The following is a 57,671-nucleotide window of genomic DNA, read 5'->3' as shown; positions in this document are numbered from 1 at the left end:
CGCGAACCGGAATCGCTGCGTGGACCGCCTGGACCTGCTGATCGCCAGGCTGGAGCACCCGGATCGCTACTTCAGCACGTGGCAGCAGGCCTGCCGCGAATTCGAAGAAATCTGGGACGAATACAGCGACTGACAGTGAAGTCCGGGAAAGCTACACTTCGCGGCGGTTCCGGCATCCGTCAGGAACCGCCAGAAGTGGTGAGCGGCCTGAGACGCACCTTCCGGTTCGCGGTGCGATGAACGATGGACCGCACTGGCTCTCGCCACAGCCGGTCCACGTGTTCCGCTTCCCTGACTCCGGTCGGTTCGCATGACGCTGATCAATGCGCCGCTGATTTTCGGCCTGGTGCTGGCCGGTATTCCGGTCGTACTGCATCTGATCATGCGCGCTCGGCCGAAGAAGCTGGAATTCCCGGCGCTGCGGCTGTTGAAAGCCCGGCAGACGTCGAATTCGCGGCGCATGAGGCTTCGTCATCTGTTGCTGTTGCTGCTGCGAATCGTGGTGATTGCTGTCGCCGTGCTGGCACTGACTCGCCCTTCGCTTCCGCCGGCCAGGTATGGGCTGCGTCCGTGGGAATGGGCGGCGCTGGCAGTCGTTATCGGCGGCAGCGTCGGCTTTTATTACTGGAGATCCGGCCAGCTGGCCAGCACCTCGGCGGCATCGCACGTTGTCCGCGACCAGCGCGGGCGGCTGCGAACCTACTCCGTGCTCGGCGGACTGCTGGCGGCGCTGCTGCTGGTGGGTGTCCCGTGGGGATTTCGAGTTCAGGCGGAAATGACGTCGCCACGCGAAGACACGGCGGAAGACATCCCGGTTGCCGCCGTGTTTCTATTCGACGTCAGCGAAAGCATGTCGTATCGACACGAGAATCTGACCCGACTGGAACATGCTCAGCAGACGGCAGCCGCGCAGCTCAGCGTTCTGCCGACGGGAAGTCTGGCGGCGATCGTGTCGAATGCCGGCGACGACGAAGTGGTGTTTCAGGCCGACCTGGCGGGAACGCAGTCACGAATCGAATCGCTGGAAACCCGGTCCGTCACCGGCAGCCTGAACAGCATGATCAAGCGGGCCATCGAAGCACACGTCGATGATCGCCGGCGAGTTCAGCAGGATCTGGGCAGTACCGCAGGCGGCAGCGACTTGTTTTCGCGGGAAATCTATGTTCTGACCGACCTGTCCGTGACCGCCTGGCAGCAGCCCGACGAAAGCGGACTTCGGGATCTGCTGGTTCAGCACGACTGGCTGCAGATCTATCTGGTCGATGTCAGCGTGGAACAGCCCGTGAACGTGTCTCTGTCGAGTCTGCGCTTGTCCGAAGAATCGACGGTGGTCGGGCGGGATGTGTTCGCGTCCGTCACGGTTTCGGCCACGCCGTTCGCAGCACGCGAGGCGATCGTCGAAGCATTCACGATCAACAGTGAAGGCCGGGAAATTCCCATCGGCGCGCCGTCGATCGTGAACTTCACGGGCACGCCGCCTCAGGTGACGTTTCGCGTTCCGGCCAGCGCTGACGGCAGTTTTCAACAGGGAGTCATTCGCACTTCGACGTCCGATCCGCTTGCCGCCGATGACATTCGATACTTCACCTTCGGCACTCGACCCCGGCCCGATCTTCTGTTCGTGTCAGACAACACCGACGAAAGCAAATACCTGAAGAACGCCCTGCAGCCGGAAGAACTCAAGCGAGTCGGCGTGCTGTATTACAACATCACGGAAGTTTCCACAGCGCAGTTCGCGCGACACACGCTGCCCAACTTCGATGCCGTCGTTCTGATCAACTGCCGGCGCCCGGACCCGTCGCTGTGGTCGTCGCTGACGTCGTACGTCCGATCCGGCGGTGCGCTGTTTGTCGTGGCGGGGGGCGGAACGTCCGCTCTGGATCCTGCTCGCTGGCGGACACCCGCAACGGACGAACTTCTGCCGGGACTGCCGGTCACTCCCATCACGATTCGAGGCGACACGGGACAACTGCGAATTGTTGAAAATCAACACCCGATCGGTCGCGGCATCCTGCAGTACCCGGAAGACCAGACTGCCCTGTATCTGACTCCGTTCTACAAATGCTGGACTCTGGACCTGACGCCCGATGCGCAGACGCTGATGATTCTGAAAGCGCAGATTGACTATCCGGTACTGATTGAACGCCGCGTCGGCGAAGGTCGCGTGCTGATGTTTGCGTCGGCCGTCGATTACCTGACAAACGGCGGCCAGGAATGGACGGATCTGCCGGCCGAATGGGTGTTCGTCCCGTTCGCCGAGCAAATCGTCCAGTATCTGACCGGTGGCTCCGACCAGAGGCACAACTTCACGGTGGGTACTCCGGTTGACATCAGCGTCCCGGCGGCTCAGCGGTTTTCAAAATACCTGGTGGCCAGACCCCGGCTGCGACAGTCCGGCGGCACACTCAGTCCGGAAGACACGTCGCTGCTGATCACCGATGCCGATGAACCGGGGCAATATCAGGTCCGCGATACGGACGACGGCGTTTCCTTCGAATCCGCGTTTTCCATGAACATGATCGACGCCGAAAGCGACCTGACGATTATGGAAGACGAAGCTTTGACGGAGATTCTGGGGAAGGATCGATACGCTCGCGTCAGGGATCCGGAAGAACTGCAGCGGGCTGTTCGAGTCGGCCGGCTGGGCGTGGAAGTGTTTCCCGTGCTGATCGGTCTGTTGTTGCTGCTGTTCTGTGCCGAGCACCTGATGGCCAACTTCTTCTACGACGGTGAACCAGCGCCGGAGGAATCGCCGGCAGCCGCGGCGGCCGGATGATCGCACGGCCGGCACGGGCTTCGTTCTGCCGCCATCCGCTGTTGGATCGCTGTTGGATCGACACTGACGGCAGGCCACGCGGGAAGCGAATTGTCCCGCGTTTTTGGCCGGGTTAGAGTACACTCAGCCGATCAATCTCGACATCAGTGCGTCAGCGTTCCGCGACGGGAGCGAACCATGTCCATTCAATCGATCGAACGGAGGGATACTGCATTCCACGGCCTGCCACCTCTGGAGCAGGGCGACAGGCTCACGCGCGATGAGTTCGAACGTCGGTATGCGAACATGGCCAGTGACGGCAAGGCCGAACTGATTGAAGGAGTTGTCAATATGCAGGCGGCCGTACGGTTTGGTCAGCACGGAAGTCCGCATGCATCTCTGGTTGGATGGCTGTTCCTGTATCAGTCGCAGACGCCCGGCACACTGGTCGGTGACAACGCCACCATTCGGCTGGACCTGGACAACGAACCGCAGCCGGACGCCGCCCTGATCATCGATCCGTCGTACGGCGGCAGAGTGCGAATCAGCGACGATGACTACGTCGAAGGCGCGCCGGAGCTGGTTGCGGAGATCGCCGCCAGCAGCGTCAGTATCGACATGAACCAGAAAAAGAACGTCTATCGCCGCAATCAGGTCATTGAGTACGTCGTCTGGCGGGTTCAGGACCGGGAACTTGACTGGTTCGTCCTGCGAGGCGGCGACTACGTTCCGCTGGAAGTCAGTGGCGACGGCGTGCTCCGCAGCGAGACGTTTCCCGGCCTGTGGCTCGACGCGAACTCGCTGCTGTCGGGCGACATGAACAAAGTCGTCGAAGCAAGCCAGCGAGGCACAGCGTCCCAGGAACATGCTCGATTCGTCCGGCTTCTGAAGGAAAGGCCCGGTGGCTCCTGAAAAAAACTTCGCACGAGGTGACCGCCATGGAAGAACCGTGCCGCCAGGTGTCCCGTGGCCGGTATCCGCCCCGTCGCCTGTTCCGTTTCCGGGGGCGTCGCAGAGTTGGAAGTTCGGACATCAGACCTGACAGCGATCTATGAATTTTTCCGTCGACCCGATCTGGCCGTGGCCTGTCTTACTGCTGGCTGTCGCCGCGATGTTTGCCACAGTCGCTGTCGGGTATCCGCGCCGAGTGCGGCAGCTTTCGAAGCCCTGGCAAAGGACGCTGCTGTTTCTGCGGCTGGCGATCGCTTTGCTGCTCATGCTGTGGATGCTGCGGCCCACGTTCGCCGTTGACCGTCAGGACAAGTCCAGCGCGGTGCTGTACGTGCTGGCGGATATCAGCCGCAGCATGGAAACGCCCGATGGCCCCGGCGGAGTCACGCGTCTGGAAGCCATGCGGGAACTATTGCAGAAAGCCGAACCGCTGCTGGAACGGCTGTCGGACCAGGTCGAAATCCGAACACGAGTCTTTGCGGACGAAATGTCGGCCGCCGCGAATTTGCCGGACAAAGTCGAAGGACGATCCACGGCCATCGGCTGGACATTGCAGGCTCTGGCCGACGAGTCCCGATCGGACCGCGTAGCGGGAATTCTGATGCTGGCGGACGGCAAACAGACGTCGACCGGTCGGCAGGATATTAATCCGGTTCAGCCGGCGAAGATTCTCGGCCGGCAGCATAGTCCGATTTACGGCGTGGTATTCGGCAGCGGCGAGATCACCGGCAACTCGCTGGATGTCGCTGTCAGCGAACTGGATGTCAGTCGCGACGTCTTCGTCCGCAACGTTGTGCCGCTGCGGGTGAGGCTGAAGTCACTGGGAATCGCCGGCCGCGAAGTCACTGTCCGGGTGCTGATCGAAGACAGTCTGGTGCAGCAGGACGGAACTTCCGGCACGATGCAGCCGATTCCCCGCGATCAGCAGAATCGCACGCTGCTGGTTCATACAGCGAAGACGCAGGCCGACGATACCGTCCTGGATCTGCAGTTCGTACCGCAGCACGACGGAGAACTGAAGCTGCGGGTGGAAGCCGTTCCGCTCAGCGATGAAGTTCGCAAGACGAACAACGCCGTTGAAACGATCATCCGCGTTCGCCAGGGCGGGATTCGCGTCGCATATTTCGACACGATCCGGCCGGAACAGCACTGGCTGAACCGAATTGCCGTCAGCAGCCGCATTCAGTTGGATTTCCAGCCCATTCGCAAGGGACGATTCGCCGATCGCAATCAGTTCGATGACGAGTGGTTCAAACCCGGAAACTACGACGCGTTCATCATCGGCGATGTTCCGGCAGCGATCTTCGGTCCCGAACGACTCGCAGCAATCCGTCGGTGTTGCGACGCGGGCGCCGGACTGATGATGACCGGCGGATACGACAACTTCGGAGCCGGAGGATATCACCGGACTCCGCTGGCCAACCTGCTTCCCGTCGCCATGACAGATGCGGACGAACAACTGAACGACCCGATCCAGATGCTCCCCACGGCGCTGGGCCGCACAAGTTCGATGCTGCAGATCGCGTCACCGGAAATGAATCGGCAGCGCTGGGAACAACTGCCGCCGCTAAGCGGAGCCACTCTGCTGCTCCCGAAGCAGGCGTCATTAGCGCAGGTTCTGGCAGAATCTCCTCAGGGAATTCCGCTGCTGATCGGACAAAACGTCGGAGGTTCGCGGGTTCTGGCGTTCGCCGGCGACACCACCTGGCAATGGTACGTTCACGAAGACTGGGGAGCGGAAGCGTATCAGCGATTCTGGCGGCAGGTCATTTTCTGGATCACAAAGAAGGACGACGACAGCAACTCACCCGTGTGGGTCAACGTCGAACCGCGCGACCTGATGCCCGGACGGAGTGCTCAACTGATGTTCGGAGCCCGCAATGCCGACGGATTGCCGCTGACGGACGCAGTGTACGACGTCAGCGTCGTGCTGCCGGACGGCAGCAGAGAACAGTTGCCCGCGCGCAGTGTGAATGGTCAGGGCGAAGCCGACTTTGAAAGCACCACACTGCCCGGAGACTACTGGGCCTACGTTACCGCGTCCGTCGGCGGCCAGCCGGTGGGTTCGCGCGCCGCGACACGGTTTCTGGTCAACGAACGCGATCCGGAACTCGACAATCCGGCCGCAAATCCCGGTCTGATGAGAGAACTCGCGCACAGCAGCGGCGGCGATTTCCTGACCCCCGACGCACTGCTGGAACGCCTGCAGCAGTGGGCGGACAACGGACTTCCCAGTCTGGCGTTAACACGCTCCCAGCGCATCAGCCTGTGGGACAACTGGTACACGCTGCTGCTGTTCGTGCTGCTTCTGACCGCCGAATGGGCTATTCGAAAGAAGCGGGGACTTGTGTGACGCACGGCACGATCGACTCCGTCGGAAGCCCGGACGCTCCCGAAGAATCCAGCCCATGGTGAGCGAATCGTACCAGGGAGAACATCCGGCGCGGATCTGCATTCGTCGAATCACGGCTGACCGACCACTCGTCCGCCGAAGCCCGTTGTCGTATGATCGCACCTTCGCAGGATTGCCGGACGGAAGCCGCCCATGATCGACGCTGTCGACTCAGAATTCAGAGCGTCAATGACCGATCAGGTAAAGCGCGCCGACGGCGGCACCACGCGCCCGGCGATGATCCGCCTGGGAATCGCCAGTCGGGCTCTGGAAGGCTTCGCGGCCATCCTTCCTCTGGCGCTATGGGTCGGTGTCATTTCGACGGTGCTTCCGGGGAACCAGACACGAACATTCACGGGCCCGATTGCGATGCCGCTGCTGCTGGAAATGGCAGTCGGCATCTTTCTGCAGCAGCATCTGGTGAACTATCCCTTCGGCCCTCGAAAACGTCATCGGACGGATGCCGACGCGCCGGACGATTCTTCGATTGACGAAGCCGTCCGGCGGCATCAAAAAGTCTGGCTCTTCGCAACCCTCTGCATAGCGGTCGGAGCACTGACTGTCCCATTGGCGCATTACGTCGCGGTCTTCGGAATCGGCCTGCTGGTTTTTGGTGTGGGTATCGTCGGTCGCTGGTCGGCAGCCGGGGAGTTAATGAAAGCCTCACTGTCGAACACCGATCGCTGGCACGGAATGCACCGGCTGAATCTCAGCTTCTTCATCGCCGCCGCAATTGCCGGTATCGTGTCGTGCGTTCTGCCTGGCTGGGACGCGGATCTGAAATGGCCCGGGGACTCCCTGTCACCCGCTATGGACATCGAGGATCCCGCTGCGGAAGCAGCGGCACAGACTAAGGAAGAGAAGTACGAATTTGGTGCCCTGCTGGCGATGGGAGTGATCGGAATCGCCGCGTTGCTGCTGGCAGGGCGAATCTCCCGACTGCGCGGCGAACTTCCGCGGACAATTGTGTCGGGGTTGCTGAAGCAGGGACTTGCGCCGGTCGCGTCTTCGTCGGATTCCTGCGCCGCGAGTGCGGGCAACGGGACGCACGAGACGACCGACTGCGAGGAACAATCCTGCTGCGGCACAAAGGTGGTTCGACCAATGCCGTTCTGGCTGGGATGCTGCATCGCCGCGACCGGGAACCTGGTGCTGTGGGGTGTGCTGTTTGAATCGCTGTTTCGCTGCACACTGACGACCAGTCCGCTGGTGTGCCGGTAGCCCTGTTTGTCGGTCTGCCGGTCGGCTGCGGCTTTGTTTCATCGCATCAGTCCGGACACCGGATACACGCTGTTGCTGATTCCGTTTCTGGCAGCCGGATTTGTCGCGGTCTCCGCATCATGGTTTCTGGTGGACTTCGGGATTGTGTTCGCTCTGCCCGCGCTGGCGATTGGAATCTGCGTCAGCGGCGTCGCCTGCGGGACGGACGCGCTGGTTGGTGAGTCTTTCAATGAGGAAACAGAACTGCGCAGCCGCGCGCGGGTTCTGAGCGGCGGATTCCTGCTGGCTGCCGTGACGCTGCCGCTGATCTGTGTGCTGCCTTCGCGCCGTTTGTTGCGGGGCTGATTTGCGTGCGGGCGATTCCCAGTCCGCTGTTGTCGTCTGCGGTGCCGCGTGAAGGTCAGTGAAACGATTGTGAAAACTCGTCGCCGCAGAAATCTGGTTGATGCGATTCTGGCAAACTCCGCGTCAGCGGTGTGCGTGCTGGATGCGGACCGTCGCGTGCGGTTCTTCAGCCCCGGAATGCAGCAGCAGACGCAATGGCCGCCGGAGAAAGTCGAAGGGTTGGTCTGTGAACTCGCCGTTGCCCCGGACGCGAAGCCGATCGATCTGCTGACATCGGCGATCGCTCCGCCCGCCGCTGTTCTGCAGGGACACATTCACTTCGCCGACGCCATACTTCCGCTGGCGGGCCGCGGCACGATTCAGACTCGCATCTGCCACCTTCCCGTAGAAGACGAAGAGGGCGTTGTCAGCCGAGTCATCGTCTTTAGTAGTGTGCAGCCGGCCGATTCCGCAGACACGATCACGTCCCGGCAGCTCAGCCAGTCGCTGCACGCGGAGATCACCGCACTGCGTCTCGACTTCCGAAACCGATTCGGGATAACTTCTGTTCTCGGCCGCGATCCGGCAATGCAGCGAGCCATCGAACAGGCTCACCTGCTGAAGGACGCCGACTGCGGATTCACGATTATCGGTCCACCGGGCAGTGGTCGCCGACACCTGGCAAAGACGATTCATGTGGCGGGCCGGCATATGGAAGATGCCATCGTACCCCTGCATTGCCGGCTGCTTTCGTCCGAGCAGTTGTTTACCGCGCTGCGACAACTTGGCAAACGCCGCACCGCGGATGCCGGTGCGGCTCACCATCCGGTCGGCACGGTGCTGTTCGTTGATGCCGATCGGATGCCGCGAGAAGTCCAGCACTGGCTGCTGGAGAATCTTCACACGGAAGCCGCGTCGATTCGGCTGGCCGCGACCTCCGAAGTTCCGCTGTTGCAGCCGGAGCAGGAAGGCTGGATTCTTCCCGAGTTCCGGCAACTGCTGTCCACGGTGGAGATCGTCCTGCCTTCGCTGCACGCGCGCGGGTCGGACGTGCTGCTGCTGGCTCAGCATTTCGTCGAGAATTGCCACAGACTGCACAACACGTCGGCCGAATCGATCAGCGAAACGGCCGCTGCCGAACTGACCGCCTACCGCTGGCCCGGCAACGTCAGGGAACTCAAACAGGTCATCTATGAGGCGTGCCAGACCTGTTTCGGAGAACGACTGGAAGTCTCGGATCTGCCGTTCACATTTCGCGTCGGCATGGAAGCTCAGCGACACCCGCCCGCTGCGCCCGTGGCTGCCCGATCGCTGGAAGAAATCCTGATTCGCTTCGAATCGGAAGTCCTGCAGCGCACGCTGGAGATCTGCAACGGCAACAAAGCCGAAGCCGCTCGCCGGCTGGGACTGACTCGCCCGAAACTTTATCGGCGGTTAAGAACGCTGGGCCTTGAGTCGGATGAGCCCTGACGGAAGCGGCCACTGACGCTTCAGACGCCAGCTTTCCGCACGACAGGTCCCGCAGACCGACTGTCACAGTTTCTGCAGCGTGCTATTCGTAGCCGGATGAATGCAGAAACGGAAAAGCGTCCGCATTGTCGGGACAGCCGTCAGCCGTCACGTCCAGGTACCACGACGGGTCACGCTGAAATCGCGTTTTGTTTTCCAGACTCGCAAAAAAGAATAACTGGCCATCGTAGACGGCCCCATATTCAATGGCTCCGATGGTCGCACGGTTTTCGCTGAAGAGTTCCACCAGGTCACAGCCGTGCAGCCGCGGAATGAACCGATAGGCGTCCTTCTGAAACAACGCGACTTCTTCTTCTGACTGCAGGAAGTAGTCGACGCCTTCGTGGTTGACAACGAATTCTTCGCTGCCCTTGCGCCATTCGCGTGACTGACACAGAGCAACGGGGGAGTATCCGCCGAGTCCCACCATCTTTCCGTCGTGTTCGACGATCAGGCAACTCCGCGTCGTTTCGCGACCCGATTCTGAACCGTCACCGGCGTTTGCCCCGGATTGGTTCAAAGCAACCTGCGACCGACCGTCGCCGGTTCTTTCGGCAAGGCGTTCCAGGCGAGCGATGTAGCTGCTGAGCGAGAGTGCTCCGGTCTGCAGCGGGCTCTGACTGCCATCCGGCCGGATGACGAGTTCCGTCGGCAAAGTCCGGATGGCGAAGCGGGAAATCAGTTCGGGATTGCGGTCCGCGTCAATTCGAACTCCAACGACTTTCGTGCCGAGCAGATAGGCGACCTGCGGCTGATTCAGCACGTCGCTTTCCATCTTGCGACACGGCCCGCACCAGGTCGCTTCGAAATGCAGAAGCAGCGGCAACTGGTACTGTTCGGCAAGTGCCCGGGCTTCTTCCAGCGAATGCTGCCATTCGCCGCCGGGAGATCCGGCCGTCATTCCGACGGGAGCCGCCAGCCCTTTGTTGTCGCCGGTGGTTTCAGAACCGGGCACCGGGCCGAGAAAACAAACACAAACGATCGCTGTCACGGACACCGCAGACATCGAATGCTTCCTTTCCTGTTTTCAAACAGCGACTCCCCGACAGCGACTCCATCCGGGCAGGGAGCCCGCAGACCTCAGGCTGATACAGATTCGAAACGATCCGTGCTTCGAAGCATCCATTGCAGTCAGGAAAACGTCAGGCAATGTCACAGGCACTGCAGAAGCAGCGGCCTGGCATTGGAAACTGGCCCGCGGGTTGGGACACAGGACGTGTCCGCGTGAGTGAATGTGGTCAACGCGCCGATTGCGGAGGGCTGACCGGTTGCGATTCTTTCGTCGACCGGGAAAGCAGCATCATCGCTGCCGGGAAAACGGGCCGCAGCCCGGGGAAGGGTTTCGGTTGAACGGTGATTTCGGGTGCTTCGTCATCCGTTTTGTGACTGATGACCGTCGCGGTGACAAACTCCGCCTGCGTCAGAACCGGGTCGATCAATCCTTAATTCACGGTCAACATCACATCCGTTGGCACCAGTCAGGATACAACAACTCAGAACTCTCAGCTTCTATGCCGACAGATATCCGTTCTTGTTCAGGTGTGCAATGACTTCGTTCGCCAGCTCTTCAATCCCCTTGCTGTCAGAATCCAGCGTGATCTCCGCAGCGGTGGGCTCTTCGTACGGCGCATCGATTCCGGTGAACCCCTTGATCTCACCGGCGCGGGCCTTCTTGTACAGGCCTTTCGGGTCGCGACTTTCGCACGTTTCCAGACTGGCTTTCACGTAGACTTCCAGAAACTCTCCCTGGGGAAGCAGGGCTCGCACTTTGTCGCGATCTTCGCGGTAGGGCGAAATGAACGCCGTCGACACAATCACGCCGCTGTCGGCGAACAGCTTCGCGACTTCACCGATCCGGCGGATATTTTCGACGCGGTCTTCGGGCGAGAACCCGAGATTCTTGTTCAGGCCCATGCGAATGTTGTCACCGTCGAGCACAAAGGTGTGCCGGCCGGCGTCGTGCAGCATCCGGTCGACGGCATTTGCCACCGTACTTTTTCCACAGCCGCTCAGACCCGTGAACCACAACACAACGCCTTTGTGGCGATTCAGCTTCTGCCGCTCTTCGCGCGTCACGCTATGATCGTGCCATGTGACGTTGGTTGCTTTTTGTTCCGCCATTAACCTGGACTTTCCGGGATTCCACTTCGAGATTTCGTACGGCTGCCTTTGGAAACTGCCGCTCCGATGTCAGCGGCGATTCAAGGGAAGCTGCGGATGATAGGGTCGGGACAAGTGTCCGCAAGTATATTGGTCCGACAAAATAGCGGTTCTCAACACCGGCAACCTGTCGGTTTCGCATAGAAAACGGCATGCGGAAATCGACGAATCACAGGCTCAGCGTGAGCTGCAAAGCGTGACTGCGAAAGCTCTTAGGAATCGGTAAGGGATCGCCTCGCCGCGCTGGAGAGAACCCCGCCGGGCTGCTACGCTGTGCGGCTTTCCTGAGTCGGCCCGTACCCGCGAAGGTCGTCCTTCCGTCACCCGAAAGCGCTGCCTGGCTGCCGCTGAAATCTCATCAACCGAGTTCTTCGATGACCTCCCATTCCGGCCCTGATTTTTCGAAATCCGAACTGATCCCCGCGATCGCTCAGGACGCAGAGACCGGCGACGTGTTGATGATGGCGTGGATGAACGAAGCCGCGTATCGTGAAACGCTCAGCACTCAACGCGTCTGCTACTACAGTCGCAGCCGGCGGAAACTCTGGCGCAAAGGTGAAGAAAGCGGCAACGTTCAGGAACTGAAATCCATCTACTTCGACTGCGATGCTGATACGCTGCTTGTCAAAGTTCATCAGGTGGGCGGAGCCGCCTGCCACGAAGGATATCGAAGCTGTTTCTTTCGCCGTGTCGATCCTGCCACGGGTAATGTCGCTGTTGAAGGTGATCGCGTGTTTGACCCGGCTGACGTCTATGGCAGCTAGTTGTATGGCAGCTGCTTGTGTTGCGCGATTCATCTGACCGGTCGGCGAAGGGACGAAAGCTGAGCCCCGTCTGACTTCCATCCGAAAAATAACACGACGCCTCTTCGGAAGACGAATGTCGCCGGAGCTGGCCGATGCCGGGGCATTCAGCGGCCGCGGCGGTGTTCATGTGCATCCAGTAACTGCAACCAGCGATTCTTATGACGAAACAGATCCTAAAACTGGGCATTCCGGCCGGCAGCCTGCAGGAATCGACCGCCGACCTCTTTCGCCGAGCCGGCTACAACATCAAATTCGCGTCGCGGTCCTATGTTCCGACGGTCGACGATGACGACATTGAATGTCTGCTGATCCGTGCCCAGGAAATGGCTCGCTACGTGGCCAACGGAATTCTGGACGCCGGGATCACCGGTCACGACTGGGTGCTGGAAACTCAGGCCGACGTGCATGAAGTCTGCGAACTCCGGTTTTCCAAGGTCAGTCGGCGTCCCGTACGGTGGGTATTGTGCGTTCCGGAAGATTCTCCGATTCAGTCGGTCACGGACCTTCAGGGAAAACGCATCGCAACGGAAGCCGTGGGCCTGACGAAAGCCTATCTGGAAAAGCACGGCGTTTCGGCGTCGGTGGAGTTTTCGTGGGGAGCCACCGAAGTCAAGCCACCCAAACTGGCGGACGCGATCGTGGAAGTCACAGAAACCGGCAGTTCGCTGCGAGCCAACAATCTGCGGATTGTGGACGAGGTAATTCAGAGCACGACACGCTTTATCGCCAACCACAACAGCTATGCCGACGACTGGATTCGCAACAAGATCGAAAACATCGCGCTGATGCTGCAGTCGTGCCTGCACGCGGAAGGCAAAGTCGGGCTGATGATGAACGTACACCGGGATCAGTTGGCGGCAGTCGTCAGCAGCCTGCCCGCACTGCAGACTCCCACGGTTTCGCACCTGTCGGATCCGGACTGGGTGGCGGTCAGCACCATTGTTGACGAAACGCTGGTGCGCACCGCAATCCCGCAATTGAAGGCCAGCGGAGCTCGGGGCATTGTCGAGTTTCCGATCAGCAAGATCATTGACTGACGGCGCTGGTTTTCACGGAATCGCCTGTGTCTGAACTGGCGGCATGCGGAACCGGAACTCGCGGGATCCGCGCAGAATGAAGCCCGGCAGCGCGATCGCCGCCGGGCTTCTCAGTGGTTCGACGCGTCGCTCGCCGGCGACAGCGTCATTCTTCCAGTTCCAGATTCCAGTACGCGTCGCTGATAAACTTCGACCAGCTTTCCAGTCGAATTCCGTGACGAGCGTATGTGGGGTTCCAGATTGGCCGAGTCGGCCGCTTCTTCAGCGGCATGCCGGCTCGTTCCGGAGTGCGTGCAGCCTTGCGATGATTGCAGTCAACGCACGCCAGCACGCAGTTCGTCCAGCTTGATGTTCCTCCCTGCGAACGCGGAGTGACGTGGTCAATCGTCAGTTCCTCGCTGCCGGGACGGCAACCGCAATACTGGCACGTGAAGTTGTCTCGCTTAAAGACGTTGCGACGGCTGAACGCCACGACGTTGGCCGGCATCCGGTCATAGTGAGTCAGCGTGACAACTTCCGGAACTCGCAGCTTCAGCCATGGCGTCTGGATAAAGAGTTCTTCATCCTTCGGCTGCAGCCGTGCCCAGTCTTCCCACGAATACTGCGTGAAGTCAGCGGGATCGACGATGCGAGCCGATTCGTTCCAGACCTTCATCAGGGAGCGACCGACCGTGGCCACGCCAACCGGCTGCCAGTTGCGGTTCAGAACAAGTGTCGGTCTCTGAAGAACTGAGGTTACCACCGTACCGATTCCCATCACGCTTTGTGAAACCGGCGCTGCCGGCTCACCGTTCCGATTGGTCTTTCAGTGTGCAATACCCTACCGGCTGAATTCATGGCGTGCCAGTGAGGAAGTTAATGTCCGGTTAAAGGACGCGAAGTCGAGTGTCCTGCTGTCCGGGACGCACCAGGGTCGACGCAAGTTCGCGCGACGCGTGCCGGTGTGCGGCATTTCGTGCGTTTTTGACGCCTCCGCCGGCGGTCTCATGGCGAATACCGCGGTCTTATGGCGAATCACGGCAGCAGTTCTGCTGCAATTTCCCGCCACAGTTCGTCGATTTCCGCGACGGTCCGCGACCGTTTGCCGGCACTTCGGAACCAGTAGCCGGCATTGCCGATGTCGCCTTCAATCAGGTGCAGTAACGCATGAATCCAGGAGCCGGTGGGTGTCGCAATGTCCTGGGCGATCCCGTGAGCCGTGTCCCAGTTGTCGGCCTTCGCATGCCACAACGCGGTCAATTCCGGGGAAAGACCTTCGGGCGGATTCGGATCGTTTGTTGCAGACGTCAGTAAATCGTCGACGGTCATGGCGCAGTGTCTCAAGAATCCCGGTTCAAAATCCCGGTTCAAAATCCTGGTTCAAAATCCTGGTTCAAAATCCTGGTTCAAAATCCTGGTTCAAAAATCCGATACGGCGGAAGAATGCAGTACGGCATTCGGCGGTCGTTTCCGTCGTGAATCGCCACGGCGTGTCCTGGTGTTCTGCGAGAATCACTCGGCCTTGCGAATCGTCCGACAGCGCTTACAGTCTCGCTTCCTCTGTCACACGATAGCCGTTTTGAACCGTACTATGAAATCAGTCCTGATCATCCCCGATGGTGTCGCCGATGAGCCGCAGCCGTCTCTTGGCGGGCGAACTCCGCTGCAGGCGGCTGAGATTCCCAACATGGATGCCGTCGCGGCGGCCGGCATTGTGGGGCGCACTGACAATGTTCCGGCCAGTATGCCGTCCGGAAGCGACGTCGGCACGATGACGCTGTTCGGCTATGACACGCTGAAGTTCCATACCGGCCGAGCTCCCATTGAAGCGGCTGCTCAGGGAATCGAACTGGGGGCAGATGACTGGGCCGTTCGCTGCAATCTGGTGACGGTTATCGACGACGTGATGAAGAGTTTCACGGCCGGTCAGATTCCCAGCGCTGACGCTCACGCGCTGATCGGAATTCTGCAGCGCGATCAGTCAGCCGACAGTCCCTGGAATTTTCACGCGGGAGTCAGCTATCGCAATCTGCTGATCTATCGCGCGCTCGGCGAAGCGGCTCCGTTTACGGCGGAAACATCCGGCACGCCGCCGCATGACATCACCGATCAGCCGATCGCCGCCTTTCTGCCCGCTGGCCCCGGTTCAAAACTGCTGAGGGAACTCATGCAGCGCAGCCGAATCCTGTTTGCCGACGCCGCGCCGAACGCGGCACGCAAAGCAGCCGGCGAACTTCCGGCGACTCAGATCTGGCTGTGGGGACTCGGCCGGCGTCCGGCGCTGGAACCGTTCTTCGACCGGTTCCATGTTCGCGGGGCAGTGATTACCGCCGTTGACCTGTTGCGAGGCATGGGGCGACTGATTGGCTGGGAAGTTATCGAAGTGGAAGGAGCCACCGGGTACCTTGATACCGACTACGCTGCGAAGGGACGGTCCGCAATCGAAACGCTCAAACGCAGCGACATCGATTTCATTGTTGTCCACGTCGAAGCCACTGACGAGGCGTCTCACGAAGGCAACGTCGCCGAAAAAATCAAAGCTGTTGAGCACATTGACCGCGACATCGTCGGCCCGGTTCACGACTGGCTGAAATCACAGGGTGAATACCGGATGCTGATCAGTCCTGATCACCCCACGTTTCTGCGCACAAAGACTCACAGTCACGGATACTGCCCGTTTGCCATGTGCGGAACGGGAGTCTCGCCGAACGCTCCGCAGACGTACAACGAGCCCGCCGCCAGGGAATCGGATGTCGTTTTTGACGAAGGTTTCCGGCTGATGGAGACGTTTCTGAAACGGTAAACGCCGGGACCACGCGGCAACGTCGTCTGCGCCGGACCCGCGGTGCGAATGGACAATTGAAATGGGTGAGATCTCCGATGTGCTGCGACTGGGACGACAGATCACCGTACTTCCGGTGATTCACGGCAGCGGCGACTTTGCTGTTGAGGTGCGGCGGCTGATGCTGTCACAGTCATTCGACTGTATTGCCGTGCCGCTGCCGCCGTCGTTTCAGACGGAAGTGGAGGCAGCCGTCGAAATGCTGCCCAGTGTGTCGGTGGTGCTTCAGCGGGAACCTGCCGGGCGATTTTCAGGCAGCGAACCGTACTCGCCGGACGACGACGATCAGGATGACGACGACGACAGTGACGGGCGAGCCAGCTACGTTCCCATCGATCCGTGTCAGCCGGTGATCGCGGCACTGCGAATTGCGATGCAGGAACATATTCCGCGAGCCTTCATCGATATCGAAAACGAACACTACCTTCCGCGAGCCGCGGCGCTGCCCGATCCTTATGCTCTGAAGCGAGTCGCATCGGACCAATTCGCGGCCGCCGTGCTGCCGGCCGTGTCCGCGCCGGCCGAACCGTCGCAGGTTGCTCGCATTCACTGGATGGCCAGTGAGCTGCATCGGCTGGTCAGAAACTTTCAATCGATCCTGTTTGTCTGCGGTATTCTGGACTGGCCGTGGATTCGCGACGCGTTCCAGTCAGCCGTCGATCCGCCGCCGGCGCCTCCGGAACCGATCAATCCCGCTCGCATTTTTTCCGTCGAACCCCGCACGCTGACGTTTATGCTCGGCGAACTTCCGTTCATCACGGGGCTGTACGAACTGGCGCGAGCGGAACTGGACGATGACGAAAACCTGTCGATCGACGGCATCAAATCGCTGCTGCTGGCTTCCCGCGATCGTTACCGGGAGGAATTCGAATCGCGCGCCCGGCCGATCACTCCGCAACTGCTGACGTCCTGCCTGAAGTACATTCGCAATCTGTCGCTGATCGAACGCCGGTTTACTCCCGACCTGTATACTCTCGTCACGGCGGCACAACAGATTGCCGGAGATCAGTACGCCATTCATCTCGCGGAAACCGCCCGCGCCTATCCGTTTGACGCGTCAGGCGACTTTCCGGAAGTCCGCTTCGGAGTAGATCGGGTCGTCCTGCCGGATTCCGACCATCTGAAAGTCGTCAGCCGACTGCCGGGTCACCCCGTCGCGTGGCGAAGCTGCCGTCTGAACGCTCGCCCCGATCGTCGGCAGCAGATTCAGTGGCAGAAAACCTGGAACCCGTTCGGTCAGTGCAGTTGGCCGCCGGAAGACACTTCGATCGAACGTTTTCGAACGCACGTCAAAGATGTTGCGCTGGACATGATCGGCAACGACCTTGCCAGGACCGAAAAGTTCAGTGCCAGCCTGAAGGACGGACTGGATATTCGTGAGACACTGCGGAACTGGCACACGGGAGACCTGTTCGTCCGCGTGTTTCCTCCGGCCCGCGGCAAGCTGGACTGTGTTGTGATGCTGTTTGATTCGCCCGCGGATCCCCGCGACTATCCCTGGCGAATTACCTGGCACGCCGAACACCACGACGAAAGCACGCTGTCACTGTTCGCCACGGACTTTACAAAGGAACTTGTCGGCCCCGGCATTGCTTTGGCGCGCTACGGAGGCTGCATGTTTCTGTTTCCGCCGCGACCGATTCCCGACGTGTTTCGCGACGCTCGGTTTGATTTCACCGACACTCTGGAAGAACGCATTATTGCCGCCGGCCTGCACTATAGCCGCGAAAAACACATTGCTTTGATGAGCCACCTGCCGCCCGGCGCAGGCTGGCGACGATTGGCCCGCAAATACAAGAAGAAGATCGTTCATGTGCCGCTCAACCGTTTCGGGACGGCCACGATCGAAAAGCTGAGAATGTTCCACGTGCTGAACGGTCGCCAGGTTCGCAGCTACGCGTCGCATTTCATCCGCAAGCCGTAAGCCACCGCGGCGGCACAATTCTCGCAACTGCTGCCACGCGGGAGAGTGAGGTTGTTCTGCGTTCAGCGGAAGATGGGGCACAGGGCCAGCCGCGCAGGTCCGACGCTGCAATCAGGCTGTTCGGCCTTTTCACCAGGCGTCATCGGCTTCCTGCAGCCCGACGCGATGCAACATTCCGATTCACCGAGCGGCACAAACGCAGCGCGTGAGCTTCAAACTCCGCGACGGTCTCCGTAGCGTTCCACATGCAGGCGCGGTGAGAAGCGGAATCCTGATTCTTCGGCTGCTTGTTGAATCCACTGAGTCTTCTCGGCAAGTTCCCCGGCAGTGCGGGCCTGCGGCATCAGCCAGACTCGATCCGGGCTGACCATCGGAAAGTCGCGCAGGTAGGCCAGCACGCCGCTGATATCTTCGGATGAGTCGATCACGAATTTTAGAATTCCGTCGTAGCGAGTCAGCAGAGACCGGATGACGGCCGGCTGGTGACGGGTTTCTTCATGGCGGACCGACCAGTGGGCGTCTTCGGGGGTGGAGTTTTCCAGCTTGGGACTGATCGCCATCAGGTCGCATTCGACGGACCGATCGACGGTCCCCGCTGTTTCGATCGTGATCGTCCGGCCCGCGGCGCGGCAGAGTTCCGTGAGTTCCGTGAGCTGCGGGGCCAGCATCGGTTCGCCGCCGGTGATCACCACGTGTCCCGCGGAGCACGCTTCGACCACCCGCTGCAGTTCGTCCAGCGACTTCTGTTCGCCTTCGGGATTCCACGATGTGTAGGGCGTGTCGCAAAACCAGCAGCGCAGATTGCAGCCGGACGTCCTGATGAACAGCGACGGCGTTCCGGCCCACGGGCCTTCGCCCTGAAAGGACTCAAAGATCTCGGAAATAAACATGAGTCCGCTGCGGCTTGTCACGAGTGAGCATACGGTATGGGATCGTTGACTCCTGCTTCGGCGAAACCCTTCAGCCGCAACCGGCACGAATCGCACGCGCCGCAACTGAGCCCGACCGGCGACGGATCATAGCAACTGTGCGTCAGTCCGTAGTCGACATTCAGCCGCAGTCCCTGCTGAATGATCTGCGCCTTTGTCATCGAAATCAGCGGCGTCCGAATTGTCAGTCGGCGACCTTCCACACCGGCCTTCGTCGCCAGATTGGCCATCGCTTCGAATGCCGAAATGAACTCCGCCCGGCAGTCCGGATAGCCGCTGTAGTCCACCGCGTTGACCCCGATGAAGAGCGTATCGGCGCCGATCGATTCCGCCAGCCCGAGCGCCACCGACAGAAAGATCGTGTTCCGCGCCGGAACGTAGGTGACCGGAATTCCGCCGCTGATCTCGTCGTCGGACCGGTCATGCGGCACCGGGATATCATTCGTCAGCGCAGAACCGCGAAAGATGCCAGTGTCGAGGCGAAACACGACGTGGCTGGCCACCTGATTCGCGGTGCAGACCTTCGCCGCGGCTTCCAGTTCGAAGCGGTGTCGCTGGCCGTAGTCGAACGAAATCGCGTGCAGCTCGAATCCTTCGCTGCTCGCGATTGCCAGGACGGTCGCGGAATCGAGTCCTCCGCTGACAAGAACAACGGCTTTGGGTTCAGGCATGGCTGGTTGTCGGATCGGCCGGTGGCAGTCGATCCGGGAAACGGATTCAGAATGTTCAGACAGGATCGTCAAATGAGCGATGGTCGCACACGCGATGACGCACGGTAGCTGACCGGCGTGCGACAGCGAACGATCAGCGTGAACGGTCACCGTGTTCCCGCGCGAACATTTCAATTGGCCGCGTGTCAGTGTGACGGTAGGATTATCCGAATGTCCTGCGGGAAGACGGTGCTTCCCGAAGATTCCCCGCTTTTTTCGTCAGGAAGCAAACCACTTGGGCGATCCAAAACGCGATCAGTTGAAAGTTGCCGACCAGAAGGCCGTGCTGGCCGGAGTGTTCGATCCGGACGACGTTCTGTCAAAGGAACAGGCACTCGACGAATTGAAGGGACTTGTCAGGACGGCAGGAGTCAACGTCGTCGGTGAGATTGTGCAGTTCCGCGATACTCCGCATCCCGCGCATTGCCTGGGGACCGGCAAGGTCGAAGAACTGCGGCAAATGGTGGAATCGACCGGCGCGGAAATGGTTGTCTTTGACAACAACCTGACACCGTCGCAGGGCCGGTCGCTGGAACAGGCCATCGAAAAGCCGATCGTCGACCGCAGCGAAGTCATTCTGGATATCTTCGCCACGCATGCTCGCACCTATGAAGCCATGCTGCAGGTCGAACTGGCGCAGTTGCAGTACTTTCGTACTCGCCTGAAACGCATGTGGACTCACCTGGAGCGCATCACGGGCGGTATCGGTGCCGGGCGCGGACCGGGGGAAAAGCAGCTTGAAACGGACCGCCGGCTGATCGACAGGCGCATTTCCGAACTCAAACGCAAGCTGAAGGAAGTCGAACAGCGACGGGAACGAACCGTTTCCTGCCGGCGCGAGCAACCCACAGTGTCGCTGGTCGGCTACACCAACGCCGGCAAGAGCACACTGATGCGAACTCTGACGGGAGCCGATGTGCTGATTCAGGACGCGCTGTTCGCCACGCTGGATACTCGCACGCGGCGCTGGGCAATTCCGGGCTACGGCGACGTGCTGCTCAGCGATACCGTCGGATTTGTGCGAAATCTGCCTCACGACCTGGTCGCTTCGTTCCGGTCGACTCTGGAAGAAGCCCGCCACGCCGACCTGTTGCTGCACGTTGTGGACGCCGCCAATCCGGAAGCCGAACGACAGATTCAGACCGTGTACCAGGTGCTGGACGAAATCGGCATCCGCGCGAAGAACGTTCTGCTGGTGCTGAACAAGGTGGACCAGATTCAGGACCGTTCCGTGATCGACATCCTGCGACGGCATTACGACGACACGATCACTGTCAGCGCCGCGACGGGTGACGGAGTCGACAGGCTGGCGAAGGTCGTCGCCGAACGTCTGTCGGGAGGATTCGTGACGGCCGAAATCGAAACGCCGTCCGGTAATGGCCGGCTGTTTGCCTGGCTGTCACAGCATGCGGAGGAACTCGACCGCAGCTACACGGACGAATCCGCCGGACGCGTCCGCATCACGTGTCGCATGCCGAAACTGTTCGCCAACACGATCGACGAACCGGACACCAGTATTCGGTATCTGCAGGAAGCCGTCGGGGCAAGAATGTAGGCACAAGGCTGAAGGCGCGAGTTGAATTCGCGTCGACATGCTTGCACACGAGGGTCGGATGGGTGCGTGTTTGCGTCCCGGCCCTCTACCCGAATCCCAGCAGTTTGCTGAAGTCGACCCACAGGACGAAGACGAACAGCGTCACGATAAACACCAGGCCCATGCCGTGAGCCCAGTTGATCACGCGGGCACTCGGTTTGCGGCGAGTGACGCCTTCCCAGATCAGGAACACCATGTGGCCGCCATCCAGAATCGGAATCGGCAGGAAGTTCAGCACCGCAAGATTGATGCTGAGAAAGCCCAGAAACATCAGCAGTTTTGAAAGTCCCTGGTCCGCCACCTGGTAGCCGATGCTGACGATTCCCACCGGGCCGCTGAGTTCTTTCGGTGACAGCCGACCGCCAAACAAAGTTCGCAGCGTCAGATAGATGTTGATTGCAGAACTCTTCGTATAGCCGACTCCCAGCCCGAACGCTTCGCCCCAGGATTCGGCCTTCCGAGTCAAGCTGAGTGGTTCGAATCCGACAATTCCCCGTGACGGCAGGTACCAGTCCGTCGCCGGTTCGTTTTTCGTCAGCAGCACCGATCCGCCGCCGTCGCCGTCAGCCGAATCGGCGGGGAAGTACAGCCGCACGTCTCGCAGCGGAACATCCTGAATCGCGGCAAAGGCATAGGCCCAGTTCATGTGATCCTGGACTTCGCCATCCTGATCGGCAGTTTCAAAGTCGATGACAAAGGGCGACGGCTTGTTTCCCAACGCGTCGTAATCGACTGACTTCGGATCGGGGCGTTCCAGAGCGACCTTTGTGATCTGCTGATCGACCTTGAACTTTCCGCTGAGCGCGGCTTCGCTGCCTTCGACGACTTTGGCGATTCGCCGCTGAATCTGAATCGCCGCGCCGATGGCGGGAATGGCCAGAGGCGTGGATTTGTTGATCATCATGTCAACCCAGCCGGGAGCATCCGTGGCGGGGATCTGCAGCACCTTCTCTGTTTCTCCGACAGGGCCGCCGGGCTGACGCGTCACGGTGACAGCAACCGTCTGTCCCGCTTTGCCGGCGAAGTAATTCGGCAGCCGCAGCGGGTCGATGTCACGACCGACGGCCAGATCGTCGACCCGGGTAATCTGGTCACCGACCTGCAGTCCGGCCTGTTCGGCATTGGAACCTTTGATGATGGCCCGCACCGGGCCGATGGCCATCCACAGGCCGATCGACCGCATGGGTCGCGGCGGGACGGTGACTTCCAGTGTTTCGACGGCCGGTTCCGCTTCCGTCGTGCCATCTGCGGGCTTTATCGGGCGTTCGACCGTATAGACCAGTTCCTGATCCGCCAGTGACGCTTCGATCCGTTCCAAATCGTGGCGATACGTGACCGGCCGACCATTGATCGCGGTAATGCGATCGCCGCGGCGGAAGTCGGCCGAAGCGACCGCGGCCGGCATGCCCGGGTTCGTTGTCGGAACGTCTGCGGGCATTTCATCCCAGATGCGAGTCGTGGCGGCCGGGGCAATTCCCACCTTCTGTGCCCTGTCTCCCTGGCGAGGCGTCACGGTGACACTGAAATCCGTTCCGTCGGCGCGTTGTCCCTGAATTTCGATTTCGCCTCGGGATAGTACGATGGACTGAGTGATGTCGGTGAAGTTCCTGACGGTCTCGCCATTGATGGAATCGATGCGGTCTCCGGGAAGAATGCCGGCGGTCCAGGCCGGATCGCCGGGATGCAGATAGCCCACGACGGGAGACATTTCCAGGACTCCCATACGGTACGCAATCGCGAAGAACAAAAAGCCGGTGATGACATTCATGGTGACTCCGGCCGAAATGATCAGCATCCGCTGCCAGACCTTCTTCGCGGAATACGACCGCGGGTTTTCCGCGATTTCGTCGCTGGTCATCTGATTCGGATCCATGTCGTCCTGACCCAGCATCTTGACGTAGCCGCCGAAGGGCAGAGCGCTGAAGGCGTACTCCGTTTCGCCTTTCTGGCGGCTCCACAGAATCGGGCCGATGCCGATGCTGAACCGTTCGACGTGAACACCGCACCACTTGGCAACGGCAAAGTGGCCCAGTTCGTGGAAGAAAATGACCATTCCGAGTCCCAGAATGACCAGCAGCGCGTTGCCGATCATTCCCGGCAGATTCGACGCGGCCAGGACTGGGGACGTATCAAGAAGGAGAACTAAGAATTCCACCGAGCTGATTCCTTTCGAGCCCACGCGTCCATCTGCCGGAGCCCCGGCAGTGTCGGGTGAGCGTCGTATGTGTGGTGGTTAAGGATGTCGCTGCACAATTTCGTAATCTGTGTGAACCGCAGATCGCCGTCCAGAAAACGGCGCACGGCAACTTCATTTGCGGCGTTCAGTACGGCTCCTCCGGTTCCGCCGCAGGCCGCAACTTCGAACCCCAGCCCCAGAGCCGGAAACGCGTCGAAATCGGGCGGAACGAAGTCCAGCGTCATCGGACTCGTCCAGTCCGTCTGAAGGCTCGGACAGTCCAGCCGATCCGGAAACGTCAAAGCATACTGAATCGGCAGCCGCATGTCGGGAGGAGACATCTGGGAAATGACCGAGCCGTCTCGATATTCCACCAGCGAGTGTACGATCGACTGAGGATGCACGACGACCGAAATCTGCTCAGATTGCAGCCCGAACAGCCATCGCGCTTCGATGATTTCCAGGGCCTTGTTCATCATCGTCGCCGAATCGATCGTGATCTTCGGTCCCATGTCCCAGGTGGGATGCTTCAGCGCCATTTCGGGAGTCACCGATTCCATCCGGCGACGACTCCAGCCGCGAAACGGTCCGCCGCTGGCCGTCAGGATGATTCGCCGGACGTCCTGCTTTCTTCCCGACTGCAGCGCCTGAAATACGGCACTGTGTTCGCTGTCGACCGGAAGAATCACAGCTCCGGTCTGCTGGGCACGTTCCGTGATGATTGGTCCGGCAACAACCAGAGCCTCCTTGTTGGCCACGGCCACGCGTTTTCCGGCATCGACCGCCGCCCAGGTCGCCGGCAGTCCCGCTGCACCCACGATCGCGGAAACCACCACGTCGACGTCGTCCGATCGAACAAGGTGATCAGCCAATTCCATTCCGAAGTGCAACTCCGTCGCATCCGGAATGCGGTAGCGGTCTACTTCGGATCGCGTCGCTTCGTTTCCCAGCAGAATCCAGTCCGGATGAAACTCACACGACTGTTCCAGCAACCGCTCGACACTGCCAAACGCGGTGGCTCCCGCCAGACGCATGCGGTCCGGGTGACTTCGAATGACGTCAAGGCAGCTTGTTCCGATCGATCCCGTCGACCCCAGCACGACAATCGACTGCCGCTGCGAAGAATGTCGAGGCAACGATTGTTGCGGAATGGGCTGAAGCGGTGTCACAAAGTTCGAACGTAAAGCAAGCAGTATGAACGATTTACAGGCGCAAGCGGAGGATTCTAGGAAGGCCGGAGATTTGCGGCAAGACGGCCTGGCAGGCGTCGCACGCCGGTGCCAGCATCTGAAACGTTGGTGGATTCCCGCTTTTTCCGGAAGGAAACGATCCCGACCGCGGAAATGGTCAGCGACACCTCGTTCCAGGGCTCCTGCCGTGGAACACCGTGCCTTGCAGGCTCTGCCTGCATGTCACCGGAACTTAACGGAGCAACGTTCTTGAAGGCGGAGCCTTCCTGGCAGGGCGTTCCGAGGCTGGAGCCTCGTAACGAGACGAACGCTGCAGCATCGGCGCGAGACAAACGACGCGAAGGCAGCCGACACCGCGCGGTTTGACAGACCGGAAGCGGTCCGGTGTAATCTGACGCAACCCTTCCGGCTGTGTTCAGGATTCAGTTTGTGCCACGGACCTGGTCATTTCACACTCACGACGCGACCGCGATTCGCCGGCTTTCGGAGCAGTTGCGAGTGTCTCCGCTGGTGGCGCAGGTTCTGATCGCGCGGGGTTTTTCGACGGCCGAACTGGCGAAGGGATTTCTGGACGCGCGCCTGGTCGACCTGCGGGAACCGTCCCTGCTACCGGGAGTCAGTGAGGCCGCCGACCGGATTGTTGCCGCTGTAAAGTCCGGCCGAAGAGTCACCATCTACGGCGATTACGATGTCGACGGCGTCACCGCCACCAGCATCCTGTGGCATTGCCTGAAACTGACCGGAGCCAACGTCGACTATTATATCCCGTGCCGCATGGAAGAAGGCTACGGGCTGAACTCCGCCGCAATTCGACAGCTTCATGAAGAGGACGCCTCGCGTCTGCTGGTATCCGTCGACTGCGGTATTGCCAGCGTGGAAGAAGCGCAGTTGGCGAAGCAGCTTGGTCTGGAACTGATCATCACCGATCACCACCACATCGGTGACCAGTTGCCGGACGCCGCTGCACTGGTTCATCCGCGACTGCCGGGGACCGATTATCCGTTCGGCGAGCTGTGCGGGGCGGGAGTCGCCTTCAAACTTGCCTGGGCCGTCTGCCAGCTTCTGGGCGACGGAAAAAAGGCCAGCCCGAAAATGCGGGAGTTCCTGAAGTCGGCCGTCGGTCTGGCTGCCGTGGGAACTGTCGCCGACGTGGTTCCTTTGATCGACGAGAACCGCATCATCGTTCGCTATGGATTGCACAGCCTGCGCGAGAACCCGTCCATCGGCCTGGCCGCTTTGATGAAGATTGCAAAGCTGGATTCCGGACAGCTTCTGAAAGCCGAAGACATCGCCTTCGGGCTCGCTCCCCGAATCAACGCCGCCGGCAGGCTCGGGCAGGCTCGGCTGGCAGTCGAACTGCTGACGACCAGCGATCCCGATCGAGCGGTCGCTCTGGCGGTGTACGTCGATGAACTGAACAAGAACCGCAAAACCGTCGAGCGCCGAATTCTGAAGGAAGCAAAGGAACTTGTCGCCGCTCATCCGGAGTGGGCCGACCATCCGACGCTGGTCCTGGCTCACCGTGACTGGCATCCGGGAGTCATCGGAATCGTCGCCAGCCGCGTTGCGGAAGCGTTCGAAAAACCGACCGTGCTGATTTCGCTGAAGGACGACGGAACCGGTTCCGGCAGCGGCAGAAGCTGGGGCGGATTCGACCTGTATTCGGGACTAGAAGCGTGTTCCGATTGCCTGACCGGATTCGGCGGTCACAAAGCCGCGGCCGGAGTTCGACTCCACGCGTCCGCCGTCGACGAACTGCGCACGTCGCTGGCCAACTGGGCGGAGGGCCACTTTTCTCCCACTGACGACGATCTGTCCCTGCGCATCGACGCGGAAGTGCATCTATCAGAAGTCACTCGGCAGGCCGTTCTGGAACTCGACCGACTGGGACCGTTTGGTGAAGCGAATCCTCAGCCAAGATTCGTTGCCACGGGAGTCCGACTGGCCGAGCCGCCGAAAACCATGGGTGAAGGGGCTCGGCACTTGTCGCTGCGAGTCAACCATCACAGCACAGTCCTGCGAGCGGTCGCGTTTGGCCGCGGCGAATGGGCCGAAGAAATCGCCGCCGTGAATGGTCCGCTGTCGATCAGCTTCGCTCCGGTGATCAATTCCTTCAAGGGCTACGATCGCGTCGAACTGCACCTGATCGACTGGAAGGATCCGTCGGTCATCGAACCGAATTCGTAGCGCTCGGCGCGCGAGGCTCCTGCCGAGCCGCTGTCGTATCGGACACGTTTTGGCACGCGTGGCTCGGCGGGAGCCTCGCCCTCCCGGATGCCGCATTGTTCCGGTTGCTGCGTGTGTGATCGATCGATACTCGGCTGACGAAACATGACACGCTGTACCGTGAGGATTCGCGGCGGACGCGCTTTGTTCGCGTGTTTTTCATTCCTGCGGTGAGCGGCGGAACACCAGCCCGATCGCGTCCAGCACCGCGGCGCCGCGACCGTGCAGTCCGATGACCGGAGTTCCGTTGTCGGAAATCGTTCGAACGTTGTCATCATCGGGCACGCCGATCCAATCCGACGTGTATGAATCTTCGGCGTCGAGTGAACCATCTTTCCCGATGCGCATGAAGACCAGTTGCACGGCGTTGACCAGATCATCCGCATCGACATTGATCGCACCAACAGCGTACCCCGGACGGCCGACAATCACGTCGCCGACGGCGGATTCCGCGGACGCTCCGAACAGCGGCACCAGTCCGCCGACTCGCTCCCGTCCGGCCCACTGGCCCATTCGAAAACTGACTCCCACCAGGAACTCGCCGGTCGGGCTTTCCGTTCGAAAAGGACTTCCGCCGCTGCCGCCAAGAAGTTCAGACGCCGTTCCGGATCCGGGATTGTTTGCCAACGGATTTCCGAATCCCGGATTGCCCGGAAGTTGTGCCGGATCCATTCCCGGCAGTCCCGCGCCGGGCGGTATCAGGCCAGGTCCGAAACCGGGGCCGAACTCCGGTCCGAAAGCGGAGCCATCCGGAATCGGCACGCCGAGCGGAGCTCCGGAACCGGGTGCGGCGCTGGACGGCGGCGAGTCGGACGGCGGCGTGTCGTCTTTCGGGACGCCGAGCCCTTCAAACGACGGCGCGAGGTCCGGCAGCATGTCGACGACAGGCATTTCAGGACGAACGAAGTCGCGGCGGGGATTGTTGTCCCGCAGTCGGGGATCGGCGATGAATCCCAACGTCAGTACCAGTAGTCCAACGATCGGTGTTGCGATTCCGAATGGCAGCGGAATAGGCGCGCGATACGCTTCGGGAATTCGCTGGGCGGTCTGAACTTCCACTCCGTGTTTTGACAGGATTCCCGCCAGTTGTTTCAGGCTGACCCGGCTCGGAACGCCCACCATGCAGTGGCCGCCATCAGACAGTAGCAGCATCACAGAAAATGAATGGCCGATGTGCTTTCCGGGAATGATCACGCACCGGTCAATATCAGCGAATTCGAAGTCAGCAACATTGAACTGAAAAGTCAGCAGTCCGGCCGACATGCTTCCCCAGTGCAGCCGGTCGCTGTAAATCCGGCAGTTTCCGGAAACGTGTTTTCTGCGCGCGAACAGGACCAGGTATCCGACGCCGAGCCCGATCAGGCCCAGGCCGAATGCTGTCCCCGGTCCGGGCGGGTTGACGTTGATTGCAAACAGCAGCAGGAACACACCTGTCGACGCCAGCCAGAGGCCCGCGATGATGGCCAGGCGAATCACCAGATCGTTTCGCAGCCGTATTCGAAACAGCGGCGGTTCATTCCAGTGCAGGACCGCGGACGAGAAACTGATGTCTTTTGTCAGCAGGTTTCGAAGTCCCATCGTGTGCATTTCCGCGGCGGAGCGTCAGTGCTCCTCGTACTTGGGGATGTTCGGTTCCGGGACGGTTTCAATCAGCTTTGTGATGATGTTCTCCGGAGCCATGCCTTCGGCCTGCGCCTGAAAATTGGTGGACACGCGGTGCCGCAGCACGGGCACAGCCACTTTGCGGACATCGGCAATTGAGATGTTCGGACGACCATCCATCGCCGCGGCCGCCTTGGCCCCGGCAATCAGGTACTGGCCCGCTCGCGGCCCGGCGCCCCAGTCGACGAGCTTTTTCACGAAGTCCGGTGCCGCCGCATCAGCGGGCCGCGTTGCTCGCACCAGCCGCGCCACGTAGCTGATGATCAGCGGGGACGCCACGATCTGTGAAATCTGTTTTTGCAGATACAGGATCGAGCGAGCCGACAGCACCTTGCGCACATCGACTTTCTCGCCGGACGTCGTCGCTTCCAGAATGCGTTCCTCTTCGTCCAGTGTCGGATAATCGACCACGACGTTGAACATGAATCGGTCGAGCTGAGCTTCCGGCAGCGGATACGTTCCTTCCTGTTCAATCGGGTTCTGTGTCGCGATGACAAAAAACGGTTCCGGCAGGTTGTAGGTTTTCTGACCGACGGTGACTTCGTGTTCCTGCATCGACTGCAGCAGCGCCGCCTGAGTTTTCGGCGGCGTGCGGTTGATTTCGTCGGCCAGCAGCACGTTTGTGAACACCGGCCCTTCGACGAACCGGAATTCCCGGCGGCCCTGTTCGTTTTCTTCCATCACATTCGTGCCGGTGATGTCTGACGGCATCAGGTCAGGAGTAAACTGAATGCGGCGGAATTCGACATCCAGCAGCTTGGCGATCGTGCTGACGATGAGTGTTTTCGCCAGCCCCGGAACTCCGATCAGCAGGCAGTGGCCGCCGGTAAAAATCGCCGCCAGGATCTGATCGATGACGTCGTCCTGCCCGATGATGACCTTGTGCAGTTCCTCAACCATCACATCATGGTGGCGGCGGAACTTTTCCAGGAACTCATCGAAGTCGCGTTTCTCAGCCAAAACTTGCATTCCTTGTTCGCGGTCAGTGACGCGGAAGGATAGCGACTGGCTGCCGCGAAGAAAATTCCCGCGGGGTCCCGACAGCGACTCGCATTGCGGCAGTCCCTTCGCAGCGAGTGCGCGTATTTACGTGGCCCATGAGGCAACGCCATGAAGCATTCCTGTGCGGGAAGACACAGCTCGTTTAACCTCGATGCCGGTCAGTTTGGCTGCGGGCGCCAGCATTGTTCCCTCGCCTGCGCAACGGGAGAGGGAGATTTTTCTGCGTCCAGCAGAAAAATCGGGGAGAGGGCCGGCCGCGCAAACCGCACGCAGCAAGCGAGTCGCGCGGGGTGATCGAACTGCGCCCGTCGGCGCGGCGACTCATTGGTACAGCAGGTACGGGGCAATGAGTTCGCGCCACCGCGTGGCGTCGAGCGACAGCAGTTCGTCCAGTTCTTCCGTCGTCAGCGGTTCGTCAATCGCCAGCCGACTCCGCAGGCGGTCATTGCCGAACAGAATATCGATCGGCGGCTTTTCGAATTCGTATTCGTAGCCGGGAGCCAGCCAGCGGAATTCTTCGGGAGCCTGCAGCCTGGCGGCGGCGATCATCGATACCGTCAGTCGGACTGATCGAACAGCCGGCGGATCGACCACGTGAATCAGCACGCCCGCGCACGTTGTGTGCGACCATTTGTCGAATGTCGGCTGAAACCGGATCGGCTGCAGTCGAATTCCCGGATGCTGCCATTCGCCGATCAGCCGCTGAAACGTTTCCGGTTCCAGCCAGGGTGCTCCGACGACTTCAAACGGCAGAGTCGTGCCGCGGCCTTCCGACAGATTCGTGCCTTCCAGCAGCACCTGACCAGGGTACAGCACGGTGGTTTTCCAGTGCGGCATGTTCGGTGACGGCGGAACCCAGGGAAGCCCGGTGTCCGGGAACAGCATCGCTCGTCGCCAGCCGGTCATCGGAACCACGGTCAGATCGGCGTTGATCTGATGTTCGGCGTTGAACAGTCGAGCAAGCTCACCGATGGTCAGACCGTGCCGCAGCGGAATCTCACTGTTTCCGACAAAGCTGCGGAATTCGTTCTGCAGCATCGGACCTTCCGCGATTTCGCCGCCGAGCGGATTCGGACGATCCAGCACGACGACCGCCACATCGTTGTCCGCGCAGGCGTGCAGACATTCCAGCATCGTCCAGACAAACGTGTAGACTCGCGCGCCCACGTCCTGCAGATCGATCAGCAGGCAGTCGATGCCGTCCAGAATTTCGGCGGCGGGACGGCGAGTTTCCGAATACAGGCTATGCACCGGCAGCCCCAGCGGTTTGTATTCGGTATCCGGCGATTCAATCATGTTCGCCTGTTGTTCCCCCCACAATCCGTGCTGCGGCGAAAACAGAGCCCGAAGCTGCCGGGGAATCGCTCGCTGCACATCACAGGCGTAGCGAAAGTCGCGGTCGACCGACGCCTGATTCATCAGCAGTCCCAGCCTCGCTCCGGTCATGGCGGCGGGTGGTGATGCGACACACGCTTCAAGCCCGGTTCGAACAATGTGCGTCACGGCTGGTCGGTTCCGTTGCTGCCCGGCGTCGACCGAAGCCATACTGCACGGACGTGTGCGGACAAGTCACTACGATGATTGCCGGACTGCCGGCGGATTCTGAAAGGCGGCTCAGTGTATCAACCGGACGGATTGAAATGCGATTCGCCGCTGGAGTGGTCGACGGGCACCGGTACCGACGTCTGGGCGCTGTTCTGTGCGTGCGTCGCCGGAGATCTGCCGACGGTACAGCGACTGTTCCGGAAGGATCCGTCTCTTGCCCGCTGCCAGTTTCAGTATCGCAAGCCGATCTACTTCGCGGTGCGTGAGAACCGGCTTGACATTGCCGAGTTTCTGCTGGAACACGATCCGAACCCTGTGAACCCGGTGTTCAGCGACAGCCTGACCGACATTGCGCGGGATCGCGGCTACGATGCGATGCAGCGACTGCTGCAGAAGAAGCTCAGTGAACTCCACGGCGTCTCAGCGGGCGGCGAATCCATCGCCGACGTAATTCGGAACGGCGATCCCGCGACAGTGAAGTCGCTGCTGACTTCAAGGCCCGAACTTCTGCACGCCGCAGATGCCAACGGAAACCAGCCTTTGCACTGGGCGGTGATGACTCGCCGGATTGATGTCATTGACGACCTGTTGTCGCGGGGAGCCGACATCAACGCCCGGCGGATCGACGGAGCCAGGCCGATTCAACTCACGAACGGCGACTATCAGTTTCGCGGCTGGCGCGAAGTTCCGCAGGATCATCCGACAACGGCCCGCGAAGTGCTGGACCATCTGTTGTCAAAAGGTGCCGACTGCGATCTCTGCACCGCCGCGCACATCGGCGATCACGCTCGCGTGACGGCGATTCTCAACCGCGACCCGTCGCTGGCCAATCGTGCCGGGGACTACGTTTCGTACTATCCGTGTTCCGGCACGCCGATTCGCAACGCGGCGGCGGCTGGGCATTTCGACATCGTCAGGCTGCTGCTGGATCGCGGGGCTGATCCGAATCTGCCGGAAGAAGGTATCGCACCGAACGGACATGCGCTGTATTCGGCCGCTGCCAATGGTCACTTTGAAATCGTCAAACTTCTGCTGGAGCGCGGAGCAAACCCGAACGCCGCCGTCGAAAGTTCCGCCGATGCACTCAGCCGAGTGATCTCCAGCGGCGACGAGCGGATGCTGGAATTGCTGTGTTCTCACGGAGCAGCGCGGTCCGTGGATTTGCTGGCCTATGACAACGACCTGCGAACGGCGGCGGCTGTGTTCGACGCCAACCCGCAACTGGCCGACGATCCGGATGCTCTGGCCAACGCGGCCGGCCAGGGGCACGAGCTGTTCGTTCGACTGATGCTGCGCTATCACCCGGATCTGCCGCGGCGAGTCACGTTCCCGAGCTGGCTTGTGTGCGCGAAGACTCGCGAACTGAACGAACTGCTGTTCCGCCACGGCATGAATCCCAACAGCCGCGACTGGCTGGAAATCACGCCGCTGCACGAACTTGCCGGAAAGGGCGACGTCGACAGAGCCGCCCAGTTTCTGGACCACGGAGCCGATCTGCAGGCGCGCGACGATCACCTGTGTTCAACGCCGCTCGGCTGGGCGGCGAAATTCGGCCAGTTGGAAATGACGCGTTTCCTGCTGCAGCGTGGCGCGCCGGTGAACCTGGCCGACGACCCGCCCTGGGCCACAGCCCTGGCATGGGCCACCCGACGCGGCCACACTCTGGTCGCCGCTCTGCTGCGTCAACACGGTGCGCGCTAACGCCGCGTCCCGCGACTTTCGCGGGCTGAGTCCTCGCGCGACGGTGGGTTCCGGAACGGCAACGGCCGGTGAATCAGGCAGCCACGATCATTCGCGCGCTCTTCTGGCGACTTCTGGATGATGCCTGGCGAAATGGATAGAGTTGGAGCGTTCCGATTCCGAGTTCGAATGCCGCTGGAAGTCTTCCGACATGCGTGTACCTGTTTTCTTTTTCGTCGTAATCCTGTCCGTCAACGGTTTTGCACAGACGCTGGAACAGAGTCTGCTGGACGAACAGCCGAGCGCGATCGCGGCTGCAGCTCGCGAGTCCGGCGATGCGAAGCGCGGAGCGATTCTGTTCCATCAGGTTCATATCGGCTGCGTGAAGTGTCATGCGGTCGACGGCAGCAGCAACTCGCTCGGGCCGGATCTCACGAAACTCAGCGAACAAAAAACGGCGACCGACGAATACGTTGTGACGTCGATCCTGAAGCCGTCCGCCGACGTTCGCAAAGGCTTCGAAACGGTTGCGGTGGTGACGTCCGACGGCAGGACTCACACGGGACTGCTGGTCAGCCGCGATGGTGACAGCGTCATTCTGCGTGATCCCGATCGGAACGGTGAGCCGGTCACGTTTTCCGCCGACACGATTGACGAAGTCATTCCGGGAAGGCTTTCGATCATGCCGGCCGGGATCGCCAATCAGCTTGGGTCGAAGCAGCAGTTTCTGGATCTGGTCTGCTATCTGCTGGAAGTTCGTGACGGCGGGCTGTCCGCGGCTGTGCGTCTGCAGCCGCCTCCGGGACTGATTGCTCTGACACTGCCCGAATATGAATCGCACGTCGATCACGCCGGGCTGATCCGGGAACTCGACGCCGAAGCATTCGAACGCGGTGCCGCGATCTACAACCGGCTGTGCATCAACTGCCACGGCGATCACCAGCGTCCCGGTTCACTTCCCACGGCGCTGCGGTTCGCGGACGGGAAATTCAAAAACGGCGGTGATCCGTTTTCGATGTATCGCACGCTGACTCACGGGTTCGGATTCATGGTGCCGCAGATGTGGATGGTGCCGACGCAGAAGTACGACGTGATCCATTACATCCGCGAAAGCTATCTGCGGAGCACGAATCCGTCGCAGTATTTCGAAATCACGGCACACTATCTGAACGAACTGCCGCCGGGAGACACATTCGGTCCGGAAGCTCGCGAGTACGCTCCGTGGGCCGACATGAACTACGGCCCGTCGATGATCAACACGTTCGAAATCGGCAGCGACGGGCACAACTTCGCCTACAAGGGAATCGCCACTCGACTGGATCCCGGACCCGGCGGCATCGCAAAGGGAAACCGCTGGGCGATCTTTGATCACGACACACTGCGATTCGCTGCCGCGTGGGTTCGCGACCCGAATTCCACGGCGGCCGGTTTCGTCAACTGGGAGGGCATTCACTTCGACGGACGCCACTCAGCTCACCCGCGAATCGTTGGCGACCTGCAGTTCGAGAATCCCACCGGGCCAGGCTGGACGAGACCGGGGACGACAGATTTCGAAGACAACGCTCGCGTCGTCGGGCGGGACAATCGGCGTTACGGCCCGTTGCCGCGAGAGTGGGCGAAGTATCGCGGGCTGCATGCCGTCGGCGACGACAACGTCGTGGAGTATTCCGTCGGTGATACGGACGTTCTGGAACTTGCCGGAACGCTGGACGTGTTGTTCGATGAGGAATCGCTGCCGGTCTTCACGCGCACGATGACGCTCGGTGCCGCGGATGCAACGCTGACGACTTCAATCGCAACGTCCGGCGGTGATGACGCGGAATTCACGCGGCTCAGCAACGACGTGGCTGTGATCAGGCCGGCCGCAAGAACGGAACGGCAGGTTTCTGTGTCGCAGTTCGAAGGCCAGCAGCATCTGGTCATTCCGACGGGCGGCAGGTTCGATTTTTCCAGCCGTGACTTTACCGTGGCGGCTCGCATCAGAACTCGCGAAGGCGGCACGATCTTCTGCCAGGCAAAGCCGGATGGTCCGTGGACGCCCGACGGGAAATCGTTTTTCGTGCGAGACGGTTTTCTGTGCTACGACATCGGCTGGGTGGGAGTCGTCGGGTCGGACGACCAGGTCGACGACGGCAACTGGCACGACGTCGTGCTGACGTGGCGGCACTCCAGCGGCGAAGCGGAATTTGCGATCGACGGACGCAGTTCGAACGGCGGCGTGCTGAGGCCGAAGAGCGAACTGCAGCAATCCGTCGCGAAAATCGGGTTCACGTCGGACGACTTCCCGAACCCGTCGCCGTTTCGCGGAGAGATTCAGCAGGTCGCGTTCTGGCAGCGGGCGTTGTCCGATGACGAAATCCGTGTCTGGCGCAATGATCGCGGTGTCATGGCGAAAGCCGACGGCCACTGGATGCTGACTCATGAAGGCCGGGACATTGTCGCCGACGACTCCGGCCACGGCCATGATGCCAGTCTGGTGGTGGGAAGGCAGCGAACACCGCAGGCGACTGTGCTGGCCGGAATTGTCGGTGCCGCGGACAGGTGCAGTCTGGTTAAGGTTGGCGGCCGGCTTTGCGGGCAGTTTTCAACGTCGAATGCGGCCGACAACATGGTGGTCTGGGCCGTTCGCGTCGATGAACAAATGACGGACGACGAACTGTCCGGACTCGCGACGAAAGTGAAGGATCGCATCCAGCACCGCGACCTGTCGGCGCTGGTCCGACATCCGGCGCGGAAACGCTGGCCGGAGGTTCTGACGACAACTGCGATTCTCGGCGACGATTCAGGACCGTTCGCCGTCGACGCACTAACGGCTCCGGTCAATAACCCGTGGTTTGCCCGGCTGCGGTTCGGTGGTCACGATTTCTTCACCGACGGTGATCGCGCCGCGGTCTGCAGTTGGGACGGCGACGTGTGGCTGGTCAGCGGTCTGAAATCACTCAGACCCGGCGACGCCTCGTCGAGGGCTCTGACGTGGCAGCGCATTGCATCCGGACTGTTCCAGCCGCTGGGTATCAAGGTCATCGCCGGAGAAGTCTATGTGACGTGCCGCGATCAACTGGTCATTCTTCGCGATCGGAATCAGGACGGCGAAACCGACTTCTACGAATGCTTCAATAACGATCACCAGGTCACGGAACACTTCCATGAGTTTGCGATGGGGCTGCAGCAGGACACGATCGGCAACTTCTACTATGCCAAATCCGCTCGCCACGCGTTAACGGCGCTGGTGCCGCATCACGGAACGCTGCTGAGAATTCCGTCGGATGGTTCCCGGACGGAAATCATCGCCAACGGTTTCCGCGCCGCGAACGGAGTCTGCCTGAACCCGGACGGTACGTTCATCGTCACTGACCAGGAAGGCCACTGGAATCCCAAGAACCGCATCAACTGGGTTCACGAAGGCGGCTTTTACGGAAACATGTTCGGCTATCACGACGTCACCGATGATTCCGACGACGCGATGGAACAGCCGCTGTGCTGGATCACGAATGCATTCGATCGTTCGCCGGCCGAACTGCTGTGGGTCGACAGCGACCAATGGGGGCCGCTGAACGGAAGCCTGCTGAATCTGTCGTACGGCTACGGCAGGGTCTATGTGGTTCCGCACGAAAACATCGGCGGACAAATGCAGGGCGGCATGTGCGAATTGCCGATACCGCAGTTTCCCACCGGCATCATGCGAGGACGCTTTCACCCGAACGACGGACAGTTGTACGTTTGCGGCCTGTTTGCCTGGGCGTCCAATCAACAGGCTCAGGAAGGCGGCTTCTACCGGCTGCGATACACCGGAAAGCCGTCGTATCTGCCGGTACAACTGAAGGCGAGCCGCGGGAAGATCACGATCGGTCTGACAGAACCCGTGGACCGCAGTTCCGCGTGCGATGCGTCCGCGTATTCAGTCAAAGTCTGGTCACTAAAGCGAACGGCTAACTATGGATCGGACCACTACGACGAACACGCTTTGGAAGTCGCCGCGGCGAATCTTTCCAGCGACGGGCGCGAAATCACGCTGACGATCCCCGAACTGGCTTCCACCTGGTGCATGGAAATTCGTTGTCGACTGAAGACACCGGATGGCAGGATGTTCGAACGGGTGATCCACAACACAATCCACCGGCTGGCCGAGTAAAATCCTGTCGGACGACGGATGTCGATTGTGCCGTCGCGACCGAGTCCCTGCGCCGGTGGATCACGCTTCGAATGCTTCCTTAAATCCGGGAGACCAACCCATGCGGCACACTGTTCTGATCTGCACAACCCTGCTGCTGTCATCAAGGCTGCTGGGACCGTGTCTCATTTGTGCTGATGAGACGAAAAGCGATGCTGCCGAAAAACCATCACCCGTCTGGTACGGAACGATGGACGTTGGTCCGCGAGTGTTTCGTTTCTTGATCGAACCGGTCAAAGCCGACGACGGCAGCGTGTCGCACCGGCTTGTCAGTCTTGATGAAGGCCGGCAGGCATTTGTGCTGGATCGCTTCGACCTGACGGGCACTTCGCTGGAGTTCGACCTGAACCTGACCCGAGCGACATACGCCGGTCAGCGAACGGATGACGGCAACGTCGTCAACGGAAAATGGAAGCAGCGCGGCGCGGAATTTGACCTGCAGCTTCGAAAGCTGGACGCGCCGCCCGTCGATGCTCCTGACGAAGTCTGGGCAGGGGATCTGAACACGCTGCTGCAGAGGCTGACGCTTCGCTTTCGAGTTTACGGCACCGACGCGGAGTCCGAATCCGTGTTTCTGGACAGCGTGACTCAAAAGGCCGGCGGCTTCAAAGCGTCGCGAACGGTCAGCGGCAACACCTGGACAATCTCGGTTCCAATGCTGAAGGCATCCTTTACTGGCACGCTGTCGGATGACGGAAAGCAGGTCGACGGGACATTCACTCAGGCCGGAATTCCTCTGGACCTCACGCTGTCACGCACCGAGTTGCCGATCCCGACAGACGCCCCGGCACCGCGCCGTCCACAGACTCCGGCGGCACCGTTTCCGTACGATGTGGAAGACGTCGTGATTGAGAACACGGCAGACTCCGTCCGGATTGCGGGAACTCTGACGATCCCGAAGCAAGCTGGCCAGGTGCCGGCGGTGGTGATGATTTCCGGCTCCGGTCCGCAGGATCGCGACGAATCGATCGCCGGCCACAAGCCGTTCCTGGTGATTGCCGATCATCTTGCTCGCCACGGCATCGCGGTTCTGCGATGCGATGATCGCGGTGTTGGCCGATCGACCGGAAACTTCGCTTCGGCCACCAGTGAAGACTTCGCTCGGGACGCGATCGCCGCCGTCGACTTTCTGCAACAGCAGGCGCGAATCGACAAGTCGGAAATCGGACTGATCGGGCACAGCGAAGGAGGCATTGTGGCTCCGATGGTTGCCGCGCAGCGCCCCGACGTGGCGTTCATCGTGCTGCTGGCGGGAACAGGGGTCAACGGAGAACAGATTCTGCTGTCGCAGGGCCAGTTGATTCTGAAAGCGGCAGGCATCACCGACGAAAAAACGCTGCGAGCGCAGAAAGCCGTCCAGACGGCAATGGTCCGGGCGGTGTTGTCCGACAACGATCAGGAGACCGACGACGCACTGGTCGCCAGAGTCACTGAAGAACTTCGCACTGCACTTCCGGACGAAGATGCCGGCCGGGAGGAACTGACGGCAACGGTCCGGGTTGGCATTGCAAGACTGCGAACACCGTGGTTCCGGTTCTTCCTGAAACACGAACCGGCGCCTGTCCTGAAACAGGTGAAGTGCCCGGTACTGGCGCTGAACGGCGAGAAGGACACGCAGGTCGATCCCAAACTCAATCTGCCGGCAATCAGGCAGGTGCTGACGGACGCCGGAAACACGGATGTGGAAGTTGTGGAACTGCCCGGGCTGAATCACATGTTTCAAACGGCCGTCACAGGAGCTCCCGGGGAATATGCCGAGATCGAAGAGACAATCTCCGCGTCTGCTCTGGACGCAATGACAACCTGGATTCGCCGCGTGACGAAGGCCGGCAGCGAATAGCTCGACCGCACGCGGTTCCGATGCGGAATGCGACGGTGTCCGGCAGGTAAGCAAACACCGGCCCCGAAGAGACCGGATGCAAATCGTCGACGCACGCTGCGATCTTCCTCGGTTGCCGTTGTGCTGCCGATTGATGACCACAGTTTCAATCCGCTTTTGACACTGCCGGGTTCTCGTACCAGACGACGTTATTGCTCGCTCGACCGGCAACCAGAAGATCGGGGTCACCGTCGTTATCCAGGTCCACCGCTCGGATGTCGTACGCCTGCTGGTTTTCGCCAACGATGTGACGCAGAAAGCCGCCCTTCCCGTCGTTTTCATACCACGCACACAACTCGCTGCCATAGGCGCACGTCGCGGCGTCGCTGTCGCCGTCGCCGTCCAGATCGCGGACAACCAGACAATGTGGTTCCTGAATCTCATCGTCGATGGAATGCACCGTCCAGTCCGGACCTTCAAACCAGATGACTCCGACACCGTGCCCGCGAGAAGCGACCAGATCCATCTTGCCGTCGCCGTTGACATCCGCGGGATGGATGTTGGTCGCTCCCGGATGCGGTCCGGGAAGCGCGTGTTTCGTCCATGGCGCGGCGGGGTCCTTTCCTGCTTCCCACCACGCGAACCACTCACCTTTGCCCGAGGTATCCGTCGGCCCTCCCTTGGCTCCCGTTGCGGCATCCGGCCGACCGTCGCCGTTGATGTCGCCGAAACCAAGATAGTGAGTCAGTCCCGGAGCATCCTGTTCGGCAAAGATATGCCGCTGCCACGGATCGCCGGACCGGACATTTCGCGGCGGAGAAATCCACGCCAGTGAATTCGGAAACGGCGGCATCGGCTGAGCACTGGTGGCCAGCAGATCGATTCGCCCGTCGCGATCGACGTCGCCCCGGATCAGACCGTGAATTCCATTGACCTGATCGTCGACCAGTCGTCGCATCCACTTGCCGGTTGCAGGATCGTCCGGCTGTTCATACCACATGATCAGGCCCGGTTCGTAGCGAGCACCTACATAGTCCGCGTCGCCGTCACCGTCGATGTCCCAGGCTTCGCTGTGGATGTAGCTTCCCGCGTGGTCGTCGTCGAGCACGGTTTGCTTCCAGTCAGGGCCGGCAAACATCCGCAGCGTGCCGCTTCCCGTGTCCGCAATGACGTCCGGTGTCCCGTCGTTGTTGAAGTCTGCTGCCACGGCGGTCAAGCACGCTTCACCTTCGAAAAGCGTGTGCTTCTTCCAGACACTCGGTTCCTCGGCGCGAGCGACCGTGTCAAGGCACAGTGCTGAACAGACGACACACAACACCGCACTGCGATTCAGAAACGCGCTCATGGTTTCGGTCTCAATGTTCGAGAATTGGGATTTGTTCAAACCAGGTCACGAGGGTCAGGGCGACGGGATTCCGTGCCCGATTCCGTTTATGCTCCGCGAACAACTTTCGCACCGCAAGCAATCGAGAGGAATGCCATGTCCGGGTTTCGGTACAGCCTGAATGCCAGCACGATCAAGACCACACCGATTCTGAAGCAGATTGCCGTCGCCGCCGAAGCCGGATATGAAGCGATCGAATTGTGGCACGACGACATCGATGCTCACCTGCAGGCCGGCGGCTCACTAGCGGAGATTCGGCAGTGCCTTGACGATCACGGGCTGCAGGTTCCGACCACGATCTATCTGAAGGGCTGGTTCCAGCCTGAAGGTCCTGAACACACCGCGGCAATGGATGAGGCGAAACGCCGCCTGGAACAGACGGCGGCTGTGGGAGCTCCGCACGCCGTGGCAGGGCCGCCCGCCGGTCAGGCGGATCGCGAACTCGGCAAACGACACTACCACGAGTTGCTGGAACTGGGACGACAGTTCGGCGTCCGCCCGGCGTTCGAGTACCTGGGATTCGTCGACGACATCAAGACGATCGATGATGCGATCGAAATCCTGGAAGGATCCGGTCACCCCGATGCCTGCCTCGTGCTGGACCCGTTTCACTGCTTTGTCGGCGAAGGCGGGCCGGAATCCATCGGCCGGCTGAAACCCGACCAGATCGCAGTTTCCCACTTCAACGATGCGCCGGCGGCAAAGCCCGCTCACCTGCAGCGCGACCCTGACCGCGTCTTCCCCGGCGACGGATCGATTGACCTGAAGCGCTATTGTGACCTGCTGCGCGAAATCGGTTACGCCGGTTTTCTGTCGCTGGAACTCTTCCGGGACGACCTGTGGCAGCTTGACCCGTCATTCGTGGCGCGAATCGGCCTGAGCAAAATGAAAGAAGCTGCGGAAGCCGGTTGAAGCGATCCACAGTCCAGCGAGCTTGCTCTGCACGCACGGCCGACGCGTCATCCGCGCGGATGACACTGCGAATGCACCGACTTCAGTCGCGTGTGATCAACGTGCGTGTAGATCTGCGTAGTTCGAATGCTGGCATGCCCGAGCATTTCCTGCAGGGCTCGGATATCGGCTCCACCGGCAAGCAGATGAGTGGCGAAACTGTGACGAAGTGTGTGCGGGCTGACTTCCGAACCGCAGCCGGCTCGCTGAGCGTAACGCTGCATCAGTTGCCACACGGTTTCACGGTTCATCCGGCGGCCGCTGCGCGTGACGAACAGCCAGCCGGCGTCGTCCGCGGCATTGGCCGCCATGTCGGGGCGTTCCAGATTCAGCCAGTTCGTAATCGCTTCGATGGCCATCGGCGTCAGCGACACCATCCGCTGCTTGTCGCCCTTGCCGGTGCAGCGTGCGTAGCCGTCATTCAGATTGACGTCGGCCAGCTTCATTCCGGTGACCTCCGAAACTCGACAGCCCGTGGCGTACATCACCGCCAGGATCGCCCGGTCGCGCCGGGCGTAGCGGTCAACGGAACCGACAGGAGCCTGCAGCAGTTGATCCACCATTTCCGGGCTCAAGACGCGCGGAAGCCGCTGCCACAGTTTCGGTGAGCTGATCAGGTCGACCGTGCTTTCCGCGACGACGCCTTCCAGCATCAGAAAGCGAAAGAACATCCGAATTGCCACCAGGTTGCGAGCAATGCTGCTGGCTGCCAGGTCGCCTTTCTGCAGAAATTCCAGAAACGCTGTCAACGTGCCGACATCGATCTGCTGGACCGTCGCACGGGCGTGTTTTTGATTCCAGGCGAAGAATTTTGTCAGGTCCCGACGGTAGGCATCCACGGTATTCGGCGACATCCCGCATTCCGCGTCGAGATACGACAGAAATCCGGTCAGCCAGGTGGCCGGATCCTGATAGCCGCCGCCGCTGAATCGACTTCCCGCTCCGGGTTGTTTCCGCCGAGCCATAGCATTCCGCGCACAAAAATCGCCGTCACCGTTCAGAGGGGGTTGAACGATGACGGCGACGGTGAAACCGTTTTGGGAGCAAGTCCTGGCAACGGTGTTCGGACCGAATGTTGAAGCCGGAACGGATCAGGGTGTGATCGTTCCTCCATCTCTATCGTCGACACATCAATTGCGAATACGGCATTTCCCGTCGTCAACGGATTGTGACAACTGAGCAGAAAATTCAGGCGGCGTCAGATTCGACAGAAGCGTCAGGGTCGCCGGCAGTTCCGCGTTTCGTCTGCACAACAAGCGCCAGAACGACGATCGCCGCAAGCCCTCCAAAGCCGACCATCCGGCCCGTCGAACCGGTCTGATAGATCGACGCCGTACAGACCGTGCCGGCATAGCACAGCGCCAGCAACATCAGCACATTCCATTTCACGCGAGTGATACCCGTCGGCATATGTTGGCCCAGCAGCTTCTTTGAGTTCATCATGAAGAAGAAGGTGATATACGCGATCGGCAGCAACACGGCTCCAAACATGGACGTCGGCACGACCAGCCACGCCTTCGCACCCGTTGTCCACAGGAAACGGGAACCCAGAGCACCGCTCAGCCCCGCCAGCAGGCAGCCGATCCGAAACGTATTGCTGTCGGCGTCATGCCCCAGCAGTTCACACAGCGCGAAGCCGTTGATCAGCATCAGGATGATGATTGTTGAAATCGCCATCGCCAGGACGCCGACACCAAAGATAACGTGCGCTGTCGTCCGGCCGCTGAGTTTTTCCAGGGATGCGGCCAACTGCTGATTGTCGCGCTGCACAAGAATCGCCGCCATGCGAACGTCCGCCTGGGGCAGGTTCTCCCGGGCTTCCGCCAGAGCAGCGGCCTGGGCTTCTGATCGTTCACCATCCCTGCCGAACTTTGCGGCAAACTCGTCGCCCCATTCACTGGCCAGCCGCGCATCCAGCAGCTTGTTGACACCGGCGCGAATTCCCGCCGAAACGGGCACCTCCGCCGACGATGGCAGGAATCCGGCTTCCGGAATCCCGTGAAACTGGGACGCCGCAGCGATCACGACACAGCTTGTCGCCAGCAGGTAAGGTACAAACAGCCCCGTGGCAAGGTCGAAGATTGCCAGCCCCCGGAAGTCACGGTCCCAGCCCTTGCGAATCAGCGAGTACGGCATCAGAAACGTCATGTTGATGCCGACCGCCGTCGCAGTGGCCGTGATCATCGTCTTCCACTGCGGATCCAGAACCTGCCCGCGCCAGAATTCACTGAACGCGCCAGTGGCTTCGATGTCCGCCGACAGACGTGACGACACGTCAGTAAAGTTGCTGTTGGGAATGAAGCCGGCAAGGATTTCGCCCCACGGCAGACCCTGTTCGCTGAACGTCATTCTGAGCACGACCGCGAAGAACGAAATCACCACCACCGCGACCATGATCTTCAACAGCATTTCAAAGATCCGGACACCGCGGCTTCCGCTGTTGTAGGACCAGATCACCACGCTTGCGCAGACAAACAGAATCAGGATCGCACTCCAGTCCGCCATTCCGGGAAACAGATTCTGCGTGAAGGCTCCCGTGCCCAGCGAAAACTGCGGCATGCACCAGACCATGTTGGCCATCATCGTGGCAATCAGCCAGGACCAGCCTAGCACCGGATTGATTTCACGGTTGATGGCTTCGAACGGACGCCGACCGGTCGACAGCGTGACGTAGGAAATCGCGGCCAGCATGACGATGCCCAGAATCATGGCGACCGGCTGCAGCCACATTGTTCCGTAGCCAAGCAGAACTCCCAGATACAGGCTGCCGCCCAGCGAACCGCCGCCCAGCGTGATGGCTCCCTGCAGCCAGCCGGGCCCTGACAGTTTCGTGAACGCTGCCAGAGTTGCCAGCGGGCCCCGCTGTCGAGCCTCGTTAATCACCACGCGGTCATGTTCGACCCGGTTCTCGCCCGTAGACATGAAAGGTGTGCTCCGGAAGGAATTCGTCGATATCACTGCCAGGTCGATGTGCCGCCCGCAGAGGCGGCAAGGCTATCGGGGAAGCACCCCGTTCGCAACCAGTGTCCGCGCGGACCCGTCTCACCGCGAGGCGGCCGTCAATGCGAATACAGCGACGGGGCGGTTGCAACGTCCGCTGCTTTGAATCAGTTCGCATCGTCGTCGATTCTGCCGGCTTGAACTTCTGAAGTCACACCGGGATCATTTCGCCAACTCTTCCTGGTGCCTCGCGCGGCGAGTCGCGCACCGGGGCTTCCACCGACATTCGAAAGTAATTTCAAGATGGAAAAGCGGCGGCTTGGCAGGACCGACATGGACCTGACGGCACTGTCCTTCGGAGCCTCTTCGCTGGGCGCGGAGTTTCGAAGCGTGGATATCGGCGAAGCGTTGAGAGCCGTCCAGGTGGCGATCGACCGCGGCATGAACTTCATCGATACGTCGCCGTATTATGGCCGCGGTATGAGCGAAGTGATGCTGGGACAGGTTCTGCCCGATCTGAATCGTGACAGCTATTACCTCGGGACCAAGCTGGGTCGCTACGCGCCGCAACACTTCGACTTCAGTGCTCGGCGAGTCGCGGAAAGCGTCGACATTTCCCTTGAAAGAATGAAGGTTGAATATCTCGATATCGTGCTGTGCCACGACCTGGAATTCGTCGAGATGTCACAGATCGTGGAGGAGACTCTGCCGGCGCTCAGGAAACAGGTTCAACTCGGAAAAGTTCGATATGTAGGTGTCAGCGGGTACCCCATGAAGATGTTCCGGTACATTCTGGACAACGCAGACATTGATGTGCTGCTGACTTACAACCATTACACGCTGCAGAATGACATGGCGCTGGAACTGGTGCCGATTTGCCGCGAGAAGGGCGTCGGAATCATGAACGCCGCTCCGTTTTCCGCACGACTGCTGACAAGTGCGACGCTGCCGGTGTGGCACAAGGCGACTGATGAAGTACGTGCCGTCGCAAAGCGGGCGTCCGACCACTGCGCTGCCGCCGGAGTGGATCTGGCACAACTGGCGCTGCAGTTTTCCATTGCCAATCCGGATTTCACAACGTGCGTGACCGGTTCTGCAAACCCTGAACGAGTCGCTCAATGGGTCGACTGGGCGGAAACACCGATCGATCAGACTCTGCTGGCGGACGTCCGGGAAATCCTGAAGCCGATCCACAACTGGTTCTACGTCGAGGGCCGACCGGAAAACAACGACACAACCTGATGCGTTGCAGCGCATGTGCCGAAACATCTGCGCCGGGTTTGTTCGCTAGCTGAACAGCGTAATCCGGGGAAGCGTGCCGCCCGACTTTGCGGCGGCGGTCTGGTCGACGGGCAGCACCGACTTGTGGCCTTCGCTGATTTCCGGCGGAACAAAGCGATCCAGTCTTGGCCGAAACATGACCAGCAGCAGCAGCGGCAGGTACCACAGCACGTAGCTGCCGACTTCTTCCGGGTACCACAACTGTGCGGTGACAACCAGGGCCGTGGAATTGGCGAGCAGGTTTTCCAGGTTGCGTTTTCGGGGAATCACAGTCATCGCCGTCAGCATCACGAAAAACACCGACGCCAGCGTGATCCGCAGAAAGACCTGACCAATCGCGCTGTCGGTGGCCGGCATCGCATCTTCGAAAATTCGAAAGACCGTCCAGTTGATGGACGTCACCACCTTGTTCATAAACGAATCGGTGTCCGACGACGTCAGGGCGAACGTGATCAGCACGGCGGCGGCGACTCCCGCCAGTGACAGCCCGAAGCGGACACTGCCCTTTCGTCCGTAGAAGACGGCCCACAACGGCAGCAAAAAGACCGCAAAAAACAGCGTTCCGCAGGCCAGACCGAGCAGGACTCCCGCAACCGCCGGCCGTCGATAGCTGGCGAATGCCCAGGTCAGGCACGCCGCCGGAAGCACCTGCTCGAAATCATGCACACGATAAGCGGTACACGGCAGCAGCAGATACAGGCAGACCATGGACACGCCCAGTTGAGTGCTGCTGAAGTGTCTGCGGCCAATGTACATCAGCCCGATGATGACCAGCGAATGGGCAAGTACGACCAGAACGCGAGCAACCCAGACCTCAACGGCTCCCTGCTGCCCGGCCGGACTCTCCGTCTTGGAAGCGATTTTTTCGGAGATCTCCGCAACGCCTGTGGCTCCCGCAGCCAGCATCGTCGTCGTGGCTCCCGTGGTGGCGCTTTCGCCAGGAACGTCATTCGCGCCGGCTTCGCGGGCATGCAGCAGTGCCTGTCCGGACTTGGCGACAGCCACGTTGGCTCCCGGCGGCGGCTGTAGCAGCACGCTGATCATCAGAATGATGAACGACGGCACGCAAAGAAACGTCAGCCCGGCCTGGTTGAGATTCTGTTCGAGTCGCGGGCGTCGTGTCAGCGCCTCGTCGAGTGTCAGCCGACAGATCAGAATGATCGAAAAGGCCAGCAGGACGAAGGAACTCCAGCGGTGCTTCGGAGCGGCATCATTGCCGACAGCAGCATCATCAGACTCGTCGGCGGCCAATTCCGCCACCGTGGTCTCATCGTCTTCATCGTTCTCATCGACCGGCTTGACGCTCGCGTCGCCGTCCGCCGCGGCGATTGAAGGATCCGAGCTGGAACTTGCGGCGGCTTCGTCGGCATCCGGAACGCGATTGTCGTCGCCGCTGCGCTCTTTCGCGGAACTTTGCCGGCTGTCTCCGGATTCGGCGGAGGCCTGCCATTTCCCATCGATGACCAGCGTGGTGGAAATCAGCAGCAGCAGCAGCACGTCGAAATTTCGCACGGTCACCAGCCGTGAAAATCGAAAGTACACGGCAATGACCAGCAAAGAGATGTACAGCAGCCACGTGGGGTGCGAGACATCAACAAGCTGAAAGATTTTTTCCATGAACGAAATCTCAGCCGCGCAGCGAGCGATGCGGTCCGCCATCCGTTCGTGGTTTGGCGGGACTCACCGGCAGCGAGTTACGTGACGACGAAACAGCCCTGTTTCATCCACCCAGTACTTTTTCCCCGCCAACATTGGACGATCCCGGCTGCGTTTTGGCAAGTCTGCGAAACAAATTGCCGGGTGTTGACGGGCAATCTGTCCGTGTTTCAGTTGCCAGAGGCCGCCTGTTTTGCCAAGTCCTCCTGAGCCGCAGAAACGTCCGGATTCGGGGCGCTTTCGCCGTCCACGTCGCCACGAATCCATTTCACGCCTGCCGTCACGGAATCCAGAAATCTCTGGTCCGCCCACGTCGTTTCGTTGTGGCCGAGGTTGTTGTAGTACACCCGCCCGTCACCCCAGGATTTCACCCACGCGACAGGCACGTGGTACGGCTTCGACGGCTCGCATTTCGACATGTCAAGGCTCATCAAGACTCGCACTTTTTCCGGCTGCCAGTTCTTGTACTGGTAAATTTCGTCGCGAATCTGAAACTCACTGCCGAAGGGTTTCATCGTCGGATGATCCGGTTCATGGACGGAAATCGTCACCGTGGTGCCAGCGCCCCAGGGGTGACCGTCAAATGTGCCGCCGACCATGTCCCAGTACGGCTGATAATCGTGAAATGTGTCGGAAGCCGAATGAAAGCCGATGAATCCGTGTCCCTTCTGCTTCAGCCAGTCATTCAGAAAGTACTGCAGATCGTTGTCCGCGATTGGCAGATTCAAAGTCGTGTAGAACATCACAATATCGTAGTTCTGCAGGTTCTCCTTCGTGAAATCGGCCGCGGCGTCCTGAGTGCAGTCGACCGTATACAGCCCGGTCTGTTTTCCCAACTGGATCATGGAAATCTCTGCGGGAGCGAGCTTGTCGGCCGGTCGTGTCACCGACCCGTGTCGAAACCCCGCACTTTGTGTCAGCATCAAAACGCGGGACGGCTTGACGGAATCTGCTTTCGCCGGCTGAGCGACTGCCGACGGGGTCTCGATCAGGAAAACACTGAACAGCAGCATGATTGCCGAGAGTCTGGACATCTGATTGTCTCCGAAAGTGGTGGTCAGGATTTTCAATTCATCATTCTGCAGCGACCGGCAGATCGTCACGGTCGGAGCAGTTTCCAGGGCTCGCTGTTTTCGAACGGGTCGTACAGCGTGGCCAGCCCGGCTTCGGCGATTTCCGGTCCGCTGATGAACCGGCCCGGACGATTCCATTGAGCCAGTTTAGCCGCATCGATGGGAAACATCCTGGCCAGCAGCCCGTCCAGCGAAGTTTCGAGCTGTTTGAAGTGCCGAGCCCATTCCGTGGCCTCTTCCAGCCGAACGTCCTCTTCCGACTGCCATCGCATGGGATGAAACAACAGCGTCGAAAACGCGGTCACGTATCGTCGGGCACTGGCGGCAAACGGCAACAGGGCAGCAGACGAGCATTCTCCCGCGACCACAGCGGTGACCTTCAGTTGCCGGCTGCGGATCAGTGTCGCCAGCGCCAGGCCGGTGTACACGCTGCCGCCGCACGAATCAAAGTAGACCAGTCCGGATGACGATGGCGGGACTTCAATGAAGCGCGACAGCAGGTCCGACTGGCGGTCCGTCAGGTCGCCGCAGACGGCGATCTCCCACGGGCCACGCGGCGCCGAAGCGGATTTGCTGCCGGCCCCGAGCGTGGGATACGGCCGGATCTTTCGCCCTGCGGCGGTTACGTTTTCCACAAATTGCTTTCCAGTTGCTGACATTCAACCCGCTACCGGCCGATTCGAAGCGGGTGAGGATCAATGCCGGGCTTTGAACCGACAACCAGGGCTGTCACCAGTTCGCCGGTGGCCGGGCCCATCGAAATGCCCAGCATGTTGTGGCCCGCCGCGACCCAGACATTGTTGTACCGCGGCGTGCGATCGACATACGGCAGGCCGTCCCACGTCATCGGACGCCAGCCGAACCATTCTTCTTCAACGGGTTCGGCTGTGGGTTCCACAAGATACTGAGCCGCCCCGGTTCGCAGGTATTGCAGCCGCTGACGGCTCAGTTCGCTGTTGTAGCCGGCGAATTCCATCGTACTCCCGATCCGATACCCGGCGTCGAAAGGAGTGATCGCAACATGACACTCTTCAAGAATCAGCGGGATTTTGGGGCAGATTTCGGGGCGAGCCATTGTGATGGAGTAGCCTTTGCCCGGCTGAATCGGAATCCGGCAACCCAGCTCCGAGTTCAGCATCGGCGTCAACGGCCCGGTCGCCACGACGAACTCATCGGCGGAAATTTCCCGATCCGGCGTCCGGACGCTGCGCGCCGATCCATCTTGTGACACAAAGCCCAGCACCTGCACATTTTCAACGATTCGGACGCCGGCAGCCGTCAGCAGATTCTTCAGTTCGGCCATCAGTCGATTCGGCCGCAGATGGGCGTCGCAGCGAAAATGCCATGCTCCGGCCAGACCGGGCTTCAGAGCAGGTTCCATGTCGGTCAGGTCCCGGCCTTCGACACGATCCGCCGATACTTCGAATTTCTCCCGCAGCAGTTCGACCGTTGCCGCGTAGTGTTCGAATCCCCTGAGTTCACGATAAACGAACAGCAGACCTTCCGTCCGGAACTCGACGTTGAGCTTTTCGCGGGAAATGATTTCGCGATACAGCTTTGCCGACCGATCCAGCAGCGCATGGCGAGACGTTCCTGCCTGCAGCATGTCGCGGTGGTTGCATCGAGCGGCAAACTTCAGCATCCACAGCCAGAACGAGAGCGACATTCGGGGATGAATCCGCAGCGCGCGGTTGCTGCTGAGGATGCCTTTCAGGCCATTCATGATCTGGCCCGGCTGCGTCAGCGGCAGCACGTGACTTGGCGAAACGTAGCCGCAGTTGCCATGCGAGCAGCCTTTTCCAAATTCGCCCTTTTCGACGATAGTGACCTGCCGCCCGGACTTTTGCAGAAACAAGGCGCTGAATGCTCCAATGACGCCTCCGCCGACGATCAGCGTGTGTTTCGACTGTGACGTCATCAGTGAATTCCGTGGCAAAAGGGGTCGGACGAATCCAGCAGCAGGTCGGCTTCCGCGGTCACCCAGGCCGATCCCGTGATCGACGGAATCACCACGGCCGATCCTCCGGCGGACGTCGATGCCGCCCGAAAGGAAGGTTCGGGCAATTCGACGCTGCCTTCAAACACACTGCCCACGATACTTTCCTGACGCCACACTTCTCCCGGCCGGATCTTTCCATCGTCGTAAAGGCACGCCAGCTTCGCACTGGTTCCGGTTCCGCAGGGGGAGCGGTCATACGCCGCTCCCGGACACAACACAAAGTTCCTGCTGTCCGCGTGAGTCCCGGACGGCGGACCAAACAGTTCGATGTGGTCGATCACGCCATCCTCCGCGCCGGTGATTCCGTCACGTTCCAATGCCGCGCGAATCTGCAGCGTCACACCGGTCAGTTCTCTCCAGCGGCGGATCTGCAGTTCCTGTCCGTGGTCCGAGACCAGAAAGAACCAATTGCCTCCCCACGCCACGTCGCCGGTCACAGTACCAACGCTGTCGACACGGACGGAAACCCCTTTCCGGTAACGGTAAGACGGCACATTCTGAATTCGGACGCGGTGAGCGTCGAGCAGTTCAGCGGTGACAATTCCGACGGGAGTTTCGATGCGATGCCTGCCGGGTCCGATCCTGCCCAGATGGGCCAGGGTGACCGCGACGCCGATCGTCCCGTGGCCGCACATGTTCAGGAATCCGCTGTTGTTGAAGAAGATAACGCCGGCAGCGCATTCGGGTACCGAGGGCCGGCAAAGCAGGGCTCCCACCAGAACATCCGATCCCCGCGGTTCGTTGATGACAGCACTGCGGATAGCGTCGAAGTCGCGACGAAATCGTCTCAAACGTTCCGGAAGCGGCCCATCACCAAGCTCCGGACCTCCCTCAACGATCACCCGCGTTGGCTCGCCACACGTGTGCGAATCAATGATGCGGATGCGTTTCATGGCGAACGGACCGTTCCGGAGAGTATGATCTGCAACGCTTAAAGGCCGGCATTTTTGCATTTCCGGACAGCGTTGTCCCCGAACCGCGGGACTGCACTGATTTTTCCCAATGTCTGTGCCCCAGTGTGCGTATGAAAACCCGGCTGGATCGGACAAAAGGGGAGATTCTGCGCGTGCTCGATCTACCTAAATCCTTTCCCGAATAGTTGTTAGAGCGCCTGACAAGCCCTGAATGGCAGCGTTCAGTTTTTTCAGACGTTCGCGATGAGAAATTCACTGAATTCCTTCCGGATTCGTTTCCGGGAAAGAGCGACTGGATCATGAGTCAGGGAAAATCGGTCCCCCGCGTGAGTCAGGGTCTTCCGTGGTGGCTGTGGATACTGCTGGTGCTGATTTCCGTTGCGGTATTCAGCGGCCTGTATTTCAGCACAGCTACGGAAGATCCCGCTGAGGTGTTCCAGTCGGCTGTCGAAGCCAGCAATCAGGGTCGAGTGCCGGAGGTTCGTGCCGCGATCGCTCGGCTGGAGCAATACCCGGAATATGAGCAACATCGGAAGTTGCTGGAAGGTCGCGCGGCCGTCCTGGAAATGCGTGATCCCAAAGCCATCGAACTGCTGGAGGAGGTCCAGGATCATCCGGACCTGCGCGGTCTGGCGCTGGCGTCGATCGCTCAGTCTTACCGCCGGATCGGAGAGATCGAAAAGTCCGTGGCATCGCTGAAGGCCGCGATCGAAACAGATCCCACGGCCACTCGCCCGAGAATTTCCCTGACCGCGTTGTACATGGACCTTGGCGCTCTGGCGCTTGCTGTCAGGGAATCAGAGGCGATTCTGGAAGTCGACCCGGAAAACTCCGATGCCCGCAAGCTGGCCGGCAATGCCTTCTGGGAGATGCATGATTATGAAAAGGCGGCGGAACAGTTTCGCGACGCGATGAAGACCCCCGGTCAGCGCAGTGCCGCCAGTCCTGAGGAACTGGAACGCTACCTGAAGTCGCTGATTCGCACCGGCAATATCGATCTGCTAATGGAATTTGCGGATGAGAACGGCAGCCTGATTGCCGATGATGTCCTGCGCGCGGAGATTCTGATCCGGCAGGGCGATGACGTCGGGCTGAAGGGACTGATGGACAAGGTCAAGGAATTCGGCGGCAATCCCAACGGAGTGACAAAGCTGAAAGCGCTGGGAGCGATCCACGAAGGTGATACGGCCAAAGCCAACCAGATCCTGCAGGGACTTGTGGCCATTACGCCCCGCGATCAGGAAGCCTGGGAACTGCTGCGAGACTCCGCACTGAAACTCAATAAGTCCGATCAGGCGTCAATCGCTCAACAGAATATCGATCAACTGAAGGAGCTGGACCAGCAATACAGGACGATGGCCTTCGAGGGCACCCGGCGACTGGACAGCGCTGAGACCTTTATTCAGCTTGGTGACCTGGCACTGGAAGTCGGTGACTACGAACTCGTGTTTTCCTGGTACCAGCGCGCAGGCGTCATCGACGACGAAATGGCACGAGCCGCCATCGAGAAACGCCGGTCGACATACAATCTGCAGGCACCGCTTGTGCCGCTGACCGACTCGGGATCCGCCGGAAATCAGGTCAGCGAAGAAACGGCTACCGATGATGCTGACGCTGTGAACGCAAACGAAGCAGCCCCGACGCAGCCCGCCGACCCGATCGATTCGGAATCCGAATCGAATCCGGACAAACAGGACGCAGCCGATAGCGACGATGCGCCCGACGCCGACGACTCAGATTCCGATGAACAGGAGAAGCCGCAGGAGCCTGCTCCGGCAGACGCAGAACCGGCAGACGCAGAACCGGCAGCCGCTGAACCGCCGGAACCGGGAACGGAAGCAACTCCGGCACCGGCTGACGAATAGGCCTGCGATCCGCATCCGGTCATTTGAACGAAAACACGTCGGCCTGCGGCAGATCACTGATATCGTTCAGACCGAACAGTTCCAGAAATCGCGGCGCCGTTTGGTAGGCAACGTCCGTCCTTCGATCGCCGGTGCGGACGACTTCCACCAGTTCCAGCCGAATAAGCTGCCGCAGGTACGACATCGCCCGGGCGTTACCCGTCGACGCCAAGTCCTCTTTGCTGACCGGCTGGTTGTAGGCGACAAAGGCAAGGATCTCCAGGACTTCCGGGGATAGCCGCACTTCGCGGGGTCCCATTCCAAACATCTGCAGCGGCAGGCTGCGGAAGTCTTCGCGCAGTTGCAGTTGAAATCCGCCTTCGTGCAGTTGAATTTCGTACGGACGGTTTTCGCGACTCCACGCTTCATTGAGCTGATCGATGATCCGTACAGCAACGCGAGCTTCGGTGTCCTTGCCAATCAGAGTCGCCAGTTTGCGCGCTGTCAGCGACACGTCGCCTCCGACGAAAAGCGCTGCCACAATGACTTCCCGGGGCGAAATTCGCGGATCGCCTGCCTGCGATCCCGCCTGCTGTGAGCCGGCAGTCGCGGCCCCCTCCGCTTCCAGCTCACCTGCAAGTTCGTCGCCGATCGAAACGAAGACTCTGTCGTCGGATGGCGAGTCACCGGCGACGGGCGTACTGACATCCAAAAGCGCGGTGCCAATCTGAAGCTCCGCCTCGTCCAGCGCCTTCATTGCTTCGCGGTAGGCAAGTTCCATGTCATCGACATGAATGCCATCATCGTCAGCCGGATGATCGGGTTCCGCAGACATCCGTGTCCCCGTACCTGGATTCTGAGAATTGAACAGTACTTCGGCGGCTTCGTCGTCAACCGGAATTCATCATGTGAATCACCAACCGTCAGGCAAACTGTTCATCGGATTGCGCGTTCGGCTCGCGCCCGAAAAGCTGCCTTTACGACGGGTCTCCGATGCCGTCGCGCGGATTGGACGGCACCGAAATCCCGTCGTCGTGCCGTCGCACGCGATGGCCGCCCATTTCCTGGCACTTGGCGATTCGTCCGAACAGCTCTGGCTTCACACGAACGACCGCCGAAAAACGAGTCGGTCGGGCCCGCAGTCCCGCAGCCGGCCAGCCTATTCGGAGAGATTTTCCTTGGAGAATTCTGAAATCTGTTTCCCGACAAATCGCAGAATGCCGGTACTGAACGTCATCGAGCCCGAAACAGTGTTATCTGCGACGGACATGTCGAACGTCCATTCGTCGTTTTCCGGCATGGCATCCACGGCTTGCTTGAGTCGCAACAGATTATCACGCCACTGTTGGCGTTCTTCCGGATTCTCGGGCTCCGGTTCCTTGTCGGCAATCTCCTTCAGCCGGCTGACCCACGGAAACAGGTGAATGTCCGCGTGCAGTGCCTTCGGGTTCTCGGCAGGCTCGCCCAAACCTTCGATCGTCGATTTCAGCAGCTCCAGCGCCCCCGTGCCGGAGGCCATCCAGACGTGATTTTCCGCCGTGCCGATGAACAGTTCCTGCTTCGCGCCAAACAGCTTGTCAAGAAGTTCGACGTAACCTTCGGCCAGTGCGACGCGATGGATGGCGATCTCACCGACCTTGTCAATATCCAGCTCCACGGTGTTTCCATCGTGAGCAGTGGACAACTGAGGCAGAATCTCCACCAGCTTCTTCGCGTCCGGCAGAGAAACGGCTCCCACTGAAATAAACTGTCCGTTGCCATCCGGTTTCGATTCCAGGAATGCGTTGATGTAGCCGGTTGCGACTCCGGCACGGACCAGATCGGCGATTCCCGTGAACAGCGACAGCGTCGCGTCCTTCTGCGGACGGCTCAGCTTTTCCGATGCTTCCACACGGCTGTGAATGTCCGTGTTCAGCAGATCCAGAAACTCTTTGACGTGAGTCTGCCGCATCTCATCGATCGGGTGATTGATACGCACGGAGAGCGCTGATTCCGGCAGCTTCTGGACGGACGCAAACGCATCCGGCTGAGCATTAAAGCCGGCGACGGCTTTGGCCAGAGACGTTTCCGGAATTGCGGTCGCGATAAACTGAAGAGCGGCGTACCCGCCTTCACGTTCCAGCTTGATCCATGCCTGCACTCGCTCGGCTTCGACCATCAGCCGCTCCAGCTCGTTGAGCTGGTGGGCCAGCGCTGACCTGCGGAGTTCGTATTCGGATTCCGTCTCCGTGGGACGCTTCTGGACGGCGTCCATGCTGTTGGCGCGAAGTTCGGCGAATGCGTCGTGCCGCTTTTTCTGCGCCTCCGGCGTTGCCTCGGAGTTGATCAACTGAGCACCGACGCTGGCCTTTGTGTCCAGCAGGTACTTGACGTCAGGAATCGGATCGCCAGCCTTGATGACAATCTGCTTCAGCAGCGCGTCATCGGCCGGTGTGGTAAACACCAGAACGACATACTTGAGTCCATCAATGACGCGCAGCCAGCCCTGGTCCGGCGGTTGAATCTTGAACAGATTCGGATCCTGTGCGTCCTTGCGGTTGACGAAACCGAAGGAGTCCAGGTTATCTCGCAGGTCCGCCAGCCCGCCGTCAACATACGGAATCCAGATCACATACGCTGTCGGCTGAATGCCTGTCATAACGTCGACCCGCAGCGGCCGAGATTCATCAACACCAAGAGCCAGCAGGTCCAGGTAGTCCTTCAGATTGGCCCACTGTTCCTGTTCCGTCTCGTTTGTCAGATCAACCAGCGCCTTCAAATCTCCCTTCAGCCGGCCAACTCCCTGGTGGACGATACTGATCTTCGAGTGATGCGGTTCCTGAGCGAAACCAACGGAAGCCGTAAGGATCAGCGCCAGTGCGCAGCCCGCGATTGCTGAAGTTGTGAGTCGTTGCATCATGTTTGCGCCGAAAAGAATTCGAAGACGGGATTGCGGCCGCACGCCAGACCGCTTCCGATCATGCACATCGCCTTCCGCGGCATCGATTGCGATACGGAATCGCATCGAATGAACACGGAAACGATCCAACAACACGTTCACGAATGTGCGAGTGCTGTCAGGCTTTCGATCGGGTTATCGAAGGTCAGCCCGTGAAAAGGCGAACCGGTCCTTCTACAGAATTGATGGCCGGTTCGGCAATCCCCGGATTCTATGCCATTCTGTCAAAACAGGTAAAGGCTGGCTCAGAACGACCCGCCAACACGCCCTTTGCCCGGCAGCGACCCGACGACTGACGCGATGTTCCGCTGATCCGCGGGGACCAGCCGTGTCGACGTCTCGTGGAGGCTCGATTTCGGCTCAACCGGGGCACGACATTATTGAGGTAACTCGAATCACTGGCGCCCTCCGACACCTGCCGCGTATTCGGTTGATGTTTCAACGCCCATCCGGCCGATTCCGCCGCCGGCAAGGCGCCAGCACGTCACACTTCCGCGGAAACGTGCAGAACTTTCGCGTCCGCTCTGCCATCGCTGAGACCGAACCTCGCGTGTAGAATCCTGTCCCTCGGTTACATCACCATCCCGGATACAGGCTCATGCGCAGCGAATCGGAAGTTCTGTTTGAAGATTCTCCCTTCAAAATCCCTGTTGCCGAACGTGTCAAGCGGCTGCCGCCGTACATGTTCGGAGCGATCAACAAACGCAAGTATCAGCTTCGGACGCAGGGTGTCGACGTCATCGATCTGGGCATGGGAAATCCCACCGATCCGCCCGATCCGCTGATCGTGCAGAAGATCGAAGAAGCGCTCGCGGATGCTCGCAACCACCGCTACTCGGTCAGCAACGGCATCGGAAATCTGCGGAAGGAAGTGTCGGCTCGGTACTGGAAACGCTACGGAGTTCGCCTGGATCCCAACGATGAAGTGCTGGCGTGTCTGGGGTCGAAGGAAGGCTTCAGCCATATGTGCCTGGCTCTGATGGGGCCGGGAGACACCGCCGTCGTGCCTTCGCCGTCGTTTCCGATCCATGTTTACGCCGTGATGCTGGCGTCGGGGAACGTGATCGCTCTGGACTGCCGCGACCCGGAAAAATTCCTTCGCAACATCGCTTACACGTGCGAGCACCTGGTGCCGAAGCCGAAGGTGGTGGTTGTCAACTTCCCGCACAATCCTTCGGCGACGGTGATTGAACCGGACTTCTATGTCGAACTTGTCAAGCTGGCGAAGAAGCACGGGTTTCTGGTCATCAGCGACTTCGCCTACGCGGACATCTGCTACGACGGCTATATGGCTCCCAGTTTTCTGTCGGTTCCCGGAGCACTGGACGTGGGTGTGGAACTGACATCGATGAGCAAAAGCTACAGCATGGCCGGCTGGCGTATCGGTTTCTGCTGCGGCAACCGCGAAATGGTGCGGGCTCTGGCGACGATCAAGGGCTACTACGACTATGGAATCTTCCAGCCGATTCAGATCGCGGCAATCGTCGCCATGAGACACTGCGACGCTGCGGTCGAGAGCATCGCCGCGGAATATCAGTCGCGGCGAGACGTATTGTGCGACGGGCTGACTCGTCTGGGCTGGAACGTCGAACCTCCCAAAGCCGGCATGTTCGTGTGGGCGGAAATCCCCGATCCGTGGCGAAAGATGGGTTCGATTGAATTCGCCATGAAGCTGCTGAACGAAGGCGGAGTCGCCGTCAGTCCCGGTCGAGGATTCGGCGAAGACGGCGAAGGCTGCCTGCGACTGGCAATCGTCGAAAACAGCCAGCGTCTGCGCCAGGCGGTGCGGCATATCGACAAATGCCTGACTCGCGAAGAACAGCCCGTCGCGGGCTGACGGCCGCGCCATGAGATGACTCGTGAGCAACTTGAAGGGCTATGGCCCGACCGCCCGGACAGGTTCCCATCGGGAAACCGGCTGGTTGTCATCGATCCGATCGTCGCCATGTCGATTGCTCCGGTGTTGCTTGTCAGAGTTCAGTTGTGTCGGTCACGCCACGAGTCCATCCGCCATGAGTTCTGCCTGGTGGATCACCAGTTGCGTGGCCGCTTCTTGTGCATCGGGTGGATAGCCGTGTTTGGTGAGA

The 57,671-nt window shown here is 60.2% G+C and carries 41 protein-coding genes (1 of these 41 running past the window's edge); 20 read left to right on the top strand and 21 right to left on the bottom strand.

Features of this window, described 5'->3' with window-relative positions; translation table 11 throughout:
- From R3C19_23855 to R3C19_23825, 7 genes are all read left to right on the top strand, one after another.
- Nucleotides 1-133, top strand: partial view of a hypothetical protein gene (locus R3C19_23855; GenBank protein MEZ6063393.1) — the final stretch only. The gene continues 242 nt to the left of window position 1, outside the view; the window shows 133 of its 375 coding nt (coding positions 243-375); its start codon lies beyond the left edge, outside the window; the stop codon is at nucleotides 131-133.
- 177 nt (nucleotides 134-310) lie between these two features.
- Complete coding sequence (locus R3C19_23850; GenBank protein ID MEZ6063392.1) at nucleotides 311-2,776, top strand: BatA domain-containing protein; 2,466 nt, start codon at nucleotides 311-313, stop codon at nucleotides 2,774-2,776.
- A gap of 177 nt (nucleotides 2,777-2,953) precedes the next feature.
- A complete protein-coding gene (locus tag R3C19_23845; protein ID MEZ6063391.1) occupies nucleotides 2,954-3,667 on the top strand; it encodes a Uma2 family endonuclease in 714 nt (237 codons plus the stop codon).
- Nucleotides 3,668-3,806: 139 nt separating this feature from the next.
- On the top strand, nucleotides 3,807-6,059 hold the full coding sequence (locus R3C19_23840; protein ID MEZ6063390.1) for a glutamine amidotransferase: 2,253 nt from the start codon (nucleotides 3,807-3,809) through the stop codon (nucleotides 6,057-6,059).
- Between the two features lie 192 nt (nucleotides 6,060-6,251).
- Nucleotides 6,252-7,319, top strand: coding sequence for a hypothetical protein (locus R3C19_23835; GenBank protein ID MEZ6063389.1), 1,068 nt, complete (start codon nucleotides 6,252-6,254; stop codon nucleotides 7,317-7,319).
- Nucleotides 7,320-7,352: 33 nt separating this feature from the next.
- Nucleotides 7,353-7,664: a hypothetical protein gene (locus R3C19_23830; GenBank protein MEZ6063388.1), complete on the top strand. Its 312-nt coding sequence runs from the start codon at nucleotides 7,353-7,355 to the stop codon at nucleotides 7,662-7,664.
- Between the two features lie 69 nt (nucleotides 7,665-7,733).
- Entirely contained in the window at nucleotides 7,734-9,113 is a 1,380-nt protein-coding gene (locus tag R3C19_23825; protein ID MEZ6063387.1) for a helix-turn-helix domain-containing protein, read from the top strand.
- Between the two features lie 82 nt (nucleotides 9,114-9,195).
- Here the strand turns inward: R3C19_23825 and R3C19_23820 are convergent, their stop codons facing one another.
- Nucleotides 9,196-10,158 carry a thioredoxin family protein gene (locus tag R3C19_23820; GenBank protein ID MEZ6063386.1) on the bottom strand — a complete coding sequence of 321 codons (963 nt, stop codon included), beginning with the start codon at nucleotides 10,156-10,158 and terminating at the stop codon, nucleotides 9,196-9,198.
- Nucleotides 10,159-10,661: 503 nt separating this feature from the next.
- Nucleotides 10,662-11,273, bottom strand: coding sequence for an adenylyl-sulfate kinase (cysC, locus tag R3C19_23815; protein MEZ6063385.1), 612 nt, complete (start codon nucleotides 11,271-11,273; stop codon nucleotides 10,662-10,664).
- A gap of 413 nt (nucleotides 11,274-11,686) precedes the next feature.
- Between cysC and hisI the strand changes: the two genes are divergently transcribed.
- Together hisI and hisG are read left to right on the top strand one after the other, a co-directional pair.
- The gene (hisI, locus tag R3C19_23810; protein MEZ6063384.1) at nucleotides 11,687-12,076 is read left to right on the top strand and encodes a phosphoribosyl-AMP cyclohydrolase; all 390 of its coding nucleotides are present in this window, start codon (nucleotides 11,687-11,689) and stop codon (nucleotides 12,074-12,076) included.
- Nucleotides 12,077-12,276: 200 nt separating this feature from the next.
- Nucleotides 12,277-13,155, top strand: coding sequence for an ATP phosphoribosyltransferase (gene hisG / locus R3C19_23805; GenBank protein MEZ6063383.1), 879 nt, complete (start codon nucleotides 12,277-12,279; stop codon nucleotides 13,153-13,155).
- Nucleotides 13,156-13,300: 145 nt separating this feature from the next.
- Here hisG and R3C19_23800 read toward each other — a convergent pair whose 3' ends face one another.
- Both R3C19_23800 and R3C19_23795 read right to left on the bottom strand, forming a co-directional pair.
- Nucleotides 13,301-13,897, bottom strand: coding sequence for an HNH endonuclease (locus R3C19_23800; GenBank protein MEZ6063382.1), 597 nt, complete (start codon nucleotides 13,895-13,897; stop codon nucleotides 13,301-13,303).
- A 272-nt stretch (nucleotides 13,898-14,169) separates the two neighbouring features.
- The gene (locus R3C19_23795) at nucleotides 14,170-14,463 is read right to left on the bottom strand and encodes a hypothetical protein (GenBank protein MEZ6063381.1); all 294 of its coding nucleotides are present in this window, start codon (nucleotides 14,461-14,463) and stop codon (nucleotides 14,170-14,172) included.
- Between the two features lie 262 nt (nucleotides 14,464-14,725).
- Here R3C19_23795 and R3C19_23790 point away from each other — a divergent pair, with 262 nt between their 5' ends.
- Nucleotides 14,726-15,937 carry a cofactor-independent phosphoglycerate mutase gene (locus R3C19_23790; protein ID MEZ6063380.1) on the top strand — a complete coding sequence of 404 codons (1,212 nt, stop codon included), beginning with the start codon at nucleotides 14,726-14,728 and terminating at the stop codon, nucleotides 15,935-15,937.
- A 61-nt stretch (nucleotides 15,938-15,998) separates the two neighbouring features.
- Nucleotides 15,999-17,900: a hypothetical protein gene (locus R3C19_23785; protein MEZ6063379.1), complete on the top strand. Its 1,902-nt coding sequence runs from the start codon at nucleotides 15,999-16,001 to the stop codon at nucleotides 17,898-17,900.
- 212 nt (nucleotides 17,901-18,112) lie between these two features.
- Here R3C19_23785 and R3C19_23780 read toward each other — a convergent pair whose 3' ends face one another.
- Nucleotides 18,113-18,811, bottom strand: coding sequence for a 7-carboxy-7-deazaguanine synthase QueE (locus R3C19_23780; protein MEZ6063378.1), 699 nt, complete (start codon nucleotides 18,809-18,811; stop codon nucleotides 18,113-18,115).
- The gene (queC, locus tag R3C19_23775) at nucleotides 18,808-19,500 is read right to left on the bottom strand and encodes a 7-cyano-7-deazaguanine synthase QueC (GenBank protein MEZ6063377.1); all 693 of its coding nucleotides are present in this window, start codon (nucleotides 19,498-19,500) and stop codon (nucleotides 18,808-18,810) included. Before queC ends, R3C19_23780 begins: the two co-directional genes overlap by 4 nt.
- Nucleotides 19,501-19,774: 274 nt before the next feature.
- On the opposite strand from queC, the gene hflX reads away from it, so the two are divergent.
- Complete coding sequence (gene hflX / locus R3C19_23770; protein ID MEZ6063376.1) at nucleotides 19,775-21,094, top strand: GTPase HflX; 1,320 nt, start codon at nucleotides 19,775-19,777, stop codon at nucleotides 21,092-21,094.
- Between the two features lie 85 nt (nucleotides 21,095-21,179).
- Here hflX and rseP read toward each other — a convergent pair whose 3' ends face one another.
- Together rseP and dxr are read right to left on the bottom strand one after the other, a co-directional pair.
- Nucleotides 21,180-23,288: an RIP metalloprotease RseP gene (gene rseP / locus R3C19_23765; GenBank protein MEZ6063375.1), complete on the bottom strand. Its 2,109-nt coding sequence runs from the start codon at nucleotides 23,286-23,288 to the stop codon at nucleotides 21,180-21,182.
- Nucleotides 23,276-24,445 carry a 1-deoxy-D-xylulose-5-phosphate reductoisomerase gene (dxr, locus tag R3C19_23760; GenBank protein MEZ6063374.1) on the bottom strand — a complete coding sequence of 390 codons (1,170 nt, stop codon included), beginning with the start codon at nucleotides 24,443-24,445 and terminating at the stop codon, nucleotides 23,276-23,278. Before dxr ends, rseP begins: the two co-directional genes overlap by 13 nt.
- A gap of 483 nt (nucleotides 24,446-24,928) precedes the next feature.
- Between dxr and recJ the strand changes: the two genes are divergently transcribed.
- Entirely contained in the window at nucleotides 24,929-26,686 is a 1,758-nt protein-coding gene (gene recJ, locus R3C19_23755) for a single-stranded-DNA-specific exonuclease RecJ (GenBank protein ID MEZ6063373.1), read from the top strand.
- Nucleotides 26,687-26,884: 198 nt separating this feature from the next.
- Here recJ and R3C19_23750 read toward each other — a convergent pair whose 3' ends face one another.
- The 3 genes from R3C19_23750 to R3C19_23740 form a co-directional block, all read right to left on the bottom strand.
- Nucleotides 26,885-28,303 carry a hypothetical protein gene (locus tag R3C19_23750; GenBank protein MEZ6063372.1) on the bottom strand — a complete coding sequence of 473 codons (1,419 nt, stop codon included), beginning with the start codon at nucleotides 28,301-28,303 and terminating at the stop codon, nucleotides 26,885-26,887.
- A gap of 24 nt (nucleotides 28,304-28,327) precedes the next feature.
- Entirely contained in the window at nucleotides 28,328-29,356 is a 1,029-nt protein-coding gene (locus tag R3C19_23745; GenBank protein MEZ6063371.1) for a MoxR family ATPase, read from the bottom strand.
- 354 nt (nucleotides 29,357-29,710) lie between these two features.
- Nucleotides 29,711-30,892, bottom strand: coding sequence for a DUF1343 domain-containing protein (locus R3C19_23740; GenBank protein MEZ6063370.1), 1,182 nt, complete (start codon nucleotides 30,890-30,892; stop codon nucleotides 29,711-29,713).
- A 114-nt stretch (nucleotides 30,893-31,006) separates the two neighbouring features.
- On the opposite strand from R3C19_23740, the gene R3C19_23735 reads away from it, so the two are divergent.
- The 3 genes from R3C19_23735 (at nucleotide 31,007) to R3C19_23725 (ending at nucleotide 38,625) form a co-directional block, all read left to right on the top strand.
- Nucleotides 31,007-32,635, top strand: coding sequence for an ankyrin repeat domain-containing protein (locus tag R3C19_23735; GenBank protein MEZ6063369.1), 1,629 nt, complete (start codon nucleotides 31,007-31,009; stop codon nucleotides 32,633-32,635).
- Between the two features lie 190 nt (nucleotides 32,636-32,825).
- Nucleotides 32,826-36,746, top strand: a complete 3,921-nt coding sequence (locus R3C19_23730; GenBank protein MEZ6063368.1) for a DUF6797 domain-containing protein — start codon at nucleotides 32,826-32,828, stop codon at nucleotides 36,744-36,746.
- Between the two features lie 100 nt (nucleotides 36,747-36,846).
- Nucleotides 36,847-38,625: an alpha/beta fold hydrolase gene (locus R3C19_23725; GenBank protein ID MEZ6063367.1), complete on the top strand. Its 1,779-nt coding sequence runs from the start codon at nucleotides 36,847-36,849 to the stop codon at nucleotides 38,623-38,625.
- A gap of 145 nt (nucleotides 38,626-38,770) precedes the next feature.
- On the opposite strand, the gene R3C19_23720 is transcribed toward R3C19_23725, so the two are convergent.
- A complete protein-coding gene (locus tag R3C19_23720; GenBank protein MEZ6063366.1) occupies nucleotides 38,771-39,949 on the bottom strand; it encodes a VCBS repeat-containing protein in 1,179 nt (392 codons plus the stop codon).
- Between the two features lie 135 nt (nucleotides 39,950-40,084).
- Between R3C19_23720 and R3C19_23715 the strand changes: the two genes are divergently transcribed.
- Entirely contained in the window at nucleotides 40,085-40,900 is an 816-nt protein-coding gene (locus R3C19_23715) for a sugar phosphate isomerase/epimerase family protein (GenBank protein MEZ6063365.1), read from the top strand.
- Nucleotides 40,901-40,947: 47 nt separating this feature from the next.
- Here R3C19_23715 and xerD read toward each other — a convergent pair whose 3' ends face one another.
- Entirely contained in the window at nucleotides 40,948-41,904 is a 957-nt protein-coding gene (gene xerD, locus R3C19_23710; protein MEZ6063364.1) for a site-specific tyrosine recombinase XerD, read from the bottom strand.
- A gap of 223 nt (nucleotides 41,905-42,127) precedes the next feature.
- The gene (locus R3C19_23705) at nucleotides 42,128-43,861 is read right to left on the bottom strand and encodes a divalent metal cation transporter (protein ID MEZ6063363.1); all 1,734 of its coding nucleotides are present in this window, start codon (nucleotides 43,859-43,861) and stop codon (nucleotides 42,128-42,130) included.
- A 321-nt stretch (nucleotides 43,862-44,182) separates the two neighbouring features.
- On the opposite strand from R3C19_23705, the gene R3C19_23700 reads away from it, so the two are divergent.
- Complete coding sequence (locus R3C19_23700) at nucleotides 44,183-45,121, top strand: aldo/keto reductase (protein ID MEZ6063362.1); 939 nt, start codon at nucleotides 44,183-44,185, stop codon at nucleotides 45,119-45,121.
- Nucleotides 45,122-45,166: 45 nt separating this feature from the next.
- Here R3C19_23700 and R3C19_23695 read toward each other — a convergent pair whose 3' ends face one another.
- From R3C19_23695 to R3C19_23675, 5 genes are all read right to left on the bottom strand, one after another.
- Nucleotides 45,167-46,777 carry a hypothetical protein gene (locus tag R3C19_23695; GenBank protein ID MEZ6063361.1) on the bottom strand — a complete coding sequence of 537 codons (1,611 nt, stop codon included), beginning with the start codon at nucleotides 46,775-46,777 and terminating at the stop codon, nucleotides 45,167-45,169.
- A gap of 209 nt (nucleotides 46,778-46,986) precedes the next feature.
- Nucleotides 46,987-47,850, bottom strand: a complete 864-nt coding sequence (locus R3C19_23690) for a ThuA domain-containing protein (protein ID MEZ6063360.1) — start codon at nucleotides 47,848-47,850, stop codon at nucleotides 46,987-46,989.
- A gap of 65 nt (nucleotides 47,851-47,915) precedes the next feature.
- On the bottom strand, nucleotides 47,916-48,548 hold the full coding sequence (locus R3C19_23685) for an ATP-dependent Clp protease proteolytic subunit (protein ID MEZ6063359.1): 633 nt from the start codon (nucleotides 48,546-48,548) through the stop codon (nucleotides 47,916-47,918).
- 8 nt (nucleotides 48,549-48,556) lie between these two features.
- Nucleotides 48,557-49,807 carry an FAD-dependent oxidoreductase gene (locus R3C19_23680; protein MEZ6063358.1) on the bottom strand — a complete coding sequence of 417 codons (1,251 nt, stop codon included), beginning with the start codon at nucleotides 49,805-49,807 and terminating at the stop codon, nucleotides 48,557-48,559.
- The gene (locus R3C19_23675; GenBank protein MEZ6063357.1) at nucleotides 49,807-50,781 is read right to left on the bottom strand and encodes a proline racemase family protein; all 975 of its coding nucleotides are present in this window, start codon (nucleotides 50,779-50,781) and stop codon (nucleotides 49,807-49,809) included. Before R3C19_23675 ends, R3C19_23680 begins: the two co-directional genes overlap by 1 nt.
- Before the next feature lie 320 nt (nucleotides 50,782-51,101).
- Between R3C19_23675 and R3C19_23670 the strand changes: the two genes are divergently transcribed.
- Nucleotides 51,102-52,667 carry a hypothetical protein gene (locus tag R3C19_23670; protein MEZ6063356.1) on the top strand — a complete coding sequence of 522 codons (1,566 nt, stop codon included), beginning with the start codon at nucleotides 51,102-51,104 and terminating at the stop codon, nucleotides 52,665-52,667.
- Nucleotides 52,668-52,686: 19 nt separating this feature from the next.
- Here R3C19_23670 and R3C19_23665 read toward each other — a convergent pair whose 3' ends face one another.
- Nucleotides 52,687-53,481 (bottom strand): SMC-Scp complex subunit ScpB, encoded by a 795-nt coding sequence (locus R3C19_23665; GenBank protein ID MEZ6063355.1) that lies wholly within the window; start codon nucleotides 53,479-53,481, stop codon nucleotides 52,687-52,689.
- Nucleotides 53,482-53,805: 324 nt separating this feature from the next.
- On the bottom strand, nucleotides 53,806-55,545 hold the full coding sequence (locus tag R3C19_23660; GenBank protein MEZ6063354.1) for a hypothetical protein: 1,740 nt from the start codon (nucleotides 55,543-55,545) through the stop codon (nucleotides 53,806-53,808).
- A 637-nt stretch (nucleotides 55,546-56,182) separates the two neighbouring features.
- Here R3C19_23660 and R3C19_23655 point away from each other — a divergent pair.
- Nucleotides 56,183-57,421 carry an aminotransferase class I/II-fold pyridoxal phosphate-dependent enzyme gene (locus R3C19_23655; GenBank protein MEZ6063353.1) on the top strand — a complete coding sequence of 413 codons (1,239 nt, stop codon included), beginning with the start codon at nucleotides 56,183-56,185 and terminating at the stop codon, nucleotides 57,419-57,421.
- The last annotated feature ends 250 nt before the right edge of the window (nucleotides 57,422-57,671 follow it).

The organism is Planctomycetaceae bacterium, assembly GCA_041398785.1.
Lineage (GTDB): Bacteria > Planctomycetota > Planctomycetia > Planctomycetales > Planctomycetaceae > JAWKUA01.
Note: the sequence above shows the minus strand (reverse complement) of the source record. Positions and strands in the feature narration are given on the sequence as shown.

Bases quoted from the DNA above. Each gene is read 5' to 3' on its own strand.
- R3C19_23850 (MEZ6063392.1), top strand. From the start codon at position 311: ATGACGCTGATCAATGCGCCGCTGATTTTCGGCCTGGTGCTGGCCGGT.
- R3C19_23845 (MEZ6063391.1), top strand. From the start codon at position 2,954: ATGTCCATTCAATCGATCGAACGGAGGGATACTGCATTCCACGGCCTG.
- R3C19_23840 (MEZ6063390.1), top strand. From the start codon at position 3,807: ATGAATTTTTCCGTCGACCCGATCTGGCCGTGGCCTGTCTTACTGCTG.
- R3C19_23835 (MEZ6063389.1), top strand. From the start codon at position 6,252: ATGATCGACGCTGTCGACTCAGAATTCAGAGCGTCAATGACCGATCAG.
- R3C19_23820 (MEZ6063386.1), bottom strand. From the start codon at position 10,158: ATGTCTGCGGTGTCCGTGACAGCGATCGTTTGTGTTTGTTTTCTCGGC.
- cysC (MEZ6063385.1), bottom strand. From the start codon at position 11,273: ATGGCGGAACAAAAAGCAACCAACGTCACATGGCACGATCATAGCGTG.
- hisI (MEZ6063384.1), top strand. From the start codon at position 11,687: ATGACCTCCCATTCCGGCCCTGATTTTTCGAAATCCGAACTGATCCCC.
- hisG (MEZ6063383.1), top strand. From the start codon at position 12,277: ATGACGAAACAGATCCTAAAACTGGGCATTCCGGCCGGCAGCCTGCAG.
- R3C19_23795 (MEZ6063381.1), bottom strand. From the start codon at position 14,463: ATGACCGTCGACGATTTACTGACGTCTGCAACAAACGATCCGAATCCG.
- R3C19_23790 (MEZ6063380.1), top strand. From the start codon at position 14,726: ATGAAATCAGTCCTGATCATCCCCGATGGTGTCGCCGATGAGCCGCAG.
- R3C19_23785 (MEZ6063379.1), top strand. From the start codon at position 15,999: ATGGGTGAGATCTCCGATGTGCTGCGACTGGGACGACAGATCACCGTA.
- queC (MEZ6063377.1), bottom strand. From the start codon at position 19,500: ATGCCTGAACCCAAAGCCGTTGTTCTTGTCAGCGGAGGACTCGATTCC.
- R3C19_23750 (MEZ6063372.1), bottom strand. From the start codon at position 28,303: ATGGGACTTCGAAACCTGCTGACAAAAGACATCAGTTTCTCGTCCGCG.
- R3C19_23745 (MEZ6063371.1), bottom strand. From the start codon at position 29,356: ATGCAAGTTTTGGCTGAGAAACGCGACTTCGATGAGTTCCTGGAAAAG.
- R3C19_23730 (MEZ6063368.1), top strand. From the start codon at position 32,826: ATGCGTGTACCTGTTTTCTTTTTCGTCGTAATCCTGTCCGTCAACGGT.
- R3C19_23725 (MEZ6063367.1), top strand. From the start codon at position 36,847: ATGCGGCACACTGTTCTGATCTGCACAACCCTGCTGCTGTCATCAAGG.
- R3C19_23720 (MEZ6063366.1), bottom strand. From the start codon at position 39,949: ATGAGCGCGTTTCTGAATCGCAGTGCGGTGTTGTGTGTCGTCTGTTCA.
- R3C19_23715 (MEZ6063365.1), top strand. From the start codon at position 40,085: ATGTCCGGGTTTCGGTACAGCCTGAATGCCAGCACGATCAAGACCACA.
- xerD (MEZ6063364.1), bottom strand. From the start codon at position 41,904: ATGGCTCGGCGGAAACAACCCGGAGCGGGAAGTCGATTCAGCGGCGGC.
- R3C19_23705 (MEZ6063363.1), bottom strand. From the start codon at position 43,861: ATGTCTACGGGCGAGAACCGGGTCGAACATGACCGCGTGGTGATTAAC.
- R3C19_23700 (MEZ6063362.1), top strand. From the start codon at position 44,183: ATGGAAAAGCGGCGGCTTGGCAGGACCGACATGGACCTGACGGCACTG.
- R3C19_23695 (MEZ6063361.1), bottom strand. From the start codon at position 46,777: ATGGAAAAAATCTTTCAGCTTGTTGATGTCTCGCACCCCACGTGGCTG.
- R3C19_23690 (MEZ6063360.1), bottom strand. From the start codon at position 47,850: ATGTCCAGACTCTCGGCAATCATGCTGCTGTTCAGTGTTTTCCTGATC.
- R3C19_23685 (MEZ6063359.1), bottom strand. From the start codon at position 48,548: ATGTCAGCAACTGGAAAGCAATTTGTGGAAAACGTAACCGCCGCAGGG.
- R3C19_23680 (MEZ6063358.1), bottom strand. From the start codon at position 49,807: ATGACGTCACAGTCGAAACACACGCTGATCGTCGGCGGAGGCGTCATT.
- R3C19_23675 (MEZ6063357.1), bottom strand. From the start codon at position 50,781: ATGAAACGCATCCGCATCATTGATTCGCACACGTGTGGCGAGCCAACG.
- R3C19_23670 (MEZ6063356.1), top strand. From the start codon at position 51,102: ATGAGTCAGGGAAAATCGGTCCCCCGCGTGAGTCAGGGTCTTCCGTGG.
- R3C19_23665 (MEZ6063355.1), bottom strand. From the start codon at position 53,481: ATGTCTGCGGAACCCGATCATCCGGCTGACGATGATGGCATTCATGTC.
- R3C19_23660 (MEZ6063354.1), bottom strand. From the start codon at position 55,545: ATGATGCAACGACTCACAACTTCAGCAATCGCGGGCTGCGCACTGGCG.
- R3C19_23655 (MEZ6063353.1), top strand. From the start codon at position 56,183: ATGCGCAGCGAATCGGAAGTTCTGTTTGAAGATTCTCCCTTCAAAATC.